Raw genomic sequence first — 54,759 nt, 5'->3', positions numbered from 1 at the left:
GGCTAACGGTCTAAAATATCCTATACTTTGGCCGGCCTGGCGCAGGGAGTTCACGCCCGCACGTCCCCCTTCACCAAGCGCTATCGGCGCGGTCTTTCCGGTCCGATGCCATATCGGACTGAAAGGCAACCGCCAGGCTCGCAAAACCGCTCTCATCAGGAGAAAAAAGCTTCATGTCGCAATCTGGATCATTCAGGCCGGGCATCATCGTCATGCTCCTGGGCTCGCTCGCCGGGCTCGCCGTGGCGCTCTATGCCTATTTCACGCCGCTCACCGGGGTCAATGGATCCCTTGGCGCCCTTGTCGTCATTCTATCGACGATCGCACTGGCCATCCTGACGCTGGTCCTGGCGCCACTTTCCTGCCGCAGCGGCCGCGTGGCACTGCGCGTGCTGATCCTGCTGGACCTCGTCGGCACCGGCTTCGCCGGGCTGCTGCTGCACCAGTGGTGGCTGACGGCCGCCATGGTGGTGGGCCTGATCGGCCTGCTGCTGGAGATGGCCAGTCCCGCCTCCTCCACCACGCCAGCCCATTCCTGAGGAGCCGAGTCATGCCCATATCCCTGTCACAGCCGTCCACACTGACCCTGAAACTCGCCGCCACCCGGTTGGGTTCGGTCACGGCACTGGCGCTACTGCTCGCCCCGCTGCCGCTGCTAGCCCAAGATCAGCCGGCCGAATCCGATCCGACCTCGACGCGAAGCGAATCTCCGGCATCATCCGGGACCACGGCATCGCCCAGTTCGGCGCAGGCCAACGATGAGAGCAACCGGGACGTCAGCACGGCAGACTCGAGCGATCGGCAGAATGCCAATCGGGCACCGATCCCGCTCGTCCCCGAAAAGCCGACCTGGGACAGTTTCCACGGCCAGCTCAATGCCCAGAAATACAGCCCGCTCGACCAGATCACGGCGGATAACGTCGGAGATCTCGAGAAGGTCTGGGAGTACCACACCGGCGATATCTCCGACGGCTCCGGCGATACGCCGGCAACCGTATGGTCGGCGACCCCGGTCTTCGCCAACGACACGATCTATATCGGCACCCCCTTCTATCGCCTGATCGCGCTCGACCCGGGCACCGGCGAGGAGAAGTGGAGTTTCGATACCAAATCCTCGCGCAAGGCGCTGACTCAGCCGGTACTCAAGAACCGCGGTGTCTCCTACTGGGAAGCCGAGAATCCCGTAGCCGGCGAGCCGTGCCAGAAGATCGTCTACATGGGCACCATGGACGCCCAGCTATTCGCGCTGGACGCCGACACCGGCGAACTCTGCAAGGGCTTTGCCGACAACGGCGTGCTCAATGTCAACCAGTGGAACGACACCCACGCCGAGTGGCCGCTCTCCGTACTGCAGCCGCCAACGGTAGTCGGTGACCACCTGATGCTGGGCTGGGCCGGCATGGACTGGGCCTATGAACAGGCGCCCCCGGGCACGATCTTCTCGCTAAACGCCCAGACCGGCGAGCTCGAGTGGACATTCCAGGCTCTCTCCGACGAGATGCGCGAGAAGAGCGGTACCGCCAACGTCTGGACCCACATGTCCGCCGATCGCGAGAACGGCCTGCTTTACCTGCCGGTCTCCTCGCCGTCGCCGAACTACTGGGGCGGCAATCGCACCGAGGAGGCGCCGCTGGCGACTTCGACCACCGCGCTCGATATCGAGACCGGCAAGGTGGTGTGGTCGCGCCAGTGGGTTCACCACGATATCTGGGACTATGACATCAACTCCGCCCCGACGCTGATGGATATCACCGTCGATGGCAAGGAGGTCCCGGCGCTGATCCAGGCGACCAAGCAGGGCTTCCTGTTCGTGGTCAATCGCCTGACCGGCGAAGACGTCTGGCCGATCGAGGAGCGTCCGGTACCGCAGGGTGACGGCAGCGTCGAAGGCGAGGTCTACGCCCCGACCCAGCCCTTCCCGACCAAGCCGGCGCCGCTGCTGGACCAGTCCGAGAAGCCCAAGATCTGGGGCCTCGCCGATGCCGTGGGTGGCGGCCAGTGTTCCCGCCTGTGGGACGACCTGACCTACGAGGGCATGTACACCCCGCCGACCACCAAGGGCGAGGGCGCCCTGGCCTATCCGGACAGCGCAGGTGGCGTGCAGTGGGGCGGGGTTGCGTTCGACCCCGTGAGCCAGACCGCGATCGTCAACACCTCGCATATCGTGCAGACCATCAAGCTGTACAACCGCGAAGATTACGAGAAAGCGGACAGCGGTTCCGGCAACGAGAGCGGCTTCTCGCCGCAGGAGGGCGCCCCCTACGGCATGCGCCTGGAGGTCGCGACGAACTGGCTGGGCATGCCGTGCTGGGAGCCGCCCTTCGGCGAGCTGGTAGCGCTGGACATGCATACCGGTGACGTGAAGTGGCGGCGTCCGGTCGGGGCATCGCAGCAGTACGGCTTCTTCATGCCCGAGAAGTGGGGCTCCCCCACCATCGGTGGCCCCGCGGTGACTGCGGGCGGTGTCGTGTTCATCGGTGCCTCGATGGACGCCAAGCTGCGCGCCTTCTCGCTGGAGACGGGCGAAGAGCTGTGGTCGGACCAGGCCCAAGCGCCGGCCGTGGCCAATCCCTCGGTCTACGAATATCAGGGCCGGCAGTATGTCGCCTTCGTGGCCGGCGGCAACACCATCCTCAAGGACCAGGTGGGCGACCAGGTCGTGGTCTACGCCCTGCCGGAGAAGTGATCGTCGCATCGCACACCGTTCGGTGATCACCCGCACGGGGTAGGCTTCGGCCTACCCCGTTTACGTTATGGCCCACCGCCTCCTGCCTGTCATCCAAAAAACAGAACACCCCGCGCCTTTCATTCGATCACACTCTCTCTGGATACTCGGTGGATGACCTCTCCACCAACAACAAAGAGGTAACGATCGATGCCCCTTTCTCAACTGTTCAATTGGCGCCTGCATCTGCTGGTCGTCCTGCTGTCGCTGCTCAGCGAGTGGATCGGTATCGTCAAGATCCCGCTCGGGCCGGGAACGCTACTGCTACTGCCGCTGTTCTACGCTTTCGTGCTCGGGGTGCTGCTCAACCCGCACCTGTTCTCCGGAACCCGGCGATTCCTGCCCGAGAGCGTCAGCCAGGCGGCCACCCCGCTGATCCTGATCTCGATCATGCCGTTCATCGCGCGCTTCGGTTCGACCATCGGCCCCGCCATCGACCAGCTCATCAGCGCGGGCCCCGCCCTGATCCTGCAGGAGCTGGGCAATCTCGGCACCATGCTGGTGGCACTGCCGGTGGCGGTGCTGGTGCTCAAGATGGGACGGGAAGCGATCGGCGCGACCTATTCGATCGCGCGCGAACCCAACATCGCAATCATCTCCGACAAGTACGGCCTCAAGGGCCCGGAGGGCGTCGGCGTGATGGGGGTCTACGTCGTCGGCACCATGTTCGGCACGCTATGGTTCGCGCTGATGGCCGGCTATCTCGCCTCGCTGGACTGGTTCGACCCGCGTGCGCTGGCGATGGCCTGCGGCGTCGGCAGCGGCAGCATGGTCGCGGCATGTTCCGGCGCGCTGGCCGGTGCCGTCCCCGATCTCGCCGACGACCTGCTCGCCTTTGCCGGTGCCAGCAACCTGTTGACCTACGCCACCGGGCTCTATGTCTCGCTCTTCATTGCCCTGCCCGTCGCCGAGTGGCTCTATCGTCGCCTGGGCGGTCGCCGCCACGCCGCCAGCACGACCGGCGCCACGACCGACGACGAGGCGAAGGAGCTCACCCGCGAAGAGCGCCCCGAGGCGGATCTCGCCAAGACCGCCGCCGTACTGGCCATGGCCTGTATCGTCGGCTGGATCGCCAACACCATCAACGGTGCCTCGCTGATCGCTGCCCTGCCGGGCATGACCATCCTCTACGTCATGACCCTGATCGGCCTGGTCATCACTCGGGCGGCGCCGTTCTATCTCCCCGCCGTGGCCTGGGTGTCGTTGGTCAGCATCGTCATGACGCTGCCGTTTTTCCCGGGCAGCGGTTGGATCGTCGAGCAGCTTGCCGCGGTCAACTTCCTCGCCATCGTCACCCCGGTCCTGGCCTACGCCGGCCTGGCCCTCAGCCGGCGCGAGTTCAGCATGTTTCGCCAGACCGGCTGGAAGCTGATCATCATCTCGCTGCTGGTGTTCACCGGTACCTACGTCGGCTCGGCCGTGGTGGCCCAGGTACTGCTGTAGGCACCTCGCTTTCATCGGCGACGCGCTCGCCCCCGTAGCCGGGCGCGTCACCCGATCGTTCGAATCGATCATGAGCCATTGCTGGAGCAGATCATGAACCAGATCGCACCCTATCCCGACCCGAAGACGCTGACCGCGTGGCGCCACGACTTCCATCGCCATCCGGAGATCGCCTTCGAGGAGACCCGCACCAGCGAGCGCATCGTCGCCATTCTGCGCGAGCATGGCCTCGACCCGGTCACCGGGCTTGGCGGAGGCACCGGCGTCGTCGTCACCATCAGCGGCAACCGGGGAGAAGGCCGGCGTATCGGGCTGCGGGCCGATATCGACGCCCTGCCCATCGACGAACTCAACGACGTCGATCATCGCTCGACGATACCGGGGCGCATGCACGCCTGCGGCCACGACGGCCACACCACCATGCTGCTGGGCGCGGCCTGCGCGCTGGCGAAGGATCCGGACTTCGCCGGCCAGGTCCACTGTATCTTCCAGCCCGCGGAAGAGAGCGAAGGCGGCGGCCGGGTGATGGTCGAAGAGGGGCTGTTCGAGCGCTTCCCGATGGAGGCGGTCTACGGCCTGCACAACTGGCCGGGACTCGCCGTCGGCGAGGCCGCCGTCCACGATGGCCCGGTGATGGCGGCGTTCGATGTCTTCACGCTCAAGCTGACCGGGCGCGGCTGCCACGCGGCCATGCCCCATCTGGGAACGGACGTGGTGCTCGCCGCCTGCCAGCTGGCCAATCAGTTGCAGGGGCTGATCAGCCGCGAGACCCCACCGCATCAATCCGCCGTGCTGAGCATTACCCAGTTCCACGCCGGCGACGCCTACAACGTCATTCCGGTGACGGTGGAACTGCGCGGCACCGTGCGCTGCTTCGATGCGGCGCTCAAGGCCCGGCTGGAACAGCGCTTCCGCGACGCCGTCACGGCCACCGCCCAGTTCCACGGCCTCAAGGCCGATTTCGACTACCAGGCGCGCTATCCGGCCACGATCAATACGCCCCGGCATGCCACCCGATGTGCCGGGGTGCTCGAGGCGCTGCCCGGCATCGACAAGGTCCACCGCGACCTGGCGCCCAGCATGGGGTCGGAGGATTTCGCCTTCATGCTCGACCGCTGCCCCGGCGCCTATATCTGGCTGGGTAACGGCGACAGCGCCGCGTTACACAACCCGGCCTATGACTTCAACGACGCCATTTCACCGCTCGGCGTCGCCTACTGGCAGGCGTTGGTGAAGAAACTGTTGAACGACTGACGACGGCCCTAGCAAAACGATTCATCCGCAAGCAAGCCTGGAGAACCTGATGAAAATCACCGTCATCGGCCTTGGCCAGATGGGTGGCAATATGGCGCTGACGCTCAAGCGCGCCGGCTTCGATGTCAGCGGCAGCGACCGTTTCGAGGCCGCCCGCGAGCGTCTGGCGGCGCAGGGCCTCGCTACCGTCGGCCCGGAGGCGATAGCCGCCAGCGATGTCTACCTGCTGTCACTGCCCACCTCCGATCACGTCCGGGAAGTCATCGAAACCTCACCTGGACTGCTCGACCGCGCACCCATGGGCAGCGTGATCGTCGACACCTCCACCAGCGACCCGGTGGTGAGCCGCGAACTCGCCGCCAAGGTCATCGCGGCCGGCCTCGAGTGGCTGGACGCCCCGGTCAGCGGCGGCCCCAAGGGCGCGGCAAACGGCAAGCTCGGCATGCTGCTCGGTGGCGACATGGCGACGCTGGAGCGTGTCATGCCGATGCTGGAAGCGATGTCCGCCAAGCGAACCCATGTGGGCGGCCCGGGCAGCGGCCACGTGGTCAAGCTGGCCAACAACTACCTCTGCGCCACCAACCTGATCGCGACCGCCGAAGCCGTGGCCCTCGCGGCCAAGGCCGGCGTCGATCCGGCGGCCTGCCTGTCCGGCCTCAACAGCGGCTCGGGGCGCAGCGCCGTCAGCGAAGTCAATTTTCCCGAGTGGGTCCTTTCCGGCCGTTTCGACTCCGGCTTCACCAGCGGCCTGATGCGCAAGGACCTGCGTCTCGCCCGGGACGCCGCCGACGATCTCGGGCTCGATCTGGCACTTCTCCATCAGGTCGTCGCCGGCTGGCATGCCAACGCCGAACGCCCGACGGACGGCGACGATTTCAATCATATCGTCTCGCCGATCCTGGCCCAGGCCGGGGTCGATTTCACCCGGCGCTCCGCCAACGACGAGGAGACCTCCGCATGAATGCGCTCGACACCCAGGCCCAGCAAGCCTTGCACCGTCTTCTCGCCCAGTTCGGCTTGTCGCTGGAGCCCGGAGACACACCCTGCTCCAACTGGATCGACGGCAATCTGGTCGCGGGTCAGGGCGACAGCATCGCGCTGACGAACCCGGCGACCGGAGGCGACCTGGGCAGCTATCGCGATGCCGGCGCCGAGCTGCTCGATCGGGCCGTCGAGGCCGCGGCGCGCGCCCAGCTCGAATGGATGGCGTTGACCGCCAGTGAACGCGGCCGGCGCATGAACGCCGCCGTCCGTCGGCTGGAGGGCCACGAGGAGGACCTCGCTCAGCTCGAGAGCGTGGTCGCCGGCAAGCCGATTCGGGACTGCCGGGGCGAGGTCGGCAAGGTCAGGGAGATGTTCGAGTACTACGCCGGCTGGTGCGACAAGCAGCACGGCGAGGTCATTCCGGTGCCTACCTCCCATCTCAACTACGTTCGCCACGTCCCCTTCGGCGTGGTCGGCCAGATCACCCCCTGGAACGCACCGATGTTCACCTGCGCCTGGCAGCTGGCGCCGGCCATCGCCGCGGGCAACGGCGTCGTTCTCAAGCCTTCGGAGCTGACGCCGTTCTCATCGGTGGTGATCGCCCGCCTGCTCGAATGCGGCGGCCTGCCCAGGGGGCTGATCAATATCGTCAACGGCCTCGGCCCGACCACCGGCGCCGCGCTGACAGGCCACGACGGCATCAGCAAACTGGTGTTCGTCGGCTCCCCCGACAGCGGCCGCCTGATCGCCGAGGCCGGCGCCCGCCGCCTGGTCCCCAGCGTGCTCGAGCTCGGCGGCAAATCCGCCAACATCGTGTTCGACGATGCCAGGCTCGACGATGCCGTGGCCGGCGCTCAGGCAGCGATCTTCGCTGCCGCCGGGCAGAGCTGCGTGGCCGGTTCGCGCCTGCTGATCCAGCGCGACATCTTCGATGCCGTGGTCGAGCGCGTCGGTCGGGCCGCCAGCCAGATTGCCGTGGGCCTCCCTGCCGATGAGGACACCCGCATGGGGCCGCTGCAGAACGCCCGCCAGTACGGCCGCGTCACCGCCATGATCGAGCGTGCCAGGGCCGCCGGTGCGCGTGTCGTCACTGGCGGGCAGCGCCCGGAGGGGCTGCCCCCCGGCGCCGACGGTTACTACCTGGCACCGACGGTGATCGCCGATGTCGACGCCTCCATGGAGATTGCCCGCGAGGAGGTGTTCGGTCCGGTGGTCGTCGCCATGCCGTTCGACGACGAAGCCGACGCCGTTCGGCTCGCCAATGCGACCCGCTTCGGTCTCGCCGGGGCCGTCTGGACGCAGGACCCGGCCCGCGCGCATCGCGTCGCCGGCCAGCTGCGTGCCGGCACGATCTGGATCAACAGCTACAAGGCGATCAACGTGATGTCGCCCTTCGGCGGCTTCCGTGACAGCGGCTTTGGCCGGTCCAGCGGTCTCGACGGCCTGCGTGAATACACCGTCCCGCAGAGCGTCTGGGTCGAGACCGGCGCCGAAGCCAGCGTCGCCATGGGTTACGGCAGCGGCGCTGCCTGAGGCGCCGTCGAGGGCGGGCAGCGACGTCGCTCGCCCAGGCGCGAGTTCGGGTATCATCGCAGGCATCAGCCTGGAACCGACGAGGAATCGCCCGTGCACCCCGCCGATCTCTGTTATCTCAACAACGCCTCCGTCGGCCTGCAGAGCCCGGCGGTCGCGGCTCGCCTGCGGGATTGGCTGGAGGCGGAGATGGCGGCCTATCCGCGTCAGCGCCTCGAGAGCGCGCTCTGGGATGGCCAGGCGACCAGAACCAAGCTGAGCCAGTGGATCGGTGCACCGGAGACCCAGCTCGCCTTCGGTGCCAGCACCTCGCAGCTCATGGCCCAGATCATCGGCAACCTGGACCTCGCCGGAAGACGGCTGCTGGTCGCACCTGGCGAGTGGGCTTCCAACATCGTCATGCTCAGACGGCTCGGCGGGGAGCCGCCGCGCGCCATCGAACTGCTGGCGACGGATGCGGATGGCCGGTTGGACATGGCTGCCATCGCCAGGCAGATCGACGACGACGTCGCGGCGATATTGACGCCGCTGGTAACTAGCATCGAGGGTCGGCGCTACGCGGTGGAAGCCCTGGGCGCCCTGCCCCGGCCGTCGCACTGTCCGCTGATCGTCGATGCCGCACAGGGGCTGGGACAGACGGAGATCGACGTCCGCCGACTCGGCTGTGACGTACTGGTTGCCACGACGCGAAAGTGGCTTCGTGGACCCCGTGGCATGGCACTGCTCTACGTCAGCCAGCCGGCAATGGCCATGATGCGCCTCAACCCGACGCCGGAGCTGGCGGGGCTGAGGCTGGATCCGGCAAGCCAGCGGTTCGTCGATCTGCCCCAGGCCCGACGTTTCGATGCTTCCGACCTCTCGATCCTGAATCAGGTGGGTTTGACGGCCGCCCTGAACGAGTTGCAGCAGATCGCGCTGCAGCCGCTGCGCGACCATCTGGCAGCACTCGCCGGACAGGTCTACGACATCGCCCGGGAGCAGGGATTTCGGCCGCTGTTGCCCCATCCCGAGACCGGCATCGCCACGATCCACCTGCCGGATAGCGAGCCGCTCCAGGTGGTTCAGCGGCTCGATGCCGCCGGAATCGTCGCCAAGGCCTGCAGTACGGCCGCCGAGCCGCTGAACGTTCGGCTGCCGGCAACCGGCACGCTATTGCGGATCTCGCCTCACTGGCACAACACCTCGGCGGACATCGACCGCGCCATGGCGGCGTTGAGATGAGAAAACGCGAAGCCGATCGCGTACCCTGTCTCCCGCGCCTTGCGATATTGGGCGATACTGCAGACAACGACGCGACGGGATGGAAGGCTCATGAGCTTCGGCATCGATCACCCTTTACTGGCGGTCAGTAATCTCGATCATGCCGCCCAGTCAGCCAGGGATCTCGGTTTCACCGTCAATTCACGGCATCAACATCCGTGGGGCACGGACAATCACCTGCTGTTCTTCAGCAACAACTTCATCGAACTGATCGGCATCGGTCGTCCGGAATGCCTGGACTACCAGGATGCCAATGGCTTCCAGTTCGGCCGCCTGGTCGAAGCGCGACTGATCACGGTAGGCGACGGCATCGCCATGGTGGCGCTGGACAGCGACAGCATCCAGCGCGACCACGCCCTGGTCGCGGCACGTGGCTTCAACGACGCTTGCCCGATCATCTTCCGCCGCATGGCCCACCTGCCCGGCGGCCGCGATGAGGAGGTGAGCGTGGCACTGGATATCCTCCACGACCCCGAACGCCCCTTCCTGACCCAGTTCCTCTGCCAGCAGCTACGCCCGGAGCTGTTTCGCGTCGACCCGACGCAGGAGGCGCATGCCAATACCGCGACATCGATCGCCGATGTCTGGTACGTCAGCGATGAGCCGGATTACGACATCGAGCACTTCCGTCGCATTCACGGTGCCGGCTCGGTCCGGGGCAGCGACGCGGCATGGACGATCCACACCCACAAGGGGGACTGCCACCTGCTCGATGCCCGGACGCTGGCGGCGACCTTTCCCACCCTCGGCGAGGTCGAGGCGGAACCCCCACGCGCCGTGGCCCTGACCCTCACCTGTCGGAGCCTGGCAGCGGCGATCGCCTGCTGGGAGGAGCACGGGGTCGACTACCATCGTCACAGCGAAACCCAGGCCGACATTGCGCCGGGTGTCATGGGGACCCTGCTTCGATTCGAGCAGCGTTAGCGGGTATCCCGCCGATACCGACCGGACGAGGGCCCCGTGACGTCGTTGCTCACGACGGGGCACGGAAGGCCTGCATCCAGGCCGCCAGGTGGCGCAGCAACTTGAGGCTCGCCTGCGGCTGGCGCCGGCCGACCCGGGTGATCATGTGGGCCTGGGAGTTCTGGAAAAGCGCTGACGCCACCGGTAACGCCACCACGCTGCCCTCGACTATCTCGTGGGCCACGGCAAACCGCGGCAGCAGCGTGATCCCCATGCCGGCGACCACCGCCCGGCGCAGCACCGCCATCGAGTTGGTCTCCACCGCGACCTGCGGATGCAGGCCCGCCTCGGCGAACGCCTGATCCACCAGCCGGCGCACGCCGTGCCCCGGTTTCCAGAGCGCCATCGGGATGCCGCTGAGTCGTTGCAGCGAGATCGGATCAGGGTCCCCGGCAAGCGGGTGGTCGGCGGGGCAGATCGCCAACAGCGGCTGGCCGCTGGAGGCCCAGAAGCGAATCTGCGGATGCACCCGTTCGTGGAACATCAGCCCGATATGCGCCCGATCCTCCACCACCGACTCGATGATCTCGTCCGTACCCGCCTGTTCGATGTCCAGGCGCACGCCCCGGTAGCGTTCGGCAAAGGCTCTGAGCGGGGCGTCGATCAAGTCATTGATGAAACCCTCGCCCACGACCAGGGAGATGGTGCCGGTCTCCAGCCGCTGGTAGGCCTCCAGCCGGGTGATGAACTCGTCGTCCAGGTCCCCGCGTCGACGGCAGTAGTCGAGCGCCATCTCGCCCACCGGCGTGGGGCGAATCCCTCTCGGCGTGCGTTCGAGCAGCGGCGCTTCGAAAGCCGCCTCCAGCAACGATATCTGGCGACTGACCGCCGAGGGTGCGATGTCCAGCCGCGCCGCCGCCTTGCGCAGCGATCCGGATTCGACCGTGACGCGAAAATAGACCAGGCGCTGATGGGGAATGTCCATGAGTGTCGACCGGAGAGCGGGAACCGTGGCCACGATTAGCCCATCAACTCGCGACGACGTCAACGCTCTCGCCGGGGCAACGGCGCTTTCGACTCGACTTCGGCCACCGGATGCTGGCAATGTTGCCCAGTCATGCCTGAAAACTCGCGGCGACGGCTTTCATCGATCTCCTCGCCGGCGCCGCTCTTCCCAGCAGGAGTCACCACATGTTCATCGCCATGAATCGCTTTCGCGTCAACCCCGCGCGCACCGAGGAGTTCGAGACGCTATGGCTGGAGCGCGAGACCCATCTCCAGGGGCTGCCCGGATTCGTCGAATTCCAGATGCTGCGCGGCCCGGCGGAGGAGGACCACGTGCTCTACGCCTCCCACACCGTCTGGCGCTCTCGCGACGATTTCGACGCCTGGACCCACTCCGAGGCATTCCGTGCGGCCCATGCCAACGCCGGCCAGAGTCGGCGTGAAGGCCTCTATCTCGGCCCACCCAAGTTCGAGGGCTTCGACGTCATTCAGACGATCGGCAGCGATGAAAGCGCTGGCTGAGCGGGGCTATCGACGCCTGGCGATCGGCCTCGTCCTGGCCGGCCTGCTGTCGAGCGGCCCTTCGTCGGCCTCGCCACCGCCGACCAGGGCCGAGATCGCGAAGCAGAAGGCCGTGCAGCTCGAGCGGCGCGTGGTCGAGACGGACAGGATCGAACCCGCCCCCGAGGCAGTGCGACTGACACCCGAAGGAACCGAGGCTGTCGATCCGCAGGGTTTGGCGCCACTCGATGATGCGATCACCTGTCTGGCGCGATCGATCTACTGGGAGGCCAAGGGCACCGATCAGCGCGAGATGCAGGCGGTCGCCAACGTGATCATGAACCGGCTGGGCAACCCCGAGTTTCCCTCGAGCCTGTGTGACATCGTTCAGCAAGGATCGGAGCATGGACACTGCCAGTTCTCCTGGTGGTGCGATGGCCGTCCCGACGAAGCCAACGAGCCCGAACAGTACGCCGAAGCCAGGGAAGTGGCGCGTCGCGCGCTCAACGGGACGCTCCCCGATATCACCCATGGCGCCCTGTTCTTCCATCACCGCAGCATCTCTCCCGGCTGGATGTCGACACTGATCAGGACGGCTCGAACCCAAGAGTTCAACTTCTATCGCCAGCCCGGATGATCCGGCCCCACTCCTCCCGACGCAGACCGAATCCACGCCGATGAAACCACGCTTCGACACCGAACAGACCGGGCCCGCCGATACCGGACACCGCTCGATCTTCTTCTCGAATCCAATCGATACCGACGCCCTGTGGCAGACGCTACTCGAAGCCGCGAAGAGCGCGATGAACCGGGACCCGCTGCTGTCCGCGCTGTACCGCCATGCCCTGCTGGAGGTGCCGGACTTCGCGAGCGCCCTGGCCCGGGTCATCGCCGAGACCCTGACCACGCCGCAGTTGCCGGAGGAGGCAGCGCGGAAGCGTGTCGAGGCACTTCTCGACCGACATCCGGCGATCGCCAGAGCCGCCGAGCGGGATCTGGTCGCGCTGCTCCGCGAGGATGCCGCCATTCCCGAACCCTTCACGCCGCTGCTGTTCTTTCCCGGCTACCGGGCCGTGCAGTGTCACCGCATTGCCCATCAGTGGTGGCTGGACGGGCTGACCGACCTGGCTAGCCATCTCCAGTACCGCACGGCAGTCCAGTTCAGTGCCGACATTCACCCCGCCGCGACCCTTGGCGCCGGGCTGTTCGTCGATCATGGCGCCGGGATCGTCATCGGTGAAACCGCCGTCGTCGAGGACGATGTCACCATCTTCCACGGGGTGACCCTCGGCAGTTCGGGCAAGGTGAGCGGCGACCGTCACCCCAAGGTCCGCCGTGGCGCCTTCCTGGGGGCCGGTGCCACCATCCTGGGCAATATCGAAATCGGGGAAGATGCCCGGATCGGCGCTGCGGCCATCGTCACCCACAGCGTCGCCGCCGGCACCACCGTGATCGGCACCGCCGCCAGACCGCGCTGAGAGAGTCACGATGTTCGCCCCCTCGCAGCCAACCGTCAGCCTCGACATCTTTCAGACGCCGGGATCTCCACTGATGAACGATCTGGCGGGACTCGGCCGGCCCTGGGTGCGCGACATGGCGTGGTTGCTGCACGCGCCGGACATCGCCGCCCTTGGCTGCCTCGGCCGCCCGACGCTGGCGGAACTCGGGCTCGACCGGCACGACCGCCGGCGGGCGTGGCTGGCCCAGCAGGAGACCCTGGATGCCGACTTTCAACGACAGCGACTGAAGCGACGCTCGCAGCGACTGGGCATCTACCACGAGACGCTTTGGCAGTGGATCCTTGAGCAGGCCCCCCGCACTCGACTACTGGCGCACAACATCGCGCTGCGCGAGAAGGGGCAGACCCTGGGCGAGCTCGACCTTCTCTACGCGCCAACGCCGGGCATCGACTCGCCATCCGACGATCGCGAAGCCGATATCTTTCACGCAGAGTTGGCGATCAAGTTCTTCCTCGGTCTGCCGGAAGGCCCGGGGGATCGACACGATGGGGCACGCTGGATCGGCGTCGGGAGCTTCGACTCGCTGGCCATCAAATGTCATCGCCTCCAGTCACACCAGCTACCCCAGGGCCTGTCCCCCGCCGCCGAACGACAGCGCAAGGCGCTGGACGCCGCCGGATCACTGCAACAGCGGATCATCATGCCCGGGTGTCTCTATCACCCCTGGGACCAACGCCTGCCGCTACCCCGCCTTGCCAATGACAGCGCGGAGCAGGGCCTGTGGTGTCACCGAAGCGTCTGGCCAGCGCTGCTGCGACAACTGCCCGAAGGCACGGCTGGCCATTGGCTGATCAAGCCCCACTGGCTCGCACCGCCCCTCTCCGCGCCACTGCCGCTGGCGGCGCTGGAGGGCGCACTGGCAAGGCATTTCAGCGACCAGGGCAAGTCGGCACACCTGCTGCTGGTCCTTCCGAACGGCAAGCAGTGCCGGGTTTTCGTGGTCAGGGACGAGTGGCCGCCGGCACTGCCGCTGCCCCCGCCGGCCCTCTTGCCCAGCGTGCGTTGAGCCATAGCGAACCGGCCAGAATCAGTGCGCCGACTCCCAGCCGCACGAGATCGGCGTCCCGGTTCCAGATCAACAGGTTGACGATCAGTCCAGCCGGGATCAGCGCATTGTTCATGATGGCCAGGGTGCCGGCATCGACGCGGCAGGCCCCCTTGTTCCAGAGGAAGTAGCCCAGCCCGGAGGCGACGATTCCCAGCCAACCCAGCACACTCCACTGGAGCGATGTGGTGGGCAGCTTGGCGGCGTCTCCCAGTACCCAGAAAGCCGGCAACGCGATGCACAGAGCTCCCAGATAGAACCAGCCAAACAGATGGCGATGCGCCAGTTCGGTCGGCAAGCGCTGCGCCAGGTGCCGATACCCGACCTGGCCCAGTGCAAAGCAGAGATTCGCGCCCTGCACGACCAGAAAGCCGAGCCAGTAGTTGGCGGTGACTCCATCGTATCGAATGACCGCCGCGCCTATCACCGCCAGCACGGCCACCGCGAGGTAGCGCGGCGAGAAGCGCCGCGCCAGCAGGTCGTCGATCAGGGTGATATAGAGCGGCGTGAAGATGGTGAACAGCAGCACTTCCGGCACGGTCAGCAACAGAAACGAGTGGTAGAAGAAGAGATACATGACCCCGAGCTGGAGACTGCCGATGGCCATGAGACCCAGACGCGAGGGCCAGCGCAGCGCGGCAGGCCGCAGGAAAGGCAGAAAAATCAGCGTCGCCAAAAGGATACGCACCATGACCGCAAAGTAGCTATCCACTTGCCCTGACAGGTAGACACCGATCAGACTGAAAGAGAAGGCCCAGAGCGCCGTGACGCCAACGAGGTAGGACATGCAGGTCAACCTGTGAAAAATGATAAGTTGACAACCATTATACGGCTAAGCGCGGTTTTGCCCAGCCTGTCGCGCTTCGAATTCGTGGCGCAATCGGGGGCGGCTTCGGCAGTAGGATGGAACGGCTGGGGTAGCGGCACGGCCGACGTGGCTCGACAACAGGACACCGTGCGATTTTTCGAGTCCGGGACCTTCACGCCTGATGGCCAGGATCGCAGCATACCGATGCGCAACGTCTATCGCTGGGATCTTCATTCCGAGCGGATCTCGCTGTCCCACGAACGCCGTGGCACCGCCGCTGCCGTTTGGCTTTTCGATCTCATCGCCAGCGACGAGGACACCCTGGTCAGCGCCGAGGTCCATCAGTGCGCCGCCGACGCCTATAGCGCCACGCTCACACTGGTATCGGACGGTATCGATCTGGAGTGGCGAATCGTCGGCCCCCGCAAGGACGAGCGTATTCTCTATCGTTATCGAGTCCGCTGAAACGACGACGGCTTCCCGAGGGAAGCCGAAGAAGGGAACCGCTGAAACCGTATCAGCGCGTCGCAATGATCCAGATGGCATGAATGATGCCCGGGATGTAACCCAGCAGCGTCAGCACGATATTGATCCAGAATTGCAGTCCCAGGCCAACCTGCAGGAACACCCCTACCGGCGGCAAGAGAATGGCGAAGATGATGCGAATGATGTCCATGTAGCCTCCTTTGCTCAGAACGACATCGTTATTGGCGTCAAACAATCCATTGTGGAGTTTCAGGCGACCGTCGAACCGGCCGACCTGAACAACGGGATGGCGACATCCCGCCGACTGATAATGCTTCACCCCGCCACAGCATAGCGCCCTTTGACCGCGAACGCTGTCGTTGGTCAGTGACCATCGTCGGTGAAGCGCGCCTTGTTTACCTTGGTCTGAATGGTGGAAGACTCCGAGGCAAGTTCCTCGTGATGCCTTTCCCAGTCTTCCCAATCATGCGGCGTGCCACTTCTCGGACCATGTTCGGCGGCCTCGCGCGCCCGTGCCCAGGCTTTTTCCTCGAGCGACTGGGGCTTGTCCTGCTCCTTGTCCAGCGCGATGCCCTGCTTGGCGAGATAGTCTCGAGCATTCATCCAAAGTCTCCCTCCTGCATCGCAGGATCGTCAAACTGCACTCGCGGATGCGCTTCGCTCCGCAATACTTGTTAGATGGCAGCGACCGGCCGTCACTTCAAGGTCTCCATGAACGTTCGTGCCGTCAATTTTCTAGCCGAATGCCATTTATGGGCTACAGTGAAAGTGCTTCGAGTTGCATATCGCAACAAACATCGCATACACAAAAGGAATTTGTCATGAGAAAGCATCTGATTACCTCAGCGGTGGCCGCCATGTTGCTGATGGGCGTCGCTGGCAGCACCTTTGCACAAAGTGATGCCATGGAAGAAGCCGAACAGGCGAACAATCAGCCCATGGCTTCGGGCAGCGGCGTCACGACGGATGGCGATAAGGCCTCGGACCAGGCTAGCGGTCACAGCGACGCTGCCAATCAGTCCCTTGACGCAGTCGATGCTGAGACGGACGAAAAGACGGATATCAAGCAATCCGACGACCTCGACGACATCAACGCCGAGGGGCACAGCGACGCGGCTGGCGATGCCATCGAAAGTCAGTGATAGTCCACTGGCGATAGCCGAGGGGCCTCGGCCCCTCTTTTTTTCATGCACCGAGACAACGTGAAGTTACGCCGAGTTGCAAGACCGACTCGGATCGTACCTGCGGCCGAAGCACGACCGGTCGGTCGTGCCGCGACGCCCGGTGAAAGCCGTCAATCCGAGAGGAGCATTCGACCTTGAACTCGTTCGTCGTCCGTCATTCGACGATCAATGAAACACACCAGGCACCAGAGTGGCTCGTGGTCGATCAACGCTACGACGATGGTGCGGAGCCTTGCTGGATCATCTCCCGCCACGCCTTTCCGGAGGAAGCCGAAATGGAAGCCGAGCGCCTCAACGGCAACGATACGGCCCCCATCGGTAGCGTCGACTAGTACGGCCGTCACGAAGGAATACCCGCGAACCCTTGACGAGAGATGTAGCACCACCATCGATCGGGATGATGTCATGAAGAAGATGATCGGCGCCGCCATCGCCAACTGGTTGAGAAAACCGGAAAACCGTGAGAAAGCCAAACGCACGGCCAAGCAGGCCTACGATAAGTATCAGCGCCGCAAGAAGGGAACGGCGCCCGATACAGGCCCCGACTCTCGCTAGGGGCAGGCGGAAGACAGCACACGGCGCTATTTCGTGGTGGATTTCACGTGACAAATGCTCCGTTACGCCGTGGAATCCCCGATACCGGCGGTTGCACCTCGCAACTGCCGATCAAGACTTGCCGCGGGCGCTATCGATTTCGCCAAAATAGGGCCTCGAGCCAAGGATTTCCTACTCAGTCGAAATAACGAAGGCGCGTTAAAGCGTCTGCAAGATTCGCCCAGCCTTTGACGCTGTTACTTTCGCTTCACATTACGATGACAAAAAAGCTAATATCCAATCTGCATCCAAGTTAAAGCCAAGTGCGTACTCCTTGATATAAAACATGATCGAGCACTGGTTAAGGGAGCGAGCACATGTCAAATCGCTATTTCGTTAGAACCGTCAACCCCAATACCCTGATGGAACATTTCGTCGTCGCCGATTTCCAGCAGGAGGGGGCATGCATGAACGTCTATTTCAATCGCCCCGCCGCCATCGAAGAAGCCAGGTGGCTGAATCGCCATCATCACCGCCAGCGACTCAAAGACGCGCGTTATGAATGGCAGCACAATATTCATTCACCCAGTACACTTCCGCCTCAGATCGAGCCGACGGAGCGACACTTCAAGGAGAGCGATTTCTCCTCGACGTCACCCCAGGCGACGGTCCCGGCCGGTAGAGCAGAAGACCGCCTTTCGCGAGACGATTCGCCATATCCCCGAGAGACACCAGCGCAGGTCATGAAGGCAATGCTGAAGCGGCGTCTGGTGGATTGAGGCATCGAGGAGGCTAGGCCCCAGTAGGGAGGAAGAGGCGCCAACGACAGCCGGGATCGGCTGGAGCGGGTGAAGGGAATCGAACAGCGGCGGTTTTTCGAACTCCCAAGGCATTTTTTTCGCCGTCCTTACACTCAGCCATACAGATAATCCATCACTGCACGAATGCCCCATAAGGGTGCCTATCCGTCAAGCTCCGGCGATGGTGACCGTGTCTTCTCTCACCCGCGACCTCACGCCCTCAGCCTCCGGTCCCGTCAACATGGCCGGTCGTGCAGGCTTGCTGTCAGCACCGCTTCGCTATCCCTTCGGACATTGGTTAGCGCCCTTGCCGTCGTATTCAGAGCGAGCACAAATATCTTGAGAAATAGGAATGCTCCATTGTTAGTCAGTTTCAACTTAAACCTAGTGCCGCTTGTTATGTCATAGCAATAGCGGCAAGGCTCGAGCGCCCTTTATCAGCCAGTAGCGTTTAGCTTACATTAAAAGTCTAAGTTGCCCTCAAGGAGGAGACACGACGATGCGATTAAATCAGAGGCAAGCTCAACGCCTCGTCGAAACGGGGCTCGAGCCATTCGTCGTAGAATGGCAAGACACTCAGAATGAATCATTCCCTATCCGCATCACACACTCTGACAAAGTTATGTGCCGTACCATACCAGCTAGCACGTTCTTCTACCGGGACGCCCTCGTGCGCCGAATCGATATGCTCAGGGCCGAGGCCGAATATCACTTCGACTTCCCCTGCAATATCTGGAAAGAAGGGGATGAGGTGAAGAACCTCAAGATCACCCTTCCCATACATCGTGAATAGCTTCAGGGACCGACGCGGAACCGGCCACGAGGAAGATTTCTACTGCCTGGGCAACTCACATCGCCCTCCTCGCACCGCGAGTAGCTCTCCAGCGTTTCCGTGCGCTGCTGGGTCAGATCTCCCGGTATGTACGGGACAACGCCGAGCGCTGATCGCAGGCACGAAAAAAGCGCCCAGGCTGGGGCGCTTCACTCCCACGTTTACAACTGGTCAGGGTAGCTTGTCTTCATTACAGGGTCGCCTGGGCGTCAGCAGTCCCAACCGTCTCTCCGACAACTCCGATGGCAACGCTCAAGGGCGATGCATCCAGCGTAAGCGGGGTCTTGTGCGAGGTGCTGTAGGCCGTGTTGCCGACCATGATCGAACCGGACCGTTGCTGGACAAGGTAGAGCGGCAGTTTCTCGAGTCCTCTGACGTTGCGAAGCCTCTGCTTCGCGTGCCCCAGGGACCGGTCGCTGATCTGCCTTCCCTGTTCATCGCGAAGGGCAACGGCGTATCCTTCAGCGACGGCGCGGAAATGGAAGGACTGTGAGGTTACGGACTCGATGTGGAGCTCCGAGATCTGCCCGTCACGCGCAAGTTGTACAAATTTCGAGAATTTCATGGCACCCATCCTTGGCTAGGCTTTCTCGATTTCGGAATGCAGTTTCAACACCCTAGTACCGTCCTCCTGCTTGATCAGATACGCCGGCATTTGCTTGGTCCCTTTCCTCGTCACCTCGCTGCCCTGCAGTTTCCTGGTGACCTTCTCCTGGTACTTCCGGGTCACCTGACCTTCCGCCCAGTTGTCGCCCCACTTCCATTTGACCCACTCGCGCTGCTTGTAGTCCGACATGTCTGAAATCCATTTCCTGTACACAACATCAAATCTTGTACAGTTTTTCCCGTCATGCCATGATGCTTTCGTCGGCACGGATCGCCGACGGAAGGTCGGGCCTCGGGGCCCAGTTCAGGAGCATCTCCCAGACATCGACCGGTCAGGAAGACCGGCCAGCAGAAAGCCAAGGATGGCCATCATGAAACACGAGATTTCCTGCCCACGCTGCGGGCATCACGAAGCAGCCTCAAACGATACCGCCAGAGACTGGGACGAGATCAAATGCCTGGAGTGTGGCGAGTTCCTTGGCACCTGTGATCACCAATTCGCCTTCGCCTCACGCAACCACCGCATGCACACCCTGAGTCAGTCGCTGGAACTGCTTATCGAGCTGTCCCGCGATCAGGCGTGGACGCGGGCGGTAGCCTCCGCAGCTTGAACCGACACTCGCTTTCGTACTGTTCCCTTCGGCCGCTCACCATGAGCGGCTTTTTTCGTCCAGCCACCCATCGCATCACCGTCGCAGCCTTTCCCTCGGGCCTCGGGAAAAAAGGATCGACATCGTCGAGGTGCTCCCCGCCGCGCATCGCACTCTCCTTTACGCTGGTGCGTTCCTTTCGAGATGAAGGTAGGTGGGATCGAAGTCACCCGCCTCCTGGAGCTCGTCCCAGTCGAGCACGGTGATATGAGTTCGAGTCACCAGGAGAAGTCCCTGTTTGGCGAGCATCCCGTAGACTCGACTCATGTGGACTGAGCTGATGCCAAAGGCATCGGCCAGATTCGCTTGAGTGACTGGGAACTTGAAGGAGCTCCCTTCCGTAAGGCCCACGGCTTTGAGACGCATCATCAGTTCACAGACCAGATGCGCTACCCTTCCAAAGGCTTCACGCTGACCAATGTTGAGCATCCAGTCTCTGTATATGGCCGCGTCGATCAACGTCTCGCGCCACAGGGCGACCCCCAACCGAGGGTAGGTATCGCACACTTGCTGTATCTTCTCGTGGGGGATATAGCCCACGGTGCAGGAACTGATCGGAGCGAGGCCAAAATCCATCACCCCAAGGTGCAGGCTTTGAATATCGGGGATATCCCCCGGGACATGGATTGCCATGATCTGACGCCCGCCGTCGGACGTCAGTTTGTAGATGCAGGTAAAGCCCTCGATTACCACGCAGCACTGCGTGGGCCGCTCTCCCATGCGCACGATGTCGTGACCCGGTTCCAGCGAGGCTATCTCCAAGGGCAAATCTCTAAGCGCTCGGATCTCTTCATTCGACACGGGATGAATACTTTGCAGCCTTCGGATCAGCAAATCGTTCGGCGAAATTGAGCGGGTCATAAGCAAGTTCACATCAGAGGATTGGGCCAAGATAACTCCCTGAGAATAGCCGATGTTGTGCCTTTCGCTGTGAACGGCAGCAAGTCTCTCAGCTACGCGGTTCGGCCTTCTCGTCCTGCTTCACTCGCCGTGTCCTGGGCCCGAGCCGGGCCCAGGACAGGAGTTGACGTGAAGTAGCTCCTCCCTCGTGGAAGACAAAGCACCAATGGCACTCGAGCTTAACGTATGTTGGGAGCCTCTCCTCCGCATTGATTTAGCCTCACAGGGTGATCGCGATTTCGCGGTCCAACATCTGCGGAGAACATCATGTTCCAGCATTCATCGAAGCTTCAGTACCCCGTAAAGGTCGACGCGCCCGATCCCCAGTTCGCGATGCTTTTGCAGCAAGCGATCGGCGGGGTCGAGGGCGAGATCCGCGTTGCGATGCAGTACTTCTTCCAGGCCATGGGAGCACGCGGCGATGACCGCATCCGCGACTTGCTCATGTCGACGGCAACGGAAGAACTCTCGCACATCGAGATGCTCGGCCACGCCGTCGCGCTCAACCTGGAAGGTGCCCCAGTCTCCTATCAGGAGGAGTCGGCCAAGGACCCCATCATCAACGCGATACTCGGCGGCGCCAATCCGCGCCACCTGCTGTCGTCCGGGCTGTCGGCAATGCCGGTCAATGCCAACGGCGTACCGTTCGACATGAGCCATGTCTATGCGACCGGCAACATCGCCGCGGACATGATGGCCAACGTTGCTGCGGAATCCGGTGGCCGCGTCCTGGCCTCGCGGCTCTACAATTGGACCGACGACAAGGGCATGAAGGACTTTCTCTCGTTCCTCATCGCCCGTGACACCTATCATCAACAGCAGTGGCTAGCGGTGATCGAAGAGCTGGGCGGACTCGAGAAGAATTTGCCGATTCCAAACTCCACCCCCGAGGCTCACGAAGCGACAGAGCACTCCTACTACTACCTCAACACCCTGACCGACAAGAAGGCGCCTGAGGGGCGCTGGAACACGGGTCCGTCGCTAGACGGCCGAGCGGAGTACTCCACACGTCAGCAGCCGGAGCCGGAGGGCCAGGAGCCCTCTCTCGGCAAAGCGCGCAAAGGCTCTGGCGCCCAAAACGAACAGATGTAGTCTCTTACCTTCGGCCCATCGCCACGATGGGCCTTCAATCCTCTGTCCCCTAGCCCATTGGCCACAGGGATTAGCGGTTTCCGCTGGAGAATCTTCCTGAAGAGGGCCTGACTGTAAGCAATTCGAGCGACTTGCCTACTTGATGACTCTTGCCTGATACTGTACATATATCCAGCAATCTCAGGGAGCACGCTGTCATGTCCGCACAGTTCAAAGCCGCCGCGTCGTATCAGCAGTTGACCCGCCGCATCCAGCGACAGATCGCCCGGGCGCGCGATCGTGAGCAGTATGCTGTCACTGTCTACCGCTTCGACGAGGACGATCCCGTCGCCTGGGAGCGTATGCTCAACGAATTCGAGGAACTGGAAGACGTCTCGGTCAATCGTGTCGGCGCCGCCGAGGCGCTGGTCACCTGGAACGCGGCGGAAACGGAAGCGGCGTCATGACCACCTTTGTCGGTATCGTCCAGGCCGACCCGGGCGCGCCGCCCTACTCGAGCTCTCTCGCCACCGGCGAGGCCCGCGCGAGCTTGCTGCCGCCCGCGCAGGACTAGCTCGAGACGACGCCGGGTCCGAACGTCACACGATCGATCGCCTCTTGCGCCCGAGCACGGGCCCGCCGAGCCGATGGGCAGGGGTTGCCGCCGAGCCCCATCCAGGTGATCGGCCGGTGGCCGGCTCACTGGACCGAGCCCCACCGCTCCCCGCCAGAGGCGGCGATACGAAATAGTGGCGATCGAGATCGAGACTTTCGCGATACTCTCGAGATTCCGGTTCGAGCTTGGCGAGTGCGGTATCCGCCAGCGGGCGCCGCTCGAGCTGATCGCGTTTCACCCCAGCTTCCATGCATGGCTGAGACCTGGCCATACAAGAGGATCGTGGCTACCCGCGTTGATATCTGGACGTATTCGAACGGATTAGCCCAGTCACCGTGCGGGCTGGAGGGCGATAGAGGGATATTTTCGGACGTGTCTGATTACTGAAATGGAGCGGGTGAAGGGAATCGAACCCTCGTCTTAAGCTTGGGAAGCTTCTGCTCTACCATTGAGCTACACCCGCCACGGGCTAGATCGTAAGTCCGGGAACTTGGCCTTTGCAAGCCTGTATTTCGCTGCCGTCCATCCCGGTCGTGCATCAACGGCGGACAAGAGAGAGCCCGGCCCTCCTGAGGAAGACCGGACTCTCGATCAGCTTGCGCCTGGCCAGCTGACGGCCCGGGGGAGTAGCCCCCGATTCCCTGGCGCAGCCGTCCTTGGTGAATACCGTGATATCTTCCTTGGCCACCAGTGAAAAGCTCAATCGTCACGCCGTGGAAGGTACGAGTCTTCCAAGGGATAACCTTGAGACTGCACCAATAAAGAGGATTTTAAAATTAACGTGCGTTAATTATTAAGGGGTTGTTTAGTAGAGATTTGTAACGATAAAACACACTAACCGACTGAACAGGTAGTGGCGAAACGTAAGAAAAGGGATCGGGGACATCATTAATCAGCGTCAAAAAAATCCCCGACCGAAGTCGGGGAACCAAGGATCTACAACGAATCTCGATTTTATCTTCTCCCCTGGGAGGGAAATAGAGCCAATGATCTGATTTTTTTGTAAGACATTGCCGACAAAATAGAACTGCTCTTGTATATCTATCCCGCTTGTTGACATGATTCCGTGGCTTCAGCGCACCCGCTAGACGACGTCACGCACCCGCTCCCAGGCGTGCTCGAGATGCTCACTCAATGCCGTCACCAAGGCAGGCGCATCCCGTCGCTCGAGTGAGTCGATCATCGATTCATGCTCGGCAACGGCTGCCGCCCACTTCTCCTCGCCCTCGTGCCCGATGAATCGAACCCGCTTGAGTTTCGATTGAAGTGAACCATGAACCTGAACCAGCGAGTCATTGTGACTCAGCGCCACGATGGCGGAGTGAATGCGCTGGTTCGTCTTGTAATAGTCGAGCCGGTTTCCTTCGCGATAGTGATCCAGCATCTCGTTGTGCAGCGCGCGCACCCCCGCAATCTCCTCGTCGCTCGCTTCGGTACAGGCCAAGCGCCCTGCCAGCTCCTCGAGCGTACGGATCAATACCAGCATGTCCTGGATGTCCTTTGCCGAGAAACGTCGAACCGAGGCGCCACGCTGTGGCGTCAGTTCCACCAATCCCTCACTGGCCAGATAGCGAAGCGCCTCTCGTAGAGGCGTCCGCGAGACGCCGAGCCGTTCGCAAAGTGGACCTTCGTAGATCCGTTTCCCCGGCTCGAGCTCACCCTCGATGATCATGTCACGGAGATGGCTGGTGATCGCATCGTGAAGCGAGTGCCTGGCAATCGCGGAACGTGGCGATGTCGTGTCGGACATGGCTGATCTCTTCATGGGTAGGGAACCGTTGGTCGAAATAGGCGCCTGCAATGTCTCGATTCAGCCCTGAGCCGTCCCTGCGCGACCCGGCTCAGCCGAAAAGCGTGCTGACATCATACTGCGCTAGCCGACACCTTCACCTCAATACCAACGTATAATGTATACATTTTGGTTTTGAGCGCAATCTCCTCTCAAGCAGGCACTCCGCCTCGAAGAATCAGGAGATACCATGACGCCTTCATCATCGCGCAAAGCCGCGCCCGAGTTGCCGATCATCGCCCTGGCCATGGGCGATCCCGCCGGCATCAGCCCAGAGCTGACAGCCAGGCTGGCCGCAGACGAGACCGTCAAGCGAGCCGCACGCCTGGTCATCATCGGCGACCGTCGAATATTCGACGAAGGTGCCCGCACCGCCGGTCTCTCGCCGACGCTAGACTCGATCGACGAGCAGAGCCCGCTTGCCGATCTTGCGAGCACACCGGCATTTCTCGATCTTGCCAACCTGGCGCCGGAAGATGTCGATCCGGGCGAGGCGACTCCGGCCGGCGGTGAATTCGCTTCGGCCAACTTCCGTCACGCGCTCGCGCTGGCCCACGACGGTCGGGTCGACGCGGTCTGCTTCACGCCGTTCAACAAGAAGGCGATGCGCTATGCCAACCCCGGTTATGACGACGAGATTCGCTTCGTGGCGGATGCCATCGGCTTCGACGGCAAGGCTCGTGAATTCAATATTCTCGAATCGGTCTGGAATGCGCGGGTCACCTCCCACATCCCGCTGAAAGACGTCGCCGCCGCCCTGAGCCCGGAGTCGATCATCGACGAGCTGACGCTGACCCATCGCTGCCTGCAGCAGGCCGGGCATGACCGTCCGCGCATCGCCGTCGCCGGCCTCAACCCTCACGCCGGCGACGGCGGCAGCTTCGGCATGGAGGAGATCGACATCATCGAGCCGGCGATCCGGCGCGCCCGCGAACAGGGGCTGGAGGTCGAAGGCCCCTTCCCCGCCGACACCGTCTTCCTCCGCGCGGTGAAAGAGGGCTTCCACGCGGTACTGACCATGTACCACGACCAGGGGCAGATCGCGATGAAGATGATGGGATTCGACAGCGGCGTGACGATGCTCGGTGGTCTCCCGTTCCCGGTCTGCACGCCGGCTCACGGAACGGCCTATGACATTGCCGGTCGCGGCATCGCCGATCTGGGCGCCTCCCGACAGGCGTTGCTGCTCGCCGCGCGCATGGCTGACCAGGCACGCAAGGCGGGCGTCTGAAATTTCATCGCCGCGGCTTCCGCCAGTGGCGCTGAAAGGTAGTGGCAGGTCCGATTCGACACAGCTCACGAGCGTCACCGACAAGAGCAACAACGCAAGAACCGACAGGAGAAACGCCATGTACAAGCGCAACCCCCTTTCCGCCCATCAGCTCAAGCCTCTGGCCCTGTTCTTTGCCGCACTCACCGTCTCCGGGAGCGCGCTCGCCTGGCAACCGGAACGCCCCGTCGAGTTCGTGGTGACCTCCGGTGCCGGCGGCGGTACCGACACCTTCGCGCGCACCGTGCAGTCGATCATCGGCAAGCACAAGCTGATGGACAAATCGATCATCGTCTCCAACAAGGGCGGAGGCAGCGGCGCCGAGGGCTACGTCTATTCGGCCTCTTCCCCGGATGATCCCTACAAGCTGACGTTCGGCACCAACAACGAGTACCTGCTGCCCGAAGTCGGGGAAATGCCCTACGCCGCCGCCGACCTGCAACCGGTGGCGGCCATGGCCATGGACGAATTCCTGATCTGGGTGAACGGTGACGCCGACTACACCAGCGCCAAGGATTTCATCGATGCCGCCAAGCAGAACCCCGGCAAGATGCAGTTCGCCGGCAGCCAATCCAAGGACACCGACCAGACGCTGGTCAGCATGATCGAGGAAGCCACCGGCGCCGATTTCCGCTACGTGCCCTTCAACGGCGGCAGCCAGGCGCTGGTGCAACTGGCCGGCGGCCATGTCGACGCCAACGTCAACAATCCCAACGAGAACCTCGGTCAGTGGCAGGCCGGCATGGTCAAGCCGCTGTGCGTGTTCAGCCCGGAACAGCTTCCCAAGGGCGAGCCCGTCTACCAGGGCAAGGGCTGGGGCGATATCCCCACCTGCCAGTCCCAGGGTATCGATATCAGCGAATACCGCATGCCGCGGACCGTCTGGCTGCCGGCGGGCGCCCCCGAGGAGGCGGTGACCTACTACCAGGAGCTGCTCAAGAAGGTCAGCGAGACACCTGAATGGAAGGACTACACCACCCGAACCGTGCAGACCAGCCGCTTCCTGACCGGCGACGAACTCCAGCAGTACATCGATGACAACGCCAAGAGCGTCAAGAAGGTGTTCGAACAGGAAGGCTGGAACGCTTCCTGAGCCCATGCCGGCGGGCGGCCACTGGCGCCCGCCACGCCTCGGAGGGAATCAGCATGACCCACAACGGCATTTCCCGTTACAGCATGGAGATCGCCACGGCGCTACTGACCGGCGGGATCGGTCTCGCGATCTGCTACGGCGCCTGGCAGGTCGGTACCGGGTGGACCCCGAGCGGCCCGGACTCCGGTTACTTCCCGTTCTGGATTGGCGTGCTGGTCGTTGCCGGCAGCGTCGTCAATCTGCTGCGAACGATCGTCGGGCATCGCCACAAGGACGAGATATTCCTGGATGCCGCCCGGCTCAAGTCCCTCGCCCGATTCGTGCTACCGATCCTCGGCTTCGCCGTGATCTCGCTACTGCTGGGGCTCTATGTAGGGACCACGCTGTACGTGCTGTTCGCCATGCGTCTCCAGGGCCATTACGCCTGGTGGAAATCGCTGGTCAGCGGCGTGGCCATCAGCGTCTGCTTCTACCTGCTGTTCGAACTCGTATTCCAGGTGCCGCTACTGAAAGGCCCCCTGGAGCATGCGTTCGGCATCTACTAAGCGCCCGTTTCAGGGGATCGCACCATGAACAACCTATCGCTGCTGATGGATGGCTTTGCCACCATCCTGACCTGGAATCATCTGCTGATCATGGTGATCGGCGTGATGCTGGGCATGCTGGTCGGCGTGCTGCCGGGACTGGGCGCCCCCAACGGCGTGTCGTTGCTGCTGCCGCTGACTTTCACCATGGATCCGGTGTCGGCCATCATTCTGTTGAGCTGCATGTACTGGGGGGCGCTGTTCGGCGGCTCCACCACCTCGATTCTGTTCAATATCCCGGGAGAACCCTCGTCGGTCGCCACGACCTTCGATGGCTACCCGATGGCACGCAATGGCGAAGCGACCCGTGCGCTGACCCTGGCCTTCATGTCCGCCGGTCTCGGTGCGCTCGCTGGCGTGGTCATGATCACGCTGCTGGCCAGCTCGGTGGCCCAGTTCGGCCTGAAGTTCTCCTCGCCGGAGTACTTCGCGGTCTACTTCCTGGCGTTCTGCAGCTTCATCGGCATGAGTTCCAGCGCGCCCTCGAAGACACTGGTCTCGATGATGCTGGGACTGGCCTTCGCCACGGTCGGGATGGATAGCGTTTCCGGCGGCCTGCGCCTGACCTTCGGCATTCCCGATCTGGTCAAGGGCATCAGCTTCCTGGTCGCGGTCATGGGGCTGTTCGGGATCGCCGAACTCATGGTCACCACCGAAGAGGGCCTGAGCTTCAACGGTATCAAGAGCCGCATTCGGGTCCGGGACATCCTGCGCACCATGGCCGAGCTGCCGCGTTACTGGGCGTCGCTGGTCCGCAGTATCCTGATCGGGATCTGGATGGGCATCACGCCCGCCGGGCCGACCGCTGCCTCGTTCATGAGCCACGGCATCGCCAAGCGCTTCTCCCGGCACCCCGAGCGCTTCGGCAAGGGCGAGCCCAACGGTATCGTCTCACCGGAAGCGGCGGACCATTCCGCCGGCACCTCCGCGCTGCTGCCGATGCTGGCACTCGGGGTGCCGGGTTCGGCGACGGCGGCGGTGATGATGGGCGGATTGATGATCTGGGGGCTGACGCCCGGGCCGATGCTGTTCATCACCCGTCCGGATTTCGTCTGGGGCCTGATCGCCAGCATGTATCTGGGCAACGTGGTCGCGGTCATCCTGGTACTGGCGACGGTGCCGCTCTACGCCTCGATCCTGCGGGTGCCGTTCGCCATCATCGGCCCGGTCATTGTCGCGGTCATCTTCACCGGCGTTTACCAGGTCGCCAACTCCACCTTCGACTTCTGGCTGCTGCTGTTCTTCGCCCTGCTCGGCTATCTGTTCAAGAAGCTCGACTACCCGGTCGCCCCGCTGGTGCTGGCCATGGTGCTCGGTCATCGCGCCGAGGAAGCCTTCCGTCAGTCGATGGTAATGTCCGACGGCTCGTTGACCATCTTCTGGTCCAACTCGCTAGTCAGCACGATCATGGGACTCGGGGTATTGATGCTGGTGTGGCCGCTGTTCTCCCGCATGCTGGGGCTGAGAGGCTGGCGGCGACGGCTGCAGCGTCAGAAACCGCAGGCCTCGAAGCCGGCGACGCCCGACTCCCGCCCCTGAGACAAGGAAACAGCGATGCACCTCTCCCACTATCTCGATGGTGACGCCCCGATTCGCTGCTGCGTGATCGGCTCGGGTGGCTTCGGCCGCAGCTTCATCCTTCATTCCCGGCATCTGGAAGCCATGGAGGCGCGCGTGGTGATCGACCTGGACCCGGCGCTTGCGGCCAAGGCACTGGTCGACGCCGGTATCGAACCGGGCCGAATCCGGCACTGCCGGACGCCGGCAGAAGCCAGCCGTGCCTGGGACCGAGGCGACTGGATCGTCGGCGACCGGCTGGAGGCGGTGATCGAACTTCCCCTGGACGTCGTCATCGAGGCCACCGGTCACCCCGAAGCCGGCGCCCGCCATGCCGCGCTCGCGCTGGAAGCCGGCCATCATGTGGCCCTGGTCACCAAGGAAGTCGACAGCGTGGTCGGCCCCGGCCTGGCGGCCATGGCTCGCAAGCGCGGCTGCGTGATCAGCCCGGTGGATGGCGACCAGCCTGCGCTGGCGATCGGCCTGGTCAGTTGGGCCGAGACGGTGGGGCTGGAGATCCTCGCCGCTGGCAAGTCGAGCGAATACGACTTCGTCTTCGCCCCCTCGACGGAAACCCTGGCCAGCAACGGCAAACGCATCGACGTCCGCGGCTTCGGGGAGCGCTGGGATCTGCCCGAAGGCCTGGACAGTGAGGGTCACCGTCAATGGGTGGCGGATCGCGCTCGCCTGGCCGTTGATCTGCCGCAGCACGCGGTGCCGGACCTGTGCGAGATGGCGATCGTCGCCAACGCGACCGGCGTGATGCCCGACCGTCCCTCACTGCACTACCCCATCGCCCGTCTCGGCGAGATCGCCGAACTGTTCGTGCCGACCGCCGACGGGGGCCTGTTGACGCGGACACCGGCGCTGGAGGTCTTCCACTGCCTGCGGCGGCCGGACGAGTTCAGCCTTGCAGGCGGCGTGTTCGTGGTCGTGCGCGGCCATGATCGCACCAGTTGGCAGATGCTGGCCGAGAAAGGGCACCTGGTCAGCCGGCGCGGCGACAGCGCGATGCTGCCGCTACCCCGCCACCTGCTCGGGCTGGAAGCCGCCACCACCCTGCTGGAGATGGTGCGCCGCGGCGTTCCCAGCAGCGTCGGCCAGCCGCGACCCCATGTCGACCTGATCGCCGTTGCCGGTTCCAACCTGACCGAAGGCACCACGCTCACCGCTCACGGCCACCACCACAGCATCGATCACGTATCGTCGGCGCTGGTGCCGGCCAGCCCGCTCGGCGACGACGCGCCGCTGCCCTACTATCTCGCCGCCAACCGGGTATTGATGCGCCCGGTCCGCGCCGGCGAGCCCATTCGTCTGCGCGATGTCGCGATCGACGAAAGCTCATGGTTGTGGAAGCTGCGCCAGACCCAGGATTCGCTGTTCTTCGCCGACGCCATGACATCGACCCACGCCACTATCGAGACCCCCAGATGACCAACGACCTTGCCGACTGGCCCATCGCCGCCGCCATGCTGCCGTTCTCCAACCGTCTGCCGGATGGCTCGCCACTGCAGGCGGCCAGCGCCGAACAGTGGCACCCGCTGTTTCAGGAGATCGCCGAAGCCGGCTTCGACCACGTCGATCTCTCCGACAACTGCTTTCGCCCCGGCGACATGCAGAGCGACCAGCTGGACGCACTCGCCAGCGTGATCAAGTCGGCACGCCTGAAACCCGGCTCGATCTCGGTGGTGCGCTCGAGCGTGATCGACGAACGCCATGGCGACGACCATCTCGCCTACAGCCATCGCTCGCTGGAGGCCGCCGCCAGGCTTGGCATCGGCACCGTCTCGATCGGCCTGCATCGGCCATTGACCGAGGCCCAGCAGCGACAGCTCTGGTTCTGGACCGTGGCGGGTCACCGTGACGACCCCGACGATCGGGCACAGTGGCAAAAGGCGGTGACGCGGATCCGCGAACTCGGCCAGCACGCCGCCGAACTCGGTATCGTGCTGTCGCTGGAGATGTACGAGGATACCTATCTCGGCAGTGCCGACTCGGCGGTGGCCATGGTCGAGGAGATCGGCCTGGCCTCGGTGGGATTGAATCCGGATATCGGCAACCTGATCCGGCTGCACCGGCCGGTGGAGCCTTGGCTCGAGGCCATGCGCAAGGTGCTGCCGTGGTCGAATTTCTGGCATGCCAAGAACTACATGCGCGACGAGGACACCGAGCGAGACCATTATGTCGCCTTCCCCGCACCGATGGAGAGCGGCCTAATCAACTATCGCCAGGCGATGAAGCTCGCCGTGGAAGCCGGCTTTCGCGGCGTGATCTGCCTGGAGCATTATGGTGGCGACGGCCTCAGCGTCTGCGCCGCCAACCAGCGCTATCTACGCGAGCGGGTCCTGCCCGCCTGTCGCCATGTTACCCCGGGCGCCAGTCGGGTCAGGCAGCCGCGCAGGGACTGACGCGCCACCATGCACCTCGTGGGCAACTATGCTGATGCCAACCGCTTGCCCACGAGGTCGACATGAACACCAGCCATCTCGAACACGCCATCATCGCTGTCGCCTTTCAATGCCTGCTATGGCCGTTGGTCGGTCGCTGGGTAGGCGGTTCGCTGATCGTCGCGGTGTTTCTCGGGCGCGAGATCGCCCAGCACGAATATGCCGGTGGAGGACCCAATGCGGTCGGCTACTTCTATGGACTGGTTCACCACTGGTCGCCGGACTCGATTCTCGATGTACTCTCCCCCGCGGCCGCCTGCATCCTGCTGGCGCTGGTCGTCCCCGGCAGCCCGCTGTGGCGAGCGCGGCAGACCCGCCGAACGAATGCCGCCGATCGCAGTCAACCATGAACAGATTTCCAGGAGATCTCCCATGGGACTTCGTTTCCGCCGCATGCTGCGGCTGGCACCAGGCCTGCGGATCCGGCTCGACAGCCAAGGCCCGACGCTCTCGATCGGCCCCCGCGGCGCCAACCTGAATATCAGTCGCCGCGGCGTTCACAGCCATGCGGGCATTCCCGGATCGGGCATTTACCACCGGCAGGCTTTATGGAAAAGAACATCACGAACGGGAAAGGCGGACAAGAAGCGGCGTTAGCGGATGGGCATCGAAAAAGCCCCGGCCCGAAGGCCGGGCAAGTACGCAGGGGATAGTCCCCGGCGCCATTATCGATCGGCGGGCACACTTCATCAGGCTGAATTGTCTCGTCAATCCGGGGGAGATTGCGCTAGCGACCGGCTACTCACCCAGGGCAAATGCAAGCCCCATGTCGACATGCAGCGCGGTCGTGTCGTAGAGCGGCAGGTCGCAATCCTGCGGCCGAAGTAGCAAGGCGATTTCCGTGCACCCCAGAATCACGGCCTGCGCACCCTGCTGCTGGAGCCTGGTGACGATATCCCGATACGCCTGCCGCGACGGCTCGGTGATGACACCCTGGACCAACTCCTCGAAGATGATGCGATGAACGCTGTCCCGATCTTCCTGGGACGGTACCAGGCAGGAGATGCCATGCTCGTCGAGCAGCCGGCCTCGATAGAACTCCTGCTCCATCGTGAAGCGCGTCCCCAGCAAACCGACCTGCTCGACGCCATCGGCACGCAATCGTGATCCGGTGCCATCGGCAATGTGGAGAAAGGGGACGCTTAGCGCCGACTCGATCGCGTCGGCCACCTTGTGCATGGTATTGGTTGCCAGCAACAGGCACTCCGCGCCGGCGGTCTCGACCTGACGGGCCGCCAACGCCAACTTCTCCCCGGCCTCGTCCCAATCGCCACTCTGCTGCAGCGCCTCGATCTCGGCAAAGTCGACGCTCACCATCGCGATCCTGGCCGAGTGATATCCGCCGAGGCGCGCTCGCACGCCTTCGTTGAGCATGCGGTAGTAACTCTGGGTGGACTCCCAGCTCATGCCGCCCAGTACACCGATGGTTTTCATCCCGATCCCCGCTTGGCCTCTCCTCGACACTTTTATCATACCGTCTTTGGATCGTGACGGGGCTCGACGACACCGTAGAATGCTCGGATTTTACTTCCCCCTGCGTCCTATTCCGGCACAGGAAAACGCCGGCTGCCGACACGGTTGATTCAGAATTCGTGGCGGAGGAAGGATTGCTGCCGTTTGTCGGCGCTCGAACACCAGAACCGCGAGCGCCTCGGTGCGAACCGGAGGGTTCTCATCCACTCCCCCCTAACCAATGCCTAATTCCAGGCATGAAAAAACCGGCCACTGAGAGCCGGTTCTTTTCAATTCGTGGCGGAGGGGGAGGGATTCGAACCCTCGAAGCCTTTCGACTTACACACTTTCCAGGCGTGCTCCTTCGACCACTCGGACACCCCTCCGCATTGTCGCCCCGCTCGTAGCGGCGTTGCCGCTGCGTTCAGAACGGCGCACATAGTAACGAGCTAAACCCGTGATCGCAAGCCGTTTTTCCTTTTCCGACGACCTTTTACGATCTCTCCAGCACGGAAAGCCCTGCACTAGCGCCATCGCTCCAGATACGCCTCCGGATCGCGCGATGGCGCCTCAGGATAGCGCCCGCCAACCTGGCCAAGGTAGAGATAGCCGATCAGCTCCTCGTGCTCACCCAGTCCGAGACCGCGCCACACGCTCTTGTCATGGGCATAGGTACCGGTGCGCCACATGGCCCCCAGCCCTTGCGCGAAAGCCGCGTAGAGCATGGCATGCGCGGCGCAACCCGCGGAGATGAGCTGTTCTACCGGTGGCACCTTGGGCAGGTCCGGTGTGATGCGTGCGATCACCGCGATGATCATCGGCGCCCGCTTGGGTTTCTTGCGGGCGGCGTCGAGGTTGCCGTCATCGATATGCGGGTTGGCCTGATAATCGGAGCGGGCGAACAGTTCACCCAGCCGATCGAGCCCTTCACCGCTGATCTCGATGAAGCGGTACGGGGTCATTTCCTTGTGATCCGGCGCCCGCAGTGCCGCACGGTAGATGGCGTCGAGCTGCTCGGCGGTGGGCGCCGGACCGGCCAGCTTGCCCATCGAACGACGCTGATGCAGTAGCGTCATGGCATCCATGTCTGACTCCTCTGAGAGATCGGGGGTAACAAGCAAGGGATCGCTCGACTCTACGTCAAAAGCGCTACTGCCGCAGCAGGCGTGGGGGCAGCTCCGGCGTCCAACCCGGCGTGGCCCGCCACGGGTTGATATCGAGCCCACCGCGGCGCACGTAGCGCGCCATCACCAGCAGCCGCTCGGGGCGGCAGCGTGCCATCAGGTCAACGAAGATATGCTCGACGCAGTGCTCGTGAAAATCCTGATGCTGTCGATAGGAGACGATGTAGCGCAGCAGCGCGGCTCGATCGAGTCGCGGCCCGCGATAGGCGATCAGCACACTCCCCCAGTCCGGCTGCCCGGTGACCGGGCAGTTGGACTTGAGTAGATGCGAGTGCAGCGTCTCTTCGACGATATCGCCCTCATCGCAGGCGAGCAGCTCGGGGGCCGGCGTGTAGCGATCGATAGCGACATCGAGTTCGTCGATGTCATCACCCGGCAGCGGCGCCGGTGCGAGCGCGGGATCATCGACACCGAACAGCTCGACCGTGACCGGGGCGCCGGCCGCGGCACTCAAGTCCCGCTGCAGCAGTTCGATCACCGCGTCACGGTCGGCGAACGTCGTCTGGTTGAAGCCGTTGAGATAGAGCTTCCAGGATTTGGATTCGATCAGACAGGGCGAATCCGCCGGCAGCCGGAAGCGCGCCACCGCGACCACCGGCTTGCCGCGCGGGTCGAGCCAGGAGAGCTCGAAGGCCCACCACTCGTCACCGCCGACGAACGGCAGTGACGCCGCCTCGATTCCCAGCGGGGCCCGATTGGCGGCACGCTCGATGGGGAACAGCAAGCCGGCGTCGTAGCGCTCGGGGTAAGCGGATTCGCGCCCGAGCGGCGCGTCGACGAGAGTGTCGGGACGCGGTGTGGTCATGAACGAATCCCCTTGCCTCGGTTGAGCATCCACAGCGCCAGGCACCAGAAGGCGACGATGAAGGCGGCGATGGCGATCAGCGCCCCGCTCACCGGAATGTCGGAGATGCCGAGAATGCCATAGCGGAAGGCGTTAACCATGTAGAGGATCGGGTTGATCATGGTTACCTTCTGCCAGAATTCCGGCAGCAGGTCGATCGAGTAGAACACGCCCCCCAGGTAGGTCAGCGGCGTCAGCACGAAGATCGGAATGATCGAGATATCGTCGAACTTCTTGGCCAGCAGCGCATTGATGAAGCCGCCGATCGAAAACAGCAAGGCGGTCATCACCACCACCATCAGGGTCAGGAACGGATGGTGCAGATCGAGATGGGTGAAGAACAGCGAGACCACCGTCACGATCAGCCCGACGCCCAGCCCGCGTGCGGCGCCGCCGATGACGAAGCCGGCCAGAATGACCCAGTTGGGCATCGGCGAGACCATCATCTCCTCCACGCTGCGCTGGAACTTGTTGGAGAAGAACGATGAGGCCACGTTGGAGTAGCTGTTGGTGATCACCGACATCATGATCAGACCGGGCACGATGTAGGACATGTAGGAGATGCCGTGCATCTCACCCACGCGTGAACCGATCAGATTGCCGAAGATGATGAAGTACATCGTCATGGTGATGGAGGGCGGCACCAAGGTCTGGGGCCAGATCCGCACGAAGCGGCGCACCTCTTTCACCACCATGGTCCAGAGCGAAATCAGCAGTTGCCGGGTATTCAAGATGCCGTCTCCTTGGCCGGTGTCGAGGTGGCGCTGTCGATGCCGCTACCGGCATCCGGCTGCGAGGTCATCGAGACGAACAGCTCTTCCAGACGGTTGGCACGGTTACGCATGGAGAGCACGCGCACGCCCTGGCGAGTCAATTGCTGGAAGGCATCGTTGAGATCGGTGCCCTTGCGCACGGAGAGTGCCAACTGGTGCGCGTCGACCCGCTCGACCTCGAAGCCCTCCACCTGGGGGGCGGCCTCCAGCGGCTCGGCCAGATCGAGCAGGAAGGTTTCGGTGTCCAGCTCGGTCAGCAGACCGCGCATCGAGGTATTCTTGATGATCTCGCCCCGATTGATGATGGCGATATTGCGGCACAGGCTCTCGGCTTCCTCGAGATAGTGGGTGGTCAGGATGATCGAGGTGCCCTCCTCCTCATTGATCCGGCGCATGTACTCCCACATGCTGCGACGCAACTCGATATCGACCCCGGCGGTGGGCTCGTCGAGGATCAGCAGGCGCGGGCGGTGGATCAGGGCACGCGCGATCATCAGCCGCCGTTTCATGCCGCCGGAGAGCATGCGCGCGGCGCCGTTGCGCTTGTCCCACAGGCCAAGATCCTTGAGCAGGCGCTCGCAGCGCGGCTTGGCCTCCTTCATCGGCATGCCGTAGTAGCCCGCCTGGGTGAGGACGATGTCCTCGACCTTCTCGAACTGACTGAAGTTGAACTCCTGCGGTACCACGCCGAGCGCATACTTCGCCTTGGCGAAGTCGCGGTCGATATCGATACCGAAGATCTTCACCTGCCCCGCCGTTTTCTGGACCAGCGAACAGACGATACCGAGCGTGGTGGACTTGCCCGCGCCGTTGGGGCCGAGCAGCGCGAAAAAATCGCCCTGCTCGACATCGAGGTCGATGCCTTTGAGGGCTTCGAATCCATTACCGTAGACTTTGGTCAGCCCGCGGATGGACAGTGCCGGTTCTGCCATCAGGGATTCCTGTCGAGTACATAGAAGAAGTGCCGCCACATATGGGGGCCGATCGATGGAAAATCAATCTTTAGCAGACGAACAAACTCCATCGCCATCCCGTGCACCACTATCGTCGGCGTCACCGACGCTACCGTGTCAGCGTAGTCGGGAAGCCAGCCGGCGTCGGCGAGAGCGGGATCGTGGCACGCGATGCATAGCGGGAAGACACGCCCGGCGCGATACCGCCAGGCCGAGGAAGATGGCAACAGACGGCCAGCATCTCGACACATCAGCCGATGCGGACAGAGAGGTATCGATGCGCTTCGGAAACGATAAAACGGGAGCGGGGAAGGAGATCGACCGGGCGACGTTCCGTCGGGCTGGCGTTCCAGCGGACCGGCGTTCCGGCTCACAACCCTCGACCACACTTCAACAACTACTAAACTGGAGCGGGAAAGGAGATCGATCGGACCGGCGTTCCGGCTCACGACCCTCGACCACGCTTCAACAACTACTAAACTGGAGCGGGAAAGGAGATTCGAACTCCCGACCCTCGCCTTGGCAAGGCGATGCTCTACCACTGAGCTATTCCCGCTGAATGATGTCGAGACCTGGGTCCGACGAGATGATCGTGGCGGATCATCGAAGTGGCGTCCCATAGGGGGTTCGAACCCCTGTTACCGCCGTGAAAGGGCGGTGTCCTGGACCACTAGACGAATGGGACGCAATGGAGCAGCAGAGCTGTTCCGATACTACCTAAAGTTGGAACGGGAAAGGAGATCGATCGGACCGGCGCTCCGGCTCACGACCCTCTCTTACGCTTCCAGTACCGCAAAATTGGAGCGGGAAAGGAGATTCGAACTCCCGACCCTCGCCTTGGCAAGGCGATGCTCTACCACTGAGCTATTCCCGCACCGTAACTTTCTACACGACTTCGCTGAACCAAGTGGCGTCCCATAGGGGGTTCGAACCCCTGTTACCGCCGTGAAAGGGCGGTGTCCTAGACCACTAGACGAATGGGACGTGATGTCTCGGCTCCGTCGAAGTGGCGCGTATGTTACTGAGACGATTTTGAGGTGTCAAGCGATTGATTTCACCGATTTTCGCCATAGCCTAATCGGGACTGGTCAGGGCATGGCAAATGGCCTGTAATGCAGTGAGCGAGTCGAAGCGATAAGGAGAACTGGCTATGGGTAAGGTACAGAAGACGGAAGCCGAATGGCGTGAAAAGCTCACCCCCGAGCAGTACCACGTTACCCGCGAGAAGGGCACCGAGCGTCCATTTACCGGCGACTACCAAGTCGAGGCGGTTCAGGGTATCTACCACTGCGTCTGCTGTGGTGCGCCGCTATTCGAGAACGAGCACAAGTTCGAGGCGCATTGTGGCTGGCCGAGTTTCGACCGGCCCCTGGCAGCCGCCTCGGTCGAAGAGCATCAGGACGACAGCCATGGCATGCGCCGGATCGAGGTGACCTGCCGACGTTGCGACGCTCACCTGGGCCACGTCTTTCCGGACGGCCCGGCGGAAACGACCGGCCAGCGTTATTGCATCAACTCGGTAGCGATCACCTTCCACGCCGGCGAATAGCACACCGAACGACCTCTTCGAGCGGGCGGGCATCCTGCTGGAATGCTAGGGCCTGTTGGCCCATCCAGCATGAAGTAGCGACAAAGCCCATGGTTATGGGCTTTGTCCTCACACCTCTTTTCAGGCTTTGAGCGTAACAAAACATACCTTGGCGCTCGGCTCGCCCCAGTCTTGTCCCGCCACCCCTCGATATCGCGGAGGCTGGCTGCGGCGCTAGCTCGCCAATACCTAAAGTGAATCGCCTCTGGCCCCGGGACACGGAAATCAGAAGTGGCGACAGGTGCGACACAGCGACCGGAATCGTCCCTTCATTGCCTAGGCACTGGGCAACTGACATCGCCCTCCTCGCAATCCCAATAGCTCTCCAGTGTCTCCGTGCGCTGCCGTGTCAGCTCTTCAAGGCAGCCTGCCTTCACCATCCCGTTGATGCTGCCCCCGGACGTCGGCGCACTGACAAATTCACATTCGGCGTCGCGGAACCCGATCCAGGCTCGCTGGGCGGCCCCCAGACGCTCCTTGGCGTCTCCATCGAGCCGGCCCATGATTTCGGCATAGGTGGTATTCAGCGCCTTATCCGCGGCTTGATACTCGTCGCCCGCACAGGCGTTCATCTCTTGCTGCGTAGCGGCGTCGTCGCACGACTGCGCCGCTTGAACCAGCCCGCACAGACTCGCCAGGGCCAAGCCCGAAATCAATAGGAAGCCGCGCATTCGTCACCTCGCTTCTCTGTTCAAAGACATTCCCTGATCACCGTAACCAACGGCCCACCGGCTTACTCGTAAACCATAGTCTCAGGTACCTCCACCAACCCGCTCGAGCCGGACCCCTGGCCATGTGGATTCTGGCCATGGGTCGCGTCCGACTGGAGTCGTCAGCGATGTGAACTGTCGTGGTGTGCTCCCCCGAGACGTCGTCGTGACCCTCCGCGGGTCGACTTGTGTGCAATAGCTGGCCATGCCGTCAGTGGTCTACAGTCGGCGTTCCAACACTCCGCATCGAAGGGCTGACCACATGGCCACAACCGACGAAAAGCTGGACGCGATCCTGCTGATGCAGGCCGAGATCCTCGGGCGCCTCGAGGCCACGGGTGTCTACCGAGCCGTGGTGACGGACGAAGATCCCCGCGTGGCCGCACTGCAGGCGCTTGGCGATACCTCGATGGAGCGTCCGTCGGCCCGCGTCCGCGCCGAAATCGATGCCATCGTCGAAAAGGCGGCTCACTGGGGACGATCCGTCAGTTGAGTGCGCTTGCCAGAGTTCATGCCGCACGCCGCCGGCCCTGCCAGACTCGCCACACTATCGCCTGCTGGTCGCTGACGGCCCATGGCAACCTGGCCTTCGTTGCCAAGCAGATGAGGCTCCGGGATTACGCCATGCTCATGGGAGCTATGTGAAGTGGATCGACTCCCAGAGCCGATCCGAGGCTGCAGGGGCCTGGAACGGGATGAAGCAATGGGGCGCCTTGGCCCACGGACGCCCCACGCGTCAGCAGCTTGAAGCAGCAGACCACCCAATATGGGCCTCCAGCACACCACCTCAGCATCCTGCTAGAATGTCCGCCCGCTTGCCGTTGGGCGCGGCACGATTCGAAGAACAGGCAGGAGAAGATCATGCTCGGCTGGTATCCCGGACACATGAACAAGGCGCGGCGCCAGATCACCGAGGCGCTGCCGGAGATCGATGTGGTGATCGAGGTGCTCGATGCCCGCCTGCCCTACTCCAGCGGCAACCCGATGCTGGCAGAGCTGACCGAGCATAAACCCGTACTGAAAATTCTCTCGCGTGCCGACCTGGCCGACCCCGAGGCCACCCAGGCGTGGATCGCGCACTTCGACGCTCAGCCGGACAGCCGCGCGATTGCCGTCACCACGACCCAGGCGCGTGAACTCAAGCAGATCCCGGCGCTGTGTCATGAACTGGCTGGACAGGTACGCGCCGACCGCGATGTGCGCGTGATGGTGATGGGCATTCCCAACGTCGGCAAGTCGACGCTGATCAACGGCCTCGCCGGGCGCAAGATCGCCAAGACCGGCAACGAGCCGGCCGTGACCAAGCGCCAGCAGAAGATCCGTATCGACGGACGCGTCTCGCTGATCGACACCCCCGGCGTGCTGTGGCCGAAGATCGAGGATCAGGCCAGTGCCTACCGGCTGGCGGCCAGCGGTGCCATCCGCGATACCGCGATCGAGTACGTCGATGTCGCCATCGTCTGTGCCGCCGAACTGGCCAAGCGCTATCCCGATGCCCTGCGCGAGCGCTACCGGCTCGGCGAGCTACCCGCCTACGTGGCGCCGACCGAGACCGATAGCGTCGATGCCGACGGTCCCAGGCTGGTCGACTTCCAGGCCAGGGCGGGCTTCGACGGTCACGCGATCATGAACGAGATCGCGCGCAAACGCGGCGGCCTGAAGGCCGGTGGGGTGATCAACCTCCACCGTGGCGCCGAGGTACTGCTGCATGAGCTGCGTGATGGCAAGCTCGGCCGGTTGACCCTGGAGCTGCCGGCGGATATCCCCGATCCCGTCGAGGAAGATATCGACGCGGCCGAGCACTGACCCCCACCATACAGATGCACCGAAAATCCTTCCGTTTCTGCCTCTTGCGCCGCGCCAGCGCGGCGTTATGCTGGGAATCGGTGACACAGCCCACCGGGGAATAGCCACTTCCCGCCCTCTTCAACCCGCCTGACGTTTTAGGCTGTGCAGCTTACGGAACTTCAATGAACAGCCCCATTCGGAAATCGCACAAGCTCGACAATGTCTGCTACGACATTCGTGGGCCCGTTCTCGATCATGCCAAGCGCCTCGAGGACGAAGGCCATCGCATTCTCAAGCTCAATATCGGCAATCCCGCGCCCTTCGGTTTCGAAGCGCCCGAGGAGATTCTCCAGGACGTGATGCGCAATCTGCCGACGGCCCAGGGTTACTGCGACTCGAAGGGGCTCTACTCGGCGCGCAAGGCGATCATGCAGGAGTGCCAGCGCAAAGGAATCCCGGGCGTGGGCATCGAGGATGTGTTCGTCGGCAATGGGGTTTCCGAGCTGATCGTGATGGCGATGCAGGCGCTGCTCAACGATGGCGACGAGGTGCTGATTCCTGCGCCGGATTATCCGCTGTGGACCGCCGCGGCGAATCTCTCCGGCGGCCATCCGGTTCACTATCTGTGCGACGAGAACGCCGGCTGGTCACCGGATATCGCCGATATCCGCGACAAGATCACGGCACGGACGCGCGCGATCGTGCTGATCAACCCCAACAACCCGACCGGTGCGGTCTACCCGCCGGCGGTGGTCAAGGAGATTCTGGCGGTCGCCCGTCAGCACGGCCTCGTCGTCTTCTCCGACGAGATCTACGACAAGATCCTCTACGACGGCGTCGAGCATGTCTCCACCGGCGCCCTGGCCGAGGACGACCAACTGGTCGTGACCATGAACGGGCTCTCCAAGAGCTACCGCTGCGCCGGCTTCCGCTCCGGCTGGATGATCCTGTCCGGCGGGCTGGGGAAGCAGAACGCCGAGGACTTCATCCAGGGTCTCACCATGCTCGCCTCGATGCGACTGTGCGCCAACGTGCCGGCGCAGCACGCGATCCAGACCGGCCTCGGTGGCTACCAGTCGATCAACGACCTGATCCTGCCCGGCGGGCGACTGCTGGCTCAGCGCAACGTCGTGCATGAAAAGCTCAACGCGATCCCCGGGGTCTCCTGTGTCAAACCGATGGGGGCGCTCTACGCCTTTCCGCGGCTCGACCCGGAGGTCTATCCCATTCATGACGATGCCCAGATGGTGCTCGACCTGCTGCTGCAGGAGCGTATCCTGCTGGTCCAGGGTACGGCCTTCAACTGGCCGACGCCGGACCACGTGCGCATCGTGACCCTGCCCTGGGCCGATCAGCTCGGCGACGCCATCGACCGCTTCGCCCGCTTCCTCTCACGTTATCGCCAGTGATCCGTGGCGGTGGCCAGTCACCGCCACATGACAGGGCCGCGCGTTTCGACGCGCGGCCACTCCCCCTCTTGAAACCTATTCACGAAAGTCGTATCTAACGGTTCATAACCGCCTGATTACCAGGTATTAACGAACAACGAACTAATCATAAGCCGGCGCACGACATGACGCCGGCCACGCTTTCCACGACTGAGGGTAAAGACCGATGATGCGAATCATCCTGTTCCTGGCAACCAACCTGGCGGTGATTCTCGTCGCCAGCATCACGTTGCGACTACTGGGCGTCGAGCCCTATCTCAACGCCAACGGGCTGAACATGAACAGCCTGCTGATCTTCTGCTTCGTGTTCGGCATGGCCGGATCGCTGGTATCGCTGTTCATCTCCAAATGGATGGCGAAGATGAGCACCAAGGCCAAGGTGATCGATCAGCCCGCCAATTCCACCGAGCAGTGGCTGCTCGACACGGTGCGCGAACTGGCGCAGCAGGCCAATATCAAGATGCCGGAAGTGGCGATCTTCCCGGCCCAGCAGTCCAACGCCTTCGCCACCGGCTGGAACAAGAACGACGCCCTGGTAGCGGTTTCCCAGGGGCTGCTCGAGCGCATGCGCCCCGAGGAAATTCGTGCGGTGCTGGCGCATGAGATCGGCCACGTCGCCAACGGTGACATGGTCACGCTGGCACTGATCCAGGGGGTGCTGAACACCTTCGTGATGTTCTTCGCGCGGGTGGTCGCCCAGGTCGTCGACAGTTTCCTGCGCGGACGCGACAACGGCGGCGGCCTGGGCTTCATGGGTTATTTTGCCGTCGTCATCGTCGCCGAGATCGTATTCGGCCTGGTGGCGTCGATCATCGTCGCCTGGTTCTCGCGCTTCCGGGAGTATCGTGCCGATGCCGCCGGCGCCAAATATGCCGGCAGTGGCGCCATGATCAACGCCCTGGCCAGATTGAAATCCGAGACCAGCCAGCCAGACCAGATGCCCGATTCGTTGACGGCCTTCGCCATCACTACCGGGCAGACCCGCAAGATCATGGAGAAACTGTTCGCCAGCCACCCGCCATTGGATGATCGCATCCGGGCGCTGAAGGAATCCGCCTACCGGGAGTGACATCCGTTCGGCGATGCCCGAGATGCTGCCAGCCCCCTCCAACGCCCCGCCCTGTGCGGGGCGTTGGCTTATCCGGATAGCCACCCGAGCCGGGTCCCCTCTCGTAGCCCCCTTTCGGCAAACCGACGACTCGATCCGGCTTGTTCTGCACCACAGGCGTGCAGACCTGGCGCCCAGGCCAGGCCGTCGATTCGTGGAGAACGTGGATGGATAACCCTTTTCCGCGCCGCGGCATACAGCTTGCTTGGTCAGTCACGACTGCCCTAGTGAGGATCGACCCATGGCCCTGCCCCAAGCCGACAATGACTATCCGCTGAGCGAAGTGCCTGGCGACGCACGCAAACCCTTCGCATCGCTGGCGCTGCTGTTGCTGGGTTTCACCTTCTTCACCGCAACCATGTTCGCTGGCGGCCAGATCGGCGCCGCCTTCTCGTTCACCGAGCTGCTGGCGTTGATCGTGGTGGGCAATCTGCTGCTGGGCATCTATGCCGCGGCAATCGCCGGCATCGCCGCCCACTCCGGGCTCAGCACGGCGCTGATGTCACGATTCGCCCTGGGTGAGCGCGGCAGCGCGCTGTCCGATCTGCTGCTCGGCATCACCCAGGTCGGCTGGTACGCCTGGGGCGTGGCGACCATCGCCAACGTGCTGGTATCGACATTGGGGCTCGCACCAGGCTGGGCGGCTCCGTTGATGGTGCTGTTCGGTATCGGCTTCTGTCTAACCGCCTTCATCGGCTACCGTGGCCTGGCGCTGCTATCCAACGTGGCGGTGCCGGCGATGGCGCTGCTGATCGCCATCAGCATGATCATCGCCTGGCGCGATGGCGGCGGCTGGACCGGCCTGACCGCCATCGCTCCCAGTTCAGAGCTGGGCTGGGCAGCCGGTATCACCATCATCTTCGGCACCTTCGTATCCGGCGCAACGCAGGCCAGCAACTGGAGCCGTTTCGCGCGTACACCACGCCAGGCGGTCACGGCGACCCTGTTGGCGTTCTTCATCGGTAATGGCCTGATGGTGCTGATCGGCGCCGTGGGTGCCCTTGTCTACCAGCAGCCGGATGTGGTCGAGGTACTGATCCTGCAAGGCCTGACCACCGTCGGCCTGGCCATGCTGTTCCTCAACCTGTGGACCACGCAGGACAACACCATCTACAACTTTGCCGCCGCCGGCTGCAACCTGCTGCGCACCCGCCAGCGCGGCTGGGTGACGCTTGGCGGCGCGGCGATCGGCACGCTGCTGGCGCTGGCCGGAATGGATGCGCTACTGGTGCCCTTCCTGATCGCGCTGGGTACCTGCATCCCACCGCTGGGGGGAGTGATCATCGCCGATTACCTCTTCCTGCGTCGTGGCCACTACCCCAGACTCGACGCGGCCGTATTGCCGGCGTTTCATCTTCCCGGGCTCGGCGCCTATGCGTTGGCAACCCTGGGCGCCTGGTTCTCGCCATGGGCGCCGCCGCTGGTCGGCATCGCGCTGGCGCTGGCGCTCTACCCGCTGTGCTGCCGCTGCCTGGGCCAACGATCCATGAAGCCGGCCCTATAGCCCTCCCGGCAAGGCTCGGACCCATGTCGCGCCACTCGCAAAAAAACCGACGCCGGCTGCATCCGTCTCTCCGACCCACGTGTATCCCCGGTGCAGGACATGAAGTTCTGCCCTATTCACGCTCGGAGAGACGCCAATGAAAACCCGACAACTAGCCAGCGTTACCCTGACCGCCACCCTGCTGGGCGGCTTCAGCCTCGCGGCACACGCCAACGACGTCCCGGCGGACGTGCAGGTCCCGGATGGCAACGAGATTGCCATGGAGACGGTGGGCGTCGGCGAGATCACCTACGCCTGCGAGATGAAGGATGGCGCCCACGAGTGGGTGTTCAAGGGACCGGATGCCAAGCTCAACGATGCGGACGGTAACCAGGTCGGCAGCTACTACGGCCCGCCGGCGACCTGGGAATCCAGCGACGGCTCCAAGATCACCGGTACCCAGCTCGCCACGGCCCCCGGCGGCGATGGCAACATCCCCTTCCAGCTGGTGGAAGCCAACCCGGCAGAGGGTGATGGCCACATGTCCGGCGTCACCTACGTACAGCGCCTGAATACCCAGGGCGGCGTAGCGCCGGATATGGCCTGCAGCGCGGACAACGTCGGCGACGAAGAGGTGGTCGAGTATCAGGCGGACTACCTGTTCTGGAAAGCCAGCTGATCCGACAACGCGGATGACCGGCAGCGCCCGCTGATCACGACGGCGGGTCATTGCAGACCAGCACGGGCTCGCCATGACGAGCCCGTGTTGCGTAGTATGAGATGTCTTAGCCCCAGCGGGGTGCGCTTCAAGGAAGTTCGTGTGACAGACGACGTAGCAGCGTTCAATCCGTCGGCAGCCGATCATGGCGCCCTGCTCGAGGCTTGCGCCAGGGGAGAGCGCCAAGCGCTGCAGCAGCTCTATGCACAGGAAGGGTCGCGCCTGCTGGGTGTGGTCGTACGCATCGTCGGCGATCGCGGTATCGCTGAAGACATCATTCACGACGCCTTCGTCAATATCTGGAACAAGGCGCACACCTTCGATGCCACTCGTGGATCAGGCAAGACCTGGATCTTCAGCGTCGCGCGCCACCTGGCGCTCAACCATGTCAGAACCCGGCACCGGGAAGTGACCGTGGACGACGAAACTGCCGACAGGCTCGACGCCGAGCGCGCTCACGAAGTGGAGACGGACATGCAGGATCATTTCGACTGGCTAGGTCACGGGGATCTGGATCGCTGCCTGGCGCAACTGGCGCCCGAGCGGCGTAACTGCCTGTTTCACGCCTATGTCGACGGCTTCAGCCACCCGGAGATTGCCACACGCATGGATCGCCCTCTCGGCACCGTCAAGGCCTGGATCAAACGCAGCCTGGCTGCACTGCGCGAGTGCCTGTCATGAGCGATCGTTCGGCGTCGTCGCCTCCGCTCGGCCCGGAGGAGACCGACGATCTGGCAGGCGAGTACGTGCTTGGTACGCTGAGCGCCGAACAGCGTCTCGATGTCGAGCGTCGCCTGCAGGAGGACACGAAATTGCAGGAGGCGATATGGGCTTGGGAGAGACGCCTCCAGCCCTATACGGCAATGGTCGAGCCGATCGCGCCGTCAAGCCGGCTGTGGCAGCGCATCTCCCGCACGCTCGATGATCGGGAGACTTCTCGATCGTCGGCGGAAGAGCGCGCCACGCGTCCGGGCGGGCTGCTGAATCGACTGTGGCATGACCTGACCCTATGGCGAGGCGTGAGTCTCGCCAGCATTGTCGTCGCCATCGGCCTCGCCGCCATGCTGGCACTCGGCCCCGGGCAGACGCCCTCCTCTCGCTATCTGGTCGTATTGATGACGCCTCAACATACGCAAGCCGGCTGGATCGTGCAGGCAAGCTCACCGCAACGGATCAGCCTGAAGCCGATCGGCACTTTCGAGGTGCCGCCCGGCAAGGCGCTGGAGTTCTGGACCAAGGCGGACGACTGGAGCGGTCCCGTCTCGCTGGGCCTGGTCGAGCCCGGCGAGACCAAGCAGCTGTCGCTGGACGACCTCCCGCCACTCGAGGACAACCAGCTCTTCGAACTGACTCTCGAGGACGATTCCGGGTCCCCGCTCGACCGCCCGACTGGACCGATTCAGTTCATCGGCCGCGCCGTCGAGCTGTAATTCGCCACCTCCCCGCCTCTGGAAGGCCGCGCCCTTGATGGGCGCGGCCAGCTTCTACCCCGGCGCCAATGCGAATGGTTGACATTCGCCGACGCCAAGCGCCTAATTGGTTGNNCAACCAATTAGGCGCGACATGTCCGAGACGACGGTCGGTGAATCCCTGCATCAGCTCATGCATGCCTACAAGCGGGCGCTGCGCCGGGCCTATACCGACGCCGGTCTGGACCTCACCGTTTCGCACATCCGCACGCTCAAGGCGATCCGCGGCCAGATGCCCTGCACCGCGCAGGACATCGCGCATCGTACCCAGCGCGACAAGGCCCAGATCACCCGGCTGCTTCGTGACCTGCTCGATGCGGATATCGTCGTCAAGGCACCTCATCCGGATGATCGTCGCAGCCAGATGCTGTCGTTGACCGGCCACGGCCGGGATTTGCTGGCACGTATCGATGCCTGCGAACGCGAGGCCCACGAGCAGCTCTCGAGCGGGATGACGCGGACGGATCTGGAGGCGTTTCTGCGCCTGTCGCGGTTGATGATCGCCAACCTGAGGTAACGAGAGTCCCGATGCCCAAACCCGCCCCCAGACATTACACCGTCCTGAATCGCCAACTCATCACGCCCCACATGCTACGGCTGACGTTCGGTGGAGAAGGGATGACCGAATTTCCCGACGATCAGGAGAGCGCCTATGTCAAACTGATGGTGCCTGACGGCGAAGATGACCAAGGCAAGCCCCGCACCGTGCTGCGCACCTACACCGTTCGCCGCCAGCGTCCCGGCGAGATCGACGTTGACGTCGTACTGCACGAGGATGGCGGTCCGGCCGCGACCTGGGCGGCAGCGGCGCAACCGGGTGACACGATTCTGATCGGTGGCCAGGGATCCGTGAAACGCCTGCCGGAAGAAGCCGACTGGTATCTGCTGGTCGGCGACATGACGTCGCTGCCGGCGATCGGTGCCAACCTGGAGCGTCTGCCCCCGGAGGCCAGTGGGTACGCCATCATCGAAGTGACCAGCGAAGCGGATATCCAGTGGTTCGACCTGCCCCGCGGCATGCGGATCAACTGGCTGATCAACCCGCACCCCGGCAGCGACAGCGACCGTCTCGTCGCGGCCCTGCGCGAGTTCGACTGGCTTCCGGGCGTACCGGGAATCTGGGTCGCCTGCGAGTTTTCCGCCATGCGCAAGCTGCGTCGCCACCTGATCGACGATCGCGGGGTGGACAAGCGAGCGATGTACATTTCGAGCTACTGGAAACTGGGCGCCAGCGAGGATGGCCACCGGATGGCCAAGCGTGAGGACAGCGACCGATGAGGAAGCGGGGAGCACCGCCTGAGCCGAGTCCACGAGTGGCGGCGCTCTCCGGGCCCGGCTACTTGCCGAGCTTGACGCTGAAGCCGAAGCCCTCCAGGGCGTCGCGCAGGCCGCCCTTGTTCTTCTTCAGTTCGACCCGCAGCGTCTGGAATTCGCGACGGGGGGGATATTCGCGCCGGTAGGCGTCGAATCCCGCCGCCATGCCCAGTCGCCGACGGTAACGATCGAACGCCAGCATGTCCCGGCGCACGTCGTAGCAGGCCCGGGCGCAGAGCGACAGCGCCTCCAGCGGCGGCGTCCAGCTGTGCAGGACGATCTTGCGCAACCAGGGATCGGGCTTGAGCTGGCCGAGCTTCTTGCGCGCCGGCAGGCCGAAGTGCCGCATCACCGCCTGATAGATCATCTCGGTGCCCAGCATCTTGCCGTCGACGCTGTAGCCGGCGATGTGAGGCGTCCCGATATCGACCAGCTCGAACAGCGCCTCGTCGACGGCAGGCTCGTGTTCCCACACGTCGAGGACCGTGCGCAGATCGCCTTGACTCTCGAGACGCTCGCGCAGGGCGTCGCCATCGAGGCAGTCGCCACGCCCGGCATTGACCAGCACCGTGCCCGGCCCGAGGGCGTCGATGCGTCGACGATCCATGAGGTGATGGGTGGCATGCTCGCCGGCGGCCACCAACGGCGTGTGCAGGCAGATGATGTCGGCCCGCTCGATCATCGTGTCCAGGTCGACAAAATCCTCCCGCCCTTCGGCCTCGGCACGCGGCGGATCGCAGATCAGACAGTCGACGTCCAGATTGTCCAGCCGCGCCGCCAGGCGACCGCCGACGTTGCCGGCACCGACGATTCCGACGGTCTTGCCGGAAAGCGAGAACCCGTCCTCCTCGGACAGCAGCAGCAGACTCGAGAGCACGTAGTCGACAACGGATTCGGCGTTGCTGCCCGGGGCGCTGGCGAAACCGATATTGCGCTCGGCCAGCAGGCTGGTATCGATGTGATCGGTGCCGATCGTGCAGGTGCCGACGAACTTCAGCTTGTCCGCGCCCTCCAGCAGCGCTTGATCCACCTGCGTGATCGAGCGGACCACCAGGACGTCGTGGCCACGAAGAGTGGCCGCGGTCATCTCGCGGCCAGGCTGGCGCGTGACCTCTCCCAACTCGCCGAAGAATTCCTCCGCCAGCGGAATGTTCTCGTCCACCAGGATGCGCATGACTACCCTCTCGTTTCGTTCGAGCCCGGCGTCAGGGGGACCAGACAGCATCGCGATTCGCGCCTTGCGCATCGACACCGGCGTCGATTTCTACGGGGCTTGCTTTACAATGGCGCCTGACGTCGGGCGCGTCGCGGGATTGTTGAGCCGCGACGCTCGGCGCAGCCATATTAGGCCGGCCATTCGCGATGAACAAGCGATGAGCACCAAGCAGCAGGAGTCCGCGTGATCGTCCGTTGGGAAAGTGAGCATGACTACGTCCTGGTCCATCTGCACCAGGACATGTTTGGCGACTGGATCTACAGTCGCGCCTGGGGCCAGATCGGTACCCAGTACGGCGGCCTCAAGCATGCCGTCGCCGACAGCTACGATCAGGCCATGATGTGGCTCGACGACCTCTCGCACATACAGACGGCGCGCGGTTACCGCAAGGTGCTGGAGGCCGAGGACGATACCCCCGAAGGACGGCAGGCCGTGGCCCAGCTGTCGCTACTTGACTGAACACCAGTCCGACGTGTCAGCCCGCGTGGCGGATACGGAAACAGTGATGCAGGTTGGCCCGCCGGGTGAAGTCCGGGTCATAGGTCTGAGCGGTGATCTCCTCGACCCGATAGCGCGACGCCAATGAGGCATCCAGGCTGAAACGCTGCTGATTGTTGGAGAAGATCAGCTCTCCCGCCGGGGCCAGGCGCGCCATGGCCAACTCGATCAGGCGGGCATGGTCGCGCTGGATGTCCAACGTGCCCTCCATCCGCTTGGAGTTGGAGAAGGTCGGCGGATCCATGAAGATCAGATCGAACTCCCCGCCCGCCGTCTCCAGCCAGCGCAGGCAGTCGTCGCGCACGACCCGATGCCGGCCGGGATCGAGCTTGTTCAAGAGAAAATTGTCCTTCGCCCACTCCAGGTAGGTGTTCGACAGGTCGACGCTGACGCTGTCGCCGGCGCCACCCAACGCGGCCTGCACCGTCGCCGTGCCGGTGTAGCAGAACAGGTTCAGGAAGCGCTTGCCGCCCGCCTTCTCGGCCAGGAGACGGCGTACCGGCCGGTGATCCAGAAACAGGCCGGTATCGAGGTAGTCCTTGAGGTTCACCCACAGCTTGGCTCTGCCCTCCGTGACCACGAAACGGTCGCCGCTGTCGCCCTGCTTGCGATACTGCGCCTTGCCGCTCTGACGCTCGCGCTGCTTGTAGTGGATCTGCTCGGGCCGAACGTCCAGGGCAACCGGAATCGCGCTCAATGCATCCATCAGGCGGCGCTGCGCCTTGCCCGGATCGATCGACTTGGGTGCCGCGTACTCCTGGACATGGACCTGATGCCCGTAGACGTCGATAGCCAGCGCATACTCCGGCATGTCGGCATCGTAGAGTCGATAGCAGGACTCCCCGGACTGCTTCAGCCACTTGTTCAGCCGCTTGCGATTCTTCTGCAAGCGGTTGGCGAACATCTGCGCCCCCTCGCTCAGCACGCTCTCCCGCGGCGCCGAACGCGCCGGTTCACGCTCCTCGACCGGAACCTCCTGGGCGGCGATATCGATCAGCAGCAGCTTGCAGTCGAGCGGACCGTTCTTGAACGCGTACTGCTTGTGTGCCCGCAGCCCGAGCCGATGCCCCAGGTCCGGGTTGCCCGTGAACAGTGCCAGCTGCCAGCCCGGAAACTGACGACGCATCCGTTCGCCGAGATCGCTGTAGAGCGCGACCAGTTCGGGCAGTTCGCCCAGCCGCTCGCCGTAGGGCGGATTGGTCATCACCAGCCCGGCCCTGCCCTCCTCCGCCCGGATTTCGGCCGGGCATTCGAGCGCCTTCACCGAGCCGCCAGCCAGCGTGATCAAGGCGGGGATGCCGGCACGCATGGCGTTGCTCCTCGCCGCGCTGATCGCCTGTGGACTCTGATCCAGGCCGAACAGGCTCGATCGGGCCCGGCGCCGACCGACGTTGGCGCGAGCCTGTACCTCTCGCTGCAGGACATGCCAGGCTTCAACATCGAAGTCGGCCAGGGTCTCGAAGGCAAACCGTTCCCGATTCAGTTGTGGCGCCATGTCGGCCGCCATCATCGCCGCTTCGATCAGCAGCGTGCCGGCACCGCACATCGGATCGACGAGCGGCTCGCCACGCCGGGCTCGCGCCGGCCAGTCGGCTCGCATCAGCAGCGCCGCGGCGAGATTCTCCTTGAGCGGCGCATGGCCCGAGTCACGACGATAACCCCGCTGGTGCAGGCTCGCTCCCACCAGGTCGATGCCGACCAGCAGTTGCCCCTTGTGGAGATGCGCGAACAGCCTGACGTCCGCGTCGCGCGGAGCGATGTCCGGGCGTTCCCAGCCCGCCGCGCGCAGCGCGTCGACCACGCCGTCCTTGACCACCTGTGCGCCGAAGCGCGTATGCCGGATGGCGGGAGACTGGCCGTGGAAATCCACCGCCAGCGTCTGCCCCGGTTTGAGCACCCGCGCCCAGGGCAGGCCCCTGACCGCTTCGACGATCGACGCCGGCGCTTCGCAATTCGTCTCTCGCCCCAGCGTCAGGATCACCCGATTCGCCAATCGCGACCAGAGACAGATCCGATACGCCGTCGCTCGATCGGCCAGCGCATGGAGGCCGGCGACAGTAGTTTTTTGTATCTCGCCGCCCAGTTCGACGACCTCTTCGGCCAGCAGGGCTTCGATCCCCCAGGGGCAGGTGATATGAAGGCTTAACAGGGAGTTATCGTCTTTCATGGCGGCGTCATCCGACCGTTATGGAGCGGTCATATTCCTGTGAATGCAGTGAAGAGAGGCTTTATATGACAAAACGCCTATCGACATCGTTTCTCATTTCGACTAAAGCTAACAGTCGTAGCTACGAAACAACGCATGCGGTTTGCCTGTCCGGACGTTTTCGCGGGCAGTCGGTCGGATTTGGCTCGATGCCGCCCGACTGGCTGTAGTTTTCCTCAGAAGATGCACTTGTTCTGACAAGAGGCTACTACACGATGAAACGACAGAAACGTGATCGCAACCAGCGGGCATTTCTCCACGGCTACAAGGCGGGGGTCGTCGGTCGCTCACGCGACGAATGTCCGAGCCAGGATGTGAATCTGCGCGAAAACTGGATGAGTGGTTGGCGTGAGGGTCGCGGAGACCAATGGGCCGGTATGACAGGCGTCTCGGGTATCCACAAGAACCCTACGGTCATGACATAGTCGTTACGCAAGTTGGTGCCATTTCGGTATCTCAAGGCCCGCCACTGGTGGGCCTTTTTATGGGTCCATCGGTTTCGAGCCCTACCCCGGCTATCGCCGCTCATGGCGTCATTGGCGAACTCGCCCCTCGGGCTGCGTCGCTCTCACGCACTCACCGATCAGTTCGGGCCCGCGATAGATGAAGCCCGTGTAAAGTTGCACCAGGTCGGCGCCAGCCTGACACTTCTCGCTCGCGCGAACCCCACTGTCGATCCCGCCTGCGCCAATGATCGGGATGCTCGGCAACAGTCGTCTCAACTCCCGGACCACCGCCGTGGAACTGGCGAACAGCGGCGCGCCCGAGAGACCGCCGGCCTCGTGAGCGTGGGGCATGCCGGTCACGTGCTCGCGCGACACGGTGGTATTGGTCGCGATCACGCCATCGATGTCGTTGGTCTGCAGGGTGTTGGCCACCAGCGCCATCTCGTCCAGTGTCATGTCCGGGGCGATCTTGACCGCCAGCGGTACGCGGCGCCCGTGCTCGGCGTCGAGCCTGGTCACCTCGGCCTTCAAGGCGCTCAGCAGCGTATCGAGGTGGTCACCGAACTGCAGGCTGCGCAGCCCCGGCGTGTTGGGCGAGGAGATATTCACCGTGATGTAGTGCGCCGCCTCATGCGCCTTGCGCAGGCACGTCACGTAATCGTCCACCGCCCGCTCGACCGGCGTGGTCAGGTTCTTGCCGATGTTGATGCCGATGACCCCGTTGTAGCGACTGCGGCGGACATTGGCGACCAGGTGATCGACCCCGGCGTTGTTGAACCCCATTCGATTGATGATCGCTTGCGGCCCGGTCAGCCGGAACAGGCGCGGCTTGGGATTCCCCAACTGAGGCTTGGGCGTGACGGTGCCGACCTCGACGAAGCCGAAACCCAGCGCGCCGAGGGCATCGAGATGATCGGCGTTTTTGTCCAGCCCGGCAGCCAAACCCACCCGATTGGGGAAAGTCAGCCCCATCACGTCGACGGCCGTGGAAGCGACGTAGGTATCGCCCAGCAGGCCGGACAGACGGGCACGATGGACACTATCCAGCGCGGTCAGCGTCAGGCGGTGTGCGGTTTCCGGCTCCAGCCGAAACAACAGCGAACGAACGAGGGCGTACATGGGAAGTCTCGTCGGTAACAAAGGGAATCCGTGACGGCGGAGGAGTATATCCCACCTTGGCGTCTCGGGACGAACTCGCGGCGGACGACTCGCACGCCGTGGAGAAGTTTCCCTGTCCATGAACGACGAACCCGGCGCCGAGGCGCCGGGTGTCGTGCCGCGAAGAGGCGTGGATTACCGTGAATCGAGCTGCTGTACGCGCAGGGTGTAGTTGTTGACCGAGTTCATCGCCGAGCCGAACCGCTGGCCCTTGACCCAGACCCGATAGCGGCCGGGCTGGAGCTCGGTCTTGATATCGAAGTTGCCATCGGCCAGCGAGCCCTCGTCACTGGCCACCGTGCGACCGTCGGCGTCGAGCACCTTGGCCTGGAGGCGGAAGCTGCCTTCGTGACCGGGGAAGGTCGAGCTGGTGACGGAGACCGTACCGGCCTGGGCAACATCGAAGGTGAGCACTTCGCCCTGCTGCAGCACTTTGATGTCGGAGACGATCTCGTCGAAGCTGCTCGGCAGCGGCGCCTGCTGACGCTCGCGGGCGGAGGCACCGGCCGGCGCGCTGGCCTGCCCGGCCGTCGCCGGCTTGGCCGCCGAGCCGGTATTGGCGGTGCCGAAGTCGGGGCCCTTGGGGGCGGCCTCGCCGTTGCCCGCGGCTGCGCCACCGGCAACCGCACCGGCCGCTTCACGTCCCGGCGCGCTGAGCGTCGCCACATCGTCCTTGTCGTCGACGAAGGCGGTGGTGCGGCCGCTGCTGCCGGGACCACCGAACATGATGCCACCACCGTTGTCGACCCCGCCCTGGTCGGCGGTGATCACCTTGCCACTGGCGTCCAGCGCATCGACCTGGATGTTGAAGCTGTTACCGCCGGTCTTGGTGCTGCCGAACTTCTGTCCCGAGACCTGCAGCGTGTAGTTGCCCGGCTCGAGCCGCTGCTCCATCTCCAGACCGCCGGTGTTGCCAAGCCCGCTGCTCTTGGCCAGGACGTTGCCGTTGGCATCGATCAGCGTGGCCTTGATGCGGTAGTCCTGGGATTCGCCCGGCAGGGTC

The 54,759-nt window shown here is 63.6% G+C and carries 59 protein-coding genes and 6 tRNA genes (1 of these 65 only partly in view); 40 read left to right on the top strand and 25 right to left on the bottom strand.

From position 1 onward, the window contains the following. The first annotated feature begins 173 nt into the window (after positions 1-173). From DOM45_RS12200 to DOM45_RS12165, 8 genes are all read left to right on the top strand, one after another. Entirely contained in the window at positions 174-539 is a 366-nt protein-coding gene (locus DOM45_RS12200) for a hypothetical protein (RefSeq protein ID WP_110600881.1), read from the top strand. 11 nt (positions 540-550) lie between these two features. Then, the gene (locus DOM45_RS12195) at positions 551-2,686 is read left to right on the top strand and encodes a pyrroloquinoline quinone-dependent dehydrogenase (RefSeq protein ID WP_110600880.1); all 2,136 of its coding nucleotides are present in this window, start codon (positions 551-553) and stop codon (positions 2,684-2,686) included. Between the two features lie 189 nt (positions 2,687-2,875). After that, on the top strand, positions 2,876-4,168 hold the full coding sequence (locus DOM45_RS12190; RefSeq protein WP_110600878.1) for a DUF3100 domain-containing protein: 1,293 nt from the start codon (positions 2,876-2,878) through the stop codon (positions 4,166-4,168). 93 nt (positions 4,169-4,261) lie between these two features. Further along, complete coding sequence (locus DOM45_RS12185; protein ID WP_110600876.1) at positions 4,262-5,422, top strand: M20 aminoacylase family protein; 1,161 nt, start codon at positions 4,262-4,264, stop codon at positions 5,420-5,422. 49 nt (positions 5,423-5,471) lie between these two features. Beyond that, positions 5,472-6,383: an NAD(P)-dependent oxidoreductase gene (locus DOM45_RS12180; protein WP_110600875.1), complete on the top strand. Its 912-nt coding sequence runs from the start codon at positions 5,472-5,474 to the stop codon at positions 6,381-6,383. Beyond that, positions 6,380-7,939, top strand: a complete 1,560-nt coding sequence (locus DOM45_RS12175) for an aldehyde dehydrogenase family protein (protein WP_110600874.1) — start codon at positions 6,380-6,382, stop codon at positions 7,937-7,939. Before DOM45_RS12180 ends, DOM45_RS12175 begins: the two co-directional genes overlap by 4 nt. Before the next feature lie 93 nt (positions 7,940-8,032). After that, the gene (locus tag DOM45_RS12170) at positions 8,033-9,160 is read left to right on the top strand and encodes an aminotransferase class V-fold PLP-dependent enzyme (protein ID WP_110600872.1); all 1,128 of its coding nucleotides are present in this window, start codon (positions 8,033-8,035) and stop codon (positions 9,158-9,160) included. Positions 9,161-9,250: 90 nt separating this feature from the next. After that, a complete protein-coding gene (locus tag DOM45_RS12165; RefSeq protein WP_110600871.1) occupies positions 9,251-10,123 on the top strand; it encodes a VOC family protein in 873 nt (290 codons plus the stop codon). Positions 10,124-10,172: 49 nt separating this feature from the next. Here the strand turns inward: DOM45_RS12165 and DOM45_RS12160 are convergent, their stop codons facing one another. After that, positions 10,173-11,087: a LysR family transcriptional regulator gene (locus tag DOM45_RS12160; RefSeq protein WP_110600869.1), complete on the bottom strand. Its 915-nt coding sequence runs from the start codon at positions 11,085-11,087 to the stop codon at positions 10,173-10,175. A 206-nt stretch (positions 11,088-11,293) separates the two neighbouring features. Between DOM45_RS12160 and hmuQ the strand changes: the two genes are divergently transcribed. Genes hmuQ through DOM45_RS12140 form a run of 4 tightly spaced genes read left to right on the top strand, consistent with a single transcriptional unit; the run spans position 11,294 to position 14,134 of the window. Beyond that, entirely contained in the window at positions 11,294-11,629 is a 336-nt protein-coding gene (gene hmuQ, locus DOM45_RS12155; RefSeq protein ID WP_110600868.1) for a heme-degrading protein HmuQ, read from the top strand. Continuing rightward, positions 11,613-12,245 (top strand): cell wall hydrolase, encoded by a 633-nt coding sequence (locus DOM45_RS12150; protein WP_110600866.1) that lies wholly within the window; start codon positions 11,613-11,615, stop codon positions 12,243-12,245. The genes hmuQ and DOM45_RS12150 overlap by 17 nt, the downstream gene beginning before the upstream one ends. Before the next feature lie 40 nt (positions 12,246-12,285). After that, positions 12,286-13,086 (top strand): serine O-acetyltransferase EpsC, encoded by an 801-nt coding sequence (gene epsC, locus DOM45_RS12145; protein WP_110600864.1) that lies wholly within the window; start codon positions 12,286-12,288, stop codon positions 13,084-13,086. 10 nt (positions 13,087-13,096) lie between these two features. Then, positions 13,097-14,134 (top strand): DUF1853 family protein, encoded by a 1,038-nt coding sequence (locus DOM45_RS12140; RefSeq protein WP_110600862.1) that lies wholly within the window; start codon positions 13,097-13,099, stop codon positions 14,132-14,134. Here DOM45_RS12140 and DOM45_RS12135 read toward each other — a convergent pair. Next, complete coding sequence (locus DOM45_RS12135; protein WP_110600860.1) at positions 14,070-14,960, bottom strand: carboxylate/amino acid/amine transporter; 891 nt, start codon at positions 14,958-14,960, stop codon at positions 14,070-14,072. The genes DOM45_RS12140 and DOM45_RS12135 overlap by 65 nt on opposite strands. 12 nt (positions 14,961-14,972) lie before the next feature. On the opposite strand from DOM45_RS12135, the gene DOM45_RS12130 reads away from it, so the two are divergent. Beyond that, positions 14,973-15,446, top strand: coding sequence for a DUF6314 family protein (locus DOM45_RS12130; protein WP_342588724.1), 474 nt, complete (start codon positions 14,973-14,975; stop codon positions 15,444-15,446). Positions 15,447-15,498: 52 nt separating this feature from the next. Here the strand turns inward: DOM45_RS12130 and DOM45_RS12125 are convergent, their stop codons facing one another. Then, complete coding sequence (locus DOM45_RS12125) at positions 15,499-15,657, bottom strand: YqaE/Pmp3 family membrane protein (protein ID WP_110600857.1); 159 nt, start codon at positions 15,655-15,657, stop codon at positions 15,499-15,501. 173 nt (positions 15,658-15,830) lie between these two features. Then, entirely contained in the window at positions 15,831-16,070 is a 240-nt protein-coding gene (locus tag DOM45_RS12120) for a hypothetical protein (RefSeq protein WP_110600856.1), read from the bottom strand. Positions 16,071-16,288: 218 nt separating this feature from the next. Here DOM45_RS12120 and DOM45_RS12115 point away from each other — a divergent pair, with 218 nt between their 5' ends. The 3 genes from DOM45_RS12115 to DOM45_RS20170 all read left to right on the top strand — a co-directional run bounded on the left by DOM45_RS12115 (position 16,289) and on the right by DOM45_RS20170 (position 17,206). Then, entirely contained in the window at positions 16,289-16,609 is a 321-nt protein-coding gene (locus DOM45_RS12115; protein WP_110600854.1) for a hypothetical protein, read from the top strand. Between the two features lie 176 nt (positions 16,610-16,785). Next, positions 16,786-16,983, top strand: coding sequence for a hypothetical protein (locus tag DOM45_RS12110; RefSeq protein WP_110600852.1), 198 nt, complete (start codon positions 16,786-16,788; stop codon positions 16,981-16,983). Between the two features lie 73 nt (positions 16,984-17,056). Further along, entirely contained in the window at positions 17,057-17,206 is a 150-nt protein-coding gene (locus DOM45_RS20170; RefSeq protein WP_167404622.1) for a hypothetical protein, read from the top strand. A gap of 359 nt (positions 17,207-17,565) precedes the next feature. On the opposite strand, the gene DOM45_RS20055 is transcribed toward DOM45_RS20170, so the two are convergent. The 3 genes from DOM45_RS20055 to DOM45_RS12090 form a co-directional block, all read right to left on the bottom strand. Continuing rightward, positions 17,566-17,766 (bottom strand): hypothetical protein, encoded by a 201-nt coding sequence (locus DOM45_RS20055; protein WP_157958411.1) that lies wholly within the window; start codon positions 17,764-17,766, stop codon positions 17,566-17,568. A gap of 1,241 nt (positions 17,767-19,007) precedes the next feature. Further along, complete coding sequence (locus DOM45_RS12095; protein ID WP_110600847.1) at positions 19,008-19,382, bottom strand: DUF6482 family protein; 375 nt, start codon at positions 19,380-19,382, stop codon at positions 19,008-19,010. 15 nt (positions 19,383-19,397) lie between these two features. Continuing rightward, positions 19,398-19,613, bottom strand: a complete 216-nt coding sequence (locus tag DOM45_RS12090) for a hypervirulence associated TUDOR domain-containing protein (protein WP_110600845.1) — start codon at positions 19,611-19,613, stop codon at positions 19,398-19,400. A gap of 181 nt (positions 19,614-19,794) precedes the next feature. On the opposite strand from DOM45_RS12090, the gene DOM45_RS12085 reads away from it, so the two are divergent. Then, on the top strand, positions 19,795-20,034 hold the full coding sequence (locus DOM45_RS12085; RefSeq protein ID WP_110600843.1) for a hypothetical protein: 240 nt from the start codon (positions 19,795-19,797) through the stop codon (positions 20,032-20,034). 159 nt (positions 20,035-20,193) lie between these two features. On the opposite strand, the gene DOM45_RS12080 is transcribed toward DOM45_RS12085, so the two are convergent. Further along, a complete protein-coding gene (locus DOM45_RS12080) occupies positions 20,194-20,964 on the bottom strand; it encodes a Crp/Fnr family transcriptional regulator (RefSeq protein WP_342588723.1) in 771 nt (256 codons plus the stop codon). 276 nt (positions 20,965-21,240) lie between these two features. Between DOM45_RS12080 and DOM45_RS12075 the strand changes: the two genes are divergently transcribed. Both DOM45_RS12075 and DOM45_RS12070 read left to right on the top strand, forming a co-directional pair. Then, positions 21,241-22,065: a manganese catalase family protein gene (locus DOM45_RS12075; protein WP_110600841.1), complete on the top strand. Its 825-nt coding sequence runs from the start codon at positions 21,241-21,243 to the stop codon at positions 22,063-22,065. A gap of 197 nt (positions 22,066-22,262) precedes the next feature. Next, positions 22,263-22,511 carry a DUF1654 domain-containing protein gene (locus DOM45_RS12070; RefSeq protein ID WP_110600839.1) on the top strand — a complete coding sequence of 83 codons (249 nt, stop codon included), beginning with the start codon at positions 22,263-22,265 and terminating at the stop codon, positions 22,509-22,511. 538 nt (positions 22,512-23,049) lie between these two features. On the opposite strand, the gene DOM45_RS12060 is transcribed toward DOM45_RS12070, so the two are convergent. Both DOM45_RS12060 and DOM45_RS12055 read right to left on the bottom strand, forming a co-directional pair. After that, a tRNA-Gly gene (locus DOM45_RS12060) sits at positions 23,050-23,123 on the bottom strand. 621 nt (positions 23,124-23,744) lie between these two features. Then, positions 23,745-24,410, bottom strand: coding sequence for a GntR family transcriptional regulator (locus tag DOM45_RS12055; RefSeq protein ID WP_162302621.1), 666 nt, complete (start codon positions 24,408-24,410; stop codon positions 23,745-23,747). A gap of 229 nt (positions 24,411-24,639) precedes the next feature. Here DOM45_RS12055 and DOM45_RS12050 point away from each other — a divergent pair, with 229 nt between their 5' ends. The 8 genes from DOM45_RS12050 to DOM45_RS20050 all read left to right on the top strand — a co-directional run bounded on the left by DOM45_RS12050 (position 24,640) and on the right by DOM45_RS20050 (position 31,997). Further along, positions 24,640-25,680 (top strand): 4-hydroxythreonine-4-phosphate dehydrogenase PdxA, encoded by a 1,041-nt coding sequence (locus DOM45_RS12050; RefSeq protein WP_110600836.1) that lies wholly within the window; start codon positions 24,640-24,642, stop codon positions 25,678-25,680. A 118-nt stretch (positions 25,681-25,798) separates the two neighbouring features. Next, positions 25,799-26,812: a Bug family tripartite tricarboxylate transporter substrate binding protein gene (locus DOM45_RS12045; RefSeq protein ID WP_110600834.1), complete on the top strand. Its 1,014-nt coding sequence runs from the start codon at positions 25,799-25,801 to the stop codon at positions 26,810-26,812. A 53-nt stretch (positions 26,813-26,865) separates the two neighbouring features. Next, positions 26,866-27,357, top strand: coding sequence for a tripartite tricarboxylate transporter TctB family protein (locus DOM45_RS12040; protein ID WP_110600832.1), 492 nt, complete (start codon positions 26,866-26,868; stop codon positions 27,355-27,357). A gap of 24 nt (positions 27,358-27,381) precedes the next feature. Continuing rightward, positions 27,382-28,935, top strand: coding sequence for a tripartite tricarboxylate transporter permease (locus DOM45_RS12035; protein ID WP_110600830.1), 1,554 nt, complete (start codon positions 27,382-27,384; stop codon positions 28,933-28,935). Positions 28,936-28,950: 15 nt separating this feature from the next. Next, the gene (locus tag DOM45_RS12030) at positions 28,951-30,387 is read left to right on the top strand and encodes an NAD(P)H-dependent oxidoreductase (RefSeq protein ID WP_110600828.1); all 1,437 of its coding nucleotides are present in this window, start codon (positions 28,951-28,953) and stop codon (positions 30,385-30,387) included. Continuing rightward, positions 30,384-31,361: a sugar phosphate isomerase/epimerase family protein gene (locus tag DOM45_RS12025; protein ID WP_110600827.1), complete on the top strand. Its 978-nt coding sequence runs from the start codon at positions 30,384-30,386 to the stop codon at positions 31,359-31,361. Before DOM45_RS12030 ends, DOM45_RS12025 begins: the two co-directional genes overlap by 4 nt. 62 nt (positions 31,362-31,423) lie before the next feature. Continuing rightward, positions 31,424-31,750 (top strand): hypothetical protein, encoded by a 327-nt coding sequence (locus DOM45_RS12020; RefSeq protein ID WP_110600825.1) that lies wholly within the window; start codon positions 31,424-31,426, stop codon positions 31,748-31,750. Positions 31,751-31,772: 22 nt separating this feature from the next. Further along, entirely contained in the window at positions 31,773-31,997 is a 225-nt protein-coding gene (locus DOM45_RS20050) for a DUF4236 domain-containing protein (protein WP_157958410.1), read from the top strand. A gap of 141 nt (positions 31,998-32,138) precedes the next feature. Here DOM45_RS20050 and DOM45_RS12010 read toward each other — a convergent pair whose 3' ends face one another. The 10 genes from DOM45_RS12010 to DOM45_RS11960 all read right to left on the bottom strand — a co-directional run bounded on the left by DOM45_RS12010 (position 32,139) and on the right by DOM45_RS11960 (position 37,590). Continuing rightward, positions 32,139-32,834 (bottom strand): aspartate/glutamate racemase family protein, encoded by a 696-nt coding sequence (locus DOM45_RS12010; RefSeq protein ID WP_110600821.1) that lies wholly within the window; start codon positions 32,832-32,834, stop codon positions 32,139-32,141. A 316-nt stretch (positions 32,835-33,150) separates the two neighbouring features. Next, a tRNA-Ser gene (locus tag DOM45_RS12005) sits at positions 33,151-33,238 on the bottom strand. 138 nt (positions 33,239-33,376) lie between these two features. After that, a complete protein-coding gene (locus DOM45_RS12000; protein ID WP_110600819.1) occupies positions 33,377-33,937 on the bottom strand; it encodes a nitroreductase family protein in 561 nt (186 codons plus the stop codon). A gap of 64 nt (positions 33,938-34,001) precedes the next feature. Further along, positions 34,002-34,841, bottom strand: coding sequence for an NADPH-dependent 7-cyano-7-deazaguanine reductase QueF (gene queF, locus DOM45_RS11995; protein ID WP_110600817.1), 840 nt, complete (start codon positions 34,839-34,841; stop codon positions 34,002-34,004). After that, on the bottom strand, positions 34,838-35,611 hold the full coding sequence (locus tag DOM45_RS11990; RefSeq protein WP_110600815.1) for an ABC transporter permease: 774 nt from the start codon (positions 35,609-35,611) through the stop codon (positions 34,838-34,840). Before DOM45_RS11990 ends, queF begins: the two co-directional genes overlap by 4 nt. Continuing rightward, on the bottom strand, positions 35,608-36,585 hold the full coding sequence (locus DOM45_RS11985; protein WP_110600814.1) for an ABC transporter ATP-binding protein: 978 nt from the start codon (positions 36,583-36,585) through the stop codon (positions 35,608-35,610). Before DOM45_RS11985 ends, DOM45_RS11990 begins: the two co-directional genes overlap by 4 nt. Before the next feature lie 502 nt (positions 36,586-37,087). After that, positions 37,088-37,162: transfer RNA gene (locus tag DOM45_RS11975), tRNA-Gly, on the bottom strand. Between the two features lie 53 nt (positions 37,163-37,215). After that, positions 37,216-37,291 (bottom strand) — tRNA-Glu (locus DOM45_RS11970). 114 nt (positions 37,292-37,405) lie between these two features. Beyond that, a tRNA-Gly gene (locus tag DOM45_RS11965) sits at positions 37,406-37,480 on the bottom strand. 34 nt (positions 37,481-37,514) lie between these two features. Further along, positions 37,515-37,590 (bottom strand) — tRNA-Glu (locus tag DOM45_RS11960). Between the two features lie 166 nt (positions 37,591-37,756). Between DOM45_RS11960 and msrB the strand changes: the two genes are divergently transcribed. After that, positions 37,757-38,155, top strand: a complete 399-nt coding sequence (gene msrB / locus DOM45_RS11955) for a peptide-methionine (R)-S-oxide reductase MsrB (protein WP_110600811.1) — start codon at positions 37,757-37,759, stop codon at positions 38,153-38,155. Between the two features lie 308 nt (positions 38,156-38,463). On the opposite strand, the gene DOM45_RS11950 is transcribed toward msrB, so the two are convergent. Then, entirely contained in the window at positions 38,464-38,865 is a 402-nt protein-coding gene (locus DOM45_RS11950; RefSeq protein ID WP_110600809.1) for a lysozyme inhibitor LprI family protein, read from the bottom strand. A gap of 301 nt (positions 38,866-39,166) precedes the next feature. On the opposite strand from DOM45_RS11950, the gene DOM45_RS11945 reads away from it, so the two are divergent. The 10 genes from DOM45_RS11945 (at position 39,167) to DOM45_RS11900 (ending at position 48,196) form a co-directional block, all read left to right on the top strand. Further along, the gene (locus tag DOM45_RS11945) at positions 39,167-39,397 is read left to right on the top strand and encodes a hypothetical protein (protein ID WP_110600807.1); all 231 of its coding nucleotides are present in this window, start codon (positions 39,167-39,169) and stop codon (positions 39,395-39,397) included. 368 nt (positions 39,398-39,765) lie between these two features. Then, positions 39,766-40,710, top strand: a complete 945-nt coding sequence (ylqF, locus tag DOM45_RS11940; protein ID WP_110600805.1) for a ribosome biogenesis GTPase YlqF — start codon at positions 39,766-39,768, stop codon at positions 40,708-40,710. A 164-nt stretch (positions 40,711-40,874) separates the two neighbouring features. Further along, entirely contained in the window at positions 40,875-42,101 is a 1,227-nt protein-coding gene (locus DOM45_RS11935; RefSeq protein WP_110600803.1) for a pyridoxal phosphate-dependent aminotransferase, read from the top strand. Between the two features lie 205 nt (positions 42,102-42,306). Beyond that, positions 42,307-43,209, top strand: coding sequence for a protease HtpX (htpX, locus tag DOM45_RS11930; RefSeq protein WP_110600802.1), 903 nt, complete (start codon positions 42,307-42,309; stop codon positions 43,207-43,209). 280 nt (positions 43,210-43,489) lie between these two features. Continuing rightward, positions 43,490-44,752: a cytosine permease gene (gene codB, locus DOM45_RS11925; RefSeq protein ID WP_110600800.1), complete on the top strand. Its 1,263-nt coding sequence runs from the start codon at positions 43,490-43,492 to the stop codon at positions 44,750-44,752. Between the two features lie 136 nt (positions 44,753-44,888). Continuing rightward, positions 44,889-45,410, top strand: coding sequence for a DUF3455 domain-containing protein (locus DOM45_RS11920; protein ID WP_110600798.1), 522 nt, complete (start codon positions 44,889-44,891; stop codon positions 45,408-45,410). A gap of 141 nt (positions 45,411-45,551) precedes the next feature. Next, positions 45,552-46,130, top strand: a complete 579-nt coding sequence (locus DOM45_RS11915; RefSeq protein WP_240612376.1) for a sigma-70 family RNA polymerase sigma factor — start codon at positions 45,552-45,554, stop codon at positions 46,128-46,130. Beyond that, complete coding sequence (locus DOM45_RS11910; protein ID WP_110600795.1) at positions 46,127-46,879, top strand: anti-sigma factor; 753 nt, start codon at positions 46,127-46,129, stop codon at positions 46,877-46,879. The genes DOM45_RS11915 and DOM45_RS11910 overlap by 4 nt, the downstream gene beginning before the upstream one ends. A 133-nt stretch (positions 46,880-47,012) precedes the next feature. Beyond that, on the top strand, positions 47,013-47,435 hold the full coding sequence (locus tag DOM45_RS11905) for a MarR family winged helix-turn-helix transcriptional regulator (protein WP_110600793.1): 423 nt from the start codon (positions 47,013-47,015) through the stop codon (positions 47,433-47,435). 11 nt (positions 47,436-47,446) lie between these two features. Further along, the gene (locus tag DOM45_RS11900) at positions 47,447-48,196 is read left to right on the top strand and encodes a siderophore-interacting protein (RefSeq protein ID WP_110600791.1); all 750 of its coding nucleotides are present in this window, start codon (positions 47,447-47,449) and stop codon (positions 48,194-48,196) included. Positions 48,197-48,254: 58 nt separating this feature from the next. On the opposite strand, the gene pdxB is transcribed toward DOM45_RS11900, so the two are convergent. Further along, on the bottom strand, positions 48,255-49,406 hold the full coding sequence (gene pdxB, locus DOM45_RS11895; RefSeq protein WP_110600790.1) for a 4-phosphoerythronate dehydrogenase PdxB: 1,152 nt from the start codon (positions 49,404-49,406) through the stop codon (positions 48,255-48,257). 225 nt (positions 49,407-49,631) lie between these two features. Here pdxB and DOM45_RS11885 point away from each other — a divergent pair, with 225 nt between their 5' ends. Beyond that, complete coding sequence (locus tag DOM45_RS11885) at positions 49,632-49,907, top strand: WGR domain-containing protein (RefSeq protein ID WP_110600785.1); 276 nt, start codon at positions 49,632-49,634, stop codon at positions 49,905-49,907. A gap of 16 nt (positions 49,908-49,923) precedes the next feature. Here the strand turns inward: DOM45_RS11885 and rlmKL are convergent, their stop codons facing one another. Further along, positions 49,924-52,113: a bifunctional 23S rRNA (guanine(2069)-N(7))-methyltransferase RlmK/23S rRNA (guanine(2445)-N(2))-methyltransferase RlmL gene (rlmKL, locus tag DOM45_RS11880; RefSeq protein WP_110600783.1), complete on the bottom strand. Its 2,190-nt coding sequence runs from the start codon at positions 52,111-52,113 to the stop codon at positions 49,924-49,926. A gap of 254 nt (positions 52,114-52,367) precedes the next feature. Between rlmKL and rmf the strand changes: the two genes are divergently transcribed. Then, on the top strand, positions 52,368-52,577 hold the full coding sequence (rmf, locus tag DOM45_RS11875) for a ribosome modulation factor (protein ID WP_110600781.1): 210 nt from the start codon (positions 52,368-52,370) through the stop codon (positions 52,575-52,577). 108 nt (positions 52,578-52,685) lie between these two features. Here the strand turns inward: rmf and DOM45_RS11870 are convergent, their stop codons facing one another. Further along, the gene (locus DOM45_RS11870; protein ID WP_110600779.1) at positions 52,686-53,717 is read right to left on the bottom strand and encodes a quinone-dependent dihydroorotate dehydrogenase; all 1,032 of its coding nucleotides are present in this window, start codon (positions 53,715-53,717) and stop codon (positions 52,686-52,688) included. A gap of 174 nt (positions 53,718-53,891) precedes the next feature. Continuing rightward, a protein-coding gene (locus tag DOM45_RS11865; protein ID WP_110600778.1) for a hypothetical protein crosses the window boundary here: on the bottom strand, positions 53,892-54,759 show its 3' portion. It continues 233 nt past the right edge of the window; 868 of the gene's 1,101 nt are visible here — the last part of the coding sequence; the start codon falls outside the window, past its right edge; its stop codon occupies positions 53,892-53,894.

This window comes from Salinicola lusitanus (assembly GCF_003206045.1).
Lineage (GTDB): Bacteria > Pseudomonadota > Gammaproteobacteria > Pseudomonadales > Halomonadaceae > Salinicola > Salinicola lusitanus.
Note: the sequence above shows the minus strand (reverse complement) of the source record. Positions and strands in the feature narration are given on the sequence as shown.

What these genes read in the sequence shown, in the direction of transcription:
- DOM45_RS11950 (WP_110600809.1), bottom strand. Translation starts at nt 38,865, where the DNA reads ATGCGCGGCTTCCTATTGATTTCGGGCTTGGCCCTGGCGAGTCTGTGC.
- DOM45_RS12050 (WP_110600836.1), top strand. Translation starts at nt 24,640, where the DNA reads ATGACGCCTTCATCATCGCGCAAAGCCGCGCCCGAGTTGCCGATCATC.
- DOM45_RS12125 (WP_110600857.1), bottom strand. Translation starts at nt 15,657, where the DNA reads ATGGACATCATTCGCATCATCTTCGCCATTCTCTTGCCGCCGGTAGGG.
- DOM45_RS12175 (WP_110600874.1), top strand. Translation starts at nt 6,380, where the DNA reads ATGAATGCGCTCGACACCCAGGCCCAGCAAGCCTTGCACCGTCTTCTC.
- DOM45_RS12000 (WP_110600819.1), bottom strand. Translation starts at nt 33,937, where the DNA reads ATGGATGCCATGACGCTACTGCATCAGCGTCGTTCGATGGGCAAGCTG.
- DOM45_RS20055 (WP_157958411.1), bottom strand. Translation starts at nt 17,766, where the DNA reads ATGAATATTGTGCTGCCATTCATAACGCGCGTCTTTGAGTCGCTGGCG.
- DOM45_RS11910 (WP_110600795.1), top strand. Translation starts at nt 46,127, where the DNA reads ATGAGCGATCGTTCGGCGTCGTCGCCTCCGCTCGGCCCGGAGGAGACC.
- DOM45_RS12200 (WP_110600881.1), top strand. Translation starts at nt 174, where the DNA reads ATGTCGCAATCTGGATCATTCAGGCCGGGCATCATCGTCATGCTCCTG.
- DOM45_RS11985 (WP_110600814.1), bottom strand. Translation starts at nt 36,585, where the DNA reads ATGGCAGAACCGGCACTGTCCATCCGCGGGCTGACCAAAGTCTACGGT.
- DOM45_RS12120 (WP_110600856.1), bottom strand. Translation starts at nt 16,070, where the DNA reads ATGAATGCTCGAGACTATCTCGCCAAGCAGGGCATCGCGCTGGACAAG.
- DOM45_RS11935 (WP_110600803.1), top strand. Translation starts at nt 40,875, where the DNA reads ATGAACAGCCCCATTCGGAAATCGCACAAGCTCGACAATGTCTGCTAC.
- DOM45_RS12135 (WP_110600860.1), bottom strand. Translation starts at nt 14,960, where the DNA reads ATGTCCTACCTCGTTGGCGTCACGGCGCTCTGGGCCTTCTCTTTCAGT.
- DOM45_RS20170 (WP_167404622.1), top strand. Translation starts at nt 17,057, where the DNA reads ATGAAGAAGATGATCGGCGCCGCCATCGCCAACTGGTTGAGAAAACCG.
- DOM45_RS12180 (WP_110600875.1), top strand. Translation starts at nt 5,472, where the DNA reads ATGAAAATCACCGTCATCGGCCTTGGCCAGATGGGTGGCAATATGGCG.
- DOM45_RS12040 (WP_110600832.1), top strand. Translation starts at nt 26,866, where the DNA reads ATGACCCACAACGGCATTTCCCGTTACAGCATGGAGATCGCCACGGCG.
- epsC (WP_110600864.1), top strand. Translation starts at nt 12,286, where the DNA reads ATGAAACCACGCTTCGACACCGAACAGACCGGGCCCGCCGATACCGGA.
- DOM45_RS12010 (WP_110600821.1), bottom strand. Translation starts at nt 32,834, where the DNA reads ATGAAAACCATCGGTGTACTGGGCGGCATGAGCTGGGAGTCCACCCAG.
- ylqF (WP_110600805.1), top strand. Translation starts at nt 39,766, where the DNA reads ATGCTCGGCTGGTATCCCGGACACATGAACAAGGCGCGGCGCCAGATC.
- DOM45_RS12165 (WP_110600871.1), top strand. Translation starts at nt 9,251, where the DNA reads ATGAGCTTCGGCATCGATCACCCTTTACTGGCGGTCAGTAATCTCGAT.
- hmuQ (WP_110600868.1), top strand. Translation starts at nt 11,294, where the DNA reads ATGTTCATCGCCATGAATCGCTTTCGCGTCAACCCCGCGCGCACCGAG.
- DOM45_RS12020 (WP_110600825.1), top strand. Translation starts at nt 31,424, where the DNA reads ATGAACACCAGCCATCTCGAACACGCCATCATCGCTGTCGCCTTTCAA.
- DOM45_RS11900 (WP_110600791.1), top strand. Translation starts at nt 47,447, where the DNA reads ATGCCCAAACCCGCCCCCAGACATTACACCGTCCTGAATCGCCAACTC.
- DOM45_RS12070 (WP_110600839.1), top strand. Translation starts at nt 22,263, where the DNA reads ATGTCCGCACAGTTCAAAGCCGCCGCGTCGTATCAGCAGTTGACCCGC.
- DOM45_RS12090 (WP_110600845.1), bottom strand. Translation starts at nt 19,613, where the DNA reads ATGTCGGACTACAAGCAGCGCGAGTGGGTCAAATGGAAGTGGGGCGAC.
- DOM45_RS12195 (WP_110600880.1), top strand. Translation starts at nt 551, where the DNA reads ATGCCCATATCCCTGTCACAGCCGTCCACACTGACCCTGAAACTCGCC.
- queF (WP_110600817.1), bottom strand. Translation starts at nt 34,841, where the DNA reads ATGACCACACCGCGTCCCGACACTCTCGTCGACGCGCCGCTCGGGCGC.
- DOM45_RS12030 (WP_110600828.1), top strand. Translation starts at nt 28,951, where the DNA reads ATGCACCTCTCCCACTATCTCGATGGTGACGCCCCGATTCGCTGCTGC.
- DOM45_RS12055 (WP_162302621.1), bottom strand. Translation starts at nt 24,410, where the DNA reads ATGTCCGACACGACATCGCCACGTTCCGCGATTGCCAGGCACTCGCTT.
- rlmKL (WP_110600783.1), bottom strand. Translation starts at nt 52,113, where the DNA reads ATGAAAGACGATAACTCCCTGTTAAGCCTTCATATCACCTGCCCCTGG.
- DOM45_RS12045 (WP_110600834.1), top strand. Translation starts at nt 25,799, where the DNA reads ATGTACAAGCGCAACCCCCTTTCCGCCCATCAGCTCAAGCCTCTGGCC.
- DOM45_RS12035 (WP_110600830.1), top strand. Translation starts at nt 27,382, where the DNA reads ATGAACAACCTATCGCTGCTGATGGATGGCTTTGCCACCATCCTGACC.
- DOM45_RS12025 (WP_110600827.1), top strand. Translation starts at nt 30,384, where the DNA reads ATGACCAACGACCTTGCCGACTGGCCCATCGCCGCCGCCATGCTGCCG.
- htpX (WP_110600802.1), top strand. Translation starts at nt 42,307, where the DNA reads ATGATGCGAATCATCCTGTTCCTGGCAACCAACCTGGCGGTGATTCTC.
- DOM45_RS11945 (WP_110600807.1), top strand. Translation starts at nt 39,167, where the DNA reads ATGGCCACAACCGACGAAAAGCTGGACGCGATCCTGCTGATGCAGGCC.
- DOM45_RS11905 (WP_110600793.1), top strand. Translation starts at nt 47,013, where the DNA reads ATGTCCGAGACGACGGTCGGTGAATCCCTGCATCAGCTCATGCATGCC.
- DOM45_RS12075 (WP_110600841.1), top strand. Translation starts at nt 21,241, where the DNA reads ATGTTCCAGCATTCATCGAAGCTTCAGTACCCCGTAAAGGTCGACGCG.
- DOM45_RS12185 (WP_110600876.1), top strand. Translation starts at nt 4,262, where the DNA reads ATGAACCAGATCGCACCCTATCCCGACCCGAAGACGCTGACCGCGTGG.
- DOM45_RS12150 (WP_110600866.1), top strand. Translation starts at nt 11,613, where the DNA reads ATGAAAGCGCTGGCTGAGCGGGGCTATCGACGCCTGGCGATCGGCCTC.
- msrB (WP_110600811.1), top strand. Translation starts at nt 37,757, where the DNA reads ATGGGTAAGGTACAGAAGACGGAAGCCGAATGGCGTGAAAAGCTCACC.
- DOM45_RS20050 (WP_157958410.1), top strand. Translation starts at nt 31,773, where the DNA reads ATGGGACTTCGTTTCCGCCGCATGCTGCGGCTGGCACCAGGCCTGCGG.
- codB (WP_110600800.1), top strand. Translation starts at nt 43,490, where the DNA reads ATGGCCCTGCCCCAAGCCGACAATGACTATCCGCTGAGCGAAGTGCCT.
- DOM45_RS12160 (WP_110600869.1), bottom strand. Translation starts at nt 11,087, where the DNA reads ATGGACATTCCCCATCAGCGCCTGGTCTATTTTCGCGTCACGGTCGAA.
- rmf (WP_110600781.1), top strand. Translation starts at nt 52,368, where the DNA reads ATGAAACGACAGAAACGTGATCGCAACCAGCGGGCATTTCTCCACGGC.
- DOM45_RS12085 (WP_110600843.1), top strand. Translation starts at nt 19,795, where the DNA reads ATGAAACACGAGATTTCCTGCCCACGCTGCGGGCATCACGAAGCAGCC.
- DOM45_RS12140 (WP_110600862.1), top strand. Translation starts at nt 13,097, where the DNA reads ATGTTCGCCCCCTCGCAGCCAACCGTCAGCCTCGACATCTTTCAGACG.
- DOM45_RS12095 (WP_110600847.1), bottom strand. Translation starts at nt 19,382, where the DNA reads ATGAAATTCTCGAAATTTGTACAACTTGCGCGTGACGGGCAGATCTCG.
- DOM45_RS11920 (WP_110600798.1), top strand. Translation starts at nt 44,889, where the DNA reads ATGAAAACCCGACAACTAGCCAGCGTTACCCTGACCGCCACCCTGCTG.
- DOM45_RS12190 (WP_110600878.1), top strand. Translation starts at nt 2,876, where the DNA reads ATGCCCCTTTCTCAACTGTTCAATTGGCGCCTGCATCTGCTGGTCGTC.
- DOM45_RS12115 (WP_110600854.1), top strand. Translation starts at nt 16,289, where the DNA reads ATGAGAAAGCATCTGATTACCTCAGCGGTGGCCGCCATGTTGCTGATG.
- DOM45_RS11870 (WP_110600779.1), bottom strand. Translation starts at nt 53,717, where the DNA reads ATGTACGCCCTCGTTCGTTCGCTGTTGTTTCGGCTGGAGCCGGAAACC.
- pdxB (WP_110600790.1), bottom strand. Translation starts at nt 49,406, where the DNA reads ATGCGCATCCTGGTGGACGAGAACATTCCGCTGGCGGAGGAATTCTTC.